The organism is Niabella ginsenosidivorans, assembly GCF_001654455.1.
GTDB lineage: Bacteria > Bacteroidota > Bacteroidia > Chitinophagales > Chitinophagaceae > Niabella > Niabella ginsenosidivorans.
The window spans coordinates 4,209,718-4,267,388 of record NZ_CP015772.1; the positions used below are offsets into that span (position 1 = coordinate 4,209,718).

The following is a 57,671-nucleotide window of genomic DNA, read 5'->3' on the forward strand; positions in this document are numbered from 1 at the left end:
TACAGGATTTCCATTCCCATCACGGACATCCAATTGTTGTAATACCTGAATAATTGCTGGTGCAAAAAAATTGGGAAATCTTTGAACAGCAACATTTGGATTGTAAGTAACATTTCCGCTTGCGCTTACCTGCGGATAAGCACTTCCTGTTACCTCCCTGTTCACCTGTTCTTGCAACCGGATATCCAGCAGGGCATTTTTTACCTGTACATTATTCTTTTGCCCGTACTCCAGGGCCTGCTGCAATGTAAAATAATGGACGCTATCCTGTGCCGTTGTTGCACCGGCTGACACCAGCCCCATGATAGCCACCGCGATCCATTTAACTGTTTGCATCTGAATGTTTTTTTTGTTTTTTATATCGTTCAATTAATTTTTGCCCTTTTGCAGTGGCCATTCCGTGCAGAAAGAAATAAAACAATTCTTCCTGCACTTCAAACAGGCGGTCCGGCACCTTATTATAAAAATCCGGCAGAAACGGAATAATAATACTTTCCACCCGGAAGCGGGCCAGCACCATACTATTTATATCTTCCCTGTACAAGCCTTCCGCAATTCCCCGTTTTATATTGTCAATGATCAGCTGATAAATAAACTCGCCCTTATAATCAATGAATTTTTTATATGCTTTCGGATGATACTTTTTCAGGTCATTCATCAGCACCGGGTTCATATTCCTGAAAAGCTGCGCCGTTTGCCCAATGGCCAGGAAGCCTTCATGAATGGCATTATCAGCTGTATTCTTATACGACCGGCATTCTTCACAATTATTAACCAATAGGTTATTAATAGCATCCTCTACCAGGTTGTCCTTGTCGTGATAATATTGGTAAATGGTTTTTTTACTGCTGCCTACAGCAGCGGCAATGTCATCCATGCTCACGCTCCTTGCGCCATATTGTATAAACAACTGAAGCGCCTGGTCACGGATGCGGACCTTATGTTCGTTCAATATTTCCATTTGCGGGGGCGAAACTATGGAAACTTTAAACACGACCAAAGTTTCCTCCAGGAAATTTCAAAAAACTTGATCAAAGTTAGGAGGGCACACCACGCATGCCTCCTTTTTTCCGGCGAACGGCTTTTTTTTACAGGCCAATCAACATAAAACAGCCCTCAATGTAACATACTGGTGAAAACTGTTATTTTTGCTGTGCTTATGGCGGTATCCGATACAAAAAAAGATAACAGTTTTGTAAAACAGCTGATCCGGTATTTTATACAGGGGTTGATCATCCTTGCCCCCATTGCTATAACCATTTATGTGCTGTACCTTCTTTTTACCTGGGTAGACAATCTGCTGCGACCGGTGGTGCTGATTCCGGGTCTGGGATTTTTGATCATTGTTCTGTCTGTTATTTTTATTGGCTGGATCAGCAGTTCACTGATCATGGAAGCGCTTCTGGATTTTCTGGATCACTGGCTGGAACGTACCCCCGGCATTAAGATCTTATATACTTCTGTGAAAGATTTTTTCCAGGCCTTTGCGGGTGATAAAAAGAAATTTACCAACGCCGTTTTAGCAAATGTTTTTGACGCTGACATATGGATTGTGGGCTTTTTAACGGATGAAGAGCTCCAAAAATTCAATATGGGCACAGATATGGTAGGCGTTTATGTGCCCCAGGCTTATAATTTTGCAGGCCAGCTGTATATTTTGCCCAGGAACCGTGTGCGTACCATTGAAAATATTTCTGCCGGAGAAGCCATGAAATATACCGTTACCGGTGGCGTGGTGCATACTGAGGATAAAAAATCGTCCTGATCAACAGGCATCCCTTTAAATTGCCCTATTTTTGCGCCACTTTATAAAACCTATTCAAATTTTTAAAAGCAGGTAATGGCAATTATCAGACCCTTTTCAGCATTAAGACCCAATAAAAACATTGCGGCAAAACTGGCATCCCGTCCCTATGATGTTTTAAACAGTGAAGAAGCCCGGCAAGAGGTAAAAAACAACCCTGAATCTTTTTTACACATTACAAAAGCCGAAGTAGATCTGCCGGAAAACGTGGATATTCATAGCAAAGCGGTTTACGAAAAGGCTAAAGAAAACCTTGCCCGTTTTCAGCAAGACGGAATATTATTCCGGGAAGAAAAGCCCTGCTACTATATTTACCGGCTTATTATGGATGGCAGAAGCCAGACAGGCCTGGTGGCTGTTTCTTCGGTAGCCGATTATGAGAACGGCCTCATAAAAAAACATGAATTTACCCGGCCGGAAAAAGAACAGGATCGTATTGACCATATGACCACTATTGAAGCACAGACCGGTAAAGTGTTTTTGGCTTATAATAACGTTGCTGAATTAGACACGTTCATCAACAACTGGAAAACCCACCACCAGCCGGAGTACGACTTTACCGCTGATGATGGAATACAACATACGGTTTGGGTGGTAAACGATGAAGCTGTAATTGCAGCCATTACCAACCTGTTCAAAGAAAAAGTGCCTGCAACTTATATTGCCGATGGGCACCACCGCGCTGCATCTGCCGCTAAAGTAAGCAAAGCCCTGCCCAACAGCGAAGAAGCAGCTTATTTCCTTACAGTAATTTTCCCGGCCGGAGAACTGGCTATTATGGATTATAACCGTGTAGTGAAAGATCTGAACGGCATGACGCCGGAAGCCTTTATTGCCGCTTTGCATGATGATTTTGAGGTAACCCACAGCATCAGCCCCGTTAAGCCGGCAACACTCCACGAGTTTGGAATGTATCTGAACGGCAACTGGTATTTGCTGAGAAGCCGCCCGGGCACTTATACCGAAGATCCCATCGGAGTGCTGGATGTGTCTGTTTTAGCAGAAAATGTGCTGGACAAATTATTAGACATCAAAGACCAGCGTACCGATAAACGGATTGATTTTGTGGGTGGCATCCGAGGCATTGGAGAACTGGAAAAACGGGTGAACAGCGGGGAGATGAAAGTGGCCTTCAGTCTGTACCCCGTTACCATTCAGCAATTATTTGATATTGCCGACAGCGGAGAAGTAATGCCTCCAAAAAGTACCTGGTTTGAACCGAAGCTGCGGGATGGTTTGCTGACCCATTTACTGTAGCATAGCAGGGCATTAACAGGAATCGGTTATATAAAAACGTTTATGGCTGTCTTTAACATACGTTCGGCAGGTTTTGTATTCATCACCAGGTATTACCATTTGAACCACAGCATATAATTGTATACAGATACATCGAAACCGCTCAAAGCTCTGTGCAAGGGATAGTTTGTGATACGACAGAAAGATATCGGCTCTTTTATTTTGGCTGCAGCATGCTGCGGCCGTTCGTTAGCCAGGGTCAGTAAATGCGTCGGATAAATACGGGATAGCCAAAATTGTATGAAAAATCGAAACGTTTGGATAGATTATCTACGGGCTTCTTTGACCGTTCTGGTAGTTGCCCACCATTCAGCATTGGCTTACACCACCTTTGCAAGTTTTGACAGGAACGCTTACATCAACTCTACGCATCCCGTTGTAGATACAAAAAGATGGGTCGGGCTTGATATCTTTGAAAACTTCAATGATATTTTTTTTATGTCGTTGCTGTTTTTAATAGGCGGATTGTTCCTTTCTAAAAGTATCGCCAAAAAAGGTGCTGTGAATTTTATTATCGACCGGGCTTACCGCCTGTTCATACCCTTTATTTTTCTGGGAACTTTACTGATGCTGATCGCTTATTTTCCTTCTTATTTTATTGTCTATAATAATACGGATATCGTTGCCTATATAAAAGACTTTTTTACAACAGAACAATGGCCGGTTGGCCCGCCCTGGTTTCTCTGGGTGCTGTTTTTATTCAACCTGTTGCTTGTATTTATAAATCCTGTCATTCAAAGATCCAAACAGGGAGTCATCCTGCTATTTGCCCGTTTTCAGAATAGTCCCTTCCGTTTCTTTTGTTTTTTGTTAATTATTACCTGGGTGCTGTATGTTCCGGTGGCGTATTCTATCGGGGCCGGTACCTGGACCGGTTTTGGGCCTTTCGATTTTCAGCTCAGCAGGATCCTTTTATATTTTGGTTATTTTATAATCGGAGCACTTATTGGGAATACCGATTTTAACCATCAACTGTTTTCTCAAAATTCAGTTATCATAAAAAGATGGTGGCTTTGGACCTTACTATCTCTCACTGTTTACCTGCTTTTGACTATAGGGTCAAAAACACTGGAACAAATGGTGAAAAACCACCAATTAAAAGAATTTACTGCCTGGATGATCTATTACACTGTTTACGTAGCATCCTGCACACTGAGTTGTCTGGCATTTATTACGGTCTTCAGAAGATTTGCACAGACCTCAAAAAAATGGTGGAGCTCATTGTCTGATAATGCTTATTTGATCTATCTGCTTCATTATGTATTTGTTACCTGGATACAATTTCTATTGCTCGGCTATGACATGCCGGCCCTTTTAAAATTTGCAATAACTTTTATAGCCGCATTAGCTTTTAGCTGGGTTACAGGCAGCCTGCTGAAAAAGAATCAATTGATCAGGCAATATTTATAACAGGTGTCTTAAACATGGCATGTGTTCACTGATATAAGACCAAATTCTCCGCAGGCTTTGCTACCGCGGGCTCCCCCGTTGCCCCGTTCCTTGACCAGTTCTGCTCCTACAAACAGTCCATGCCTCCGCATATCACCAATGATGGGACGCTTTTTCATCAGATCGCTCAACCCGTTATCTGAGTGACCGCCTGATGGATTATACCAAGACTTTGACCCTTATCAGCTATGATTTTTTATAAACACGTTCCCATTAAAGGGTTTTTAATACTTTTGCAGCGCAAAGTATTTTTGGGGTAGCCATGAATGTGCTGATTTTCCTACCTGTTTACCAGTTTCAATTACTGCCCCATCTTTTTTAGTTTAGAATTGTTGAATAATGAACAAAACCGTATTTAATTCTATCCCTATTTCCGTATCATTAAATTCCAACCTGGAAGGAGAAGCCATCAAACCAAAGCCTGTAAAAGATAAAAAGCGCCTTTTTGTTATTTCAGTGCTGGCAATCGGCATTGCAGCAATAACCAGCCTCATTGCAAAACTGCTGATTTATCTTATTGATCTTGTTGTTAATATTTCGTTTTATGGCAGGTTCTCCATTGCTGATGCTAGTCCCGCAGACAATACCTTAGGCTTATGGGTCATTATAATACCAGCAATTGGCGGCATTATTGTAGGGTTGATGGCATTATACGGATCAAAGGCCATCAGAGGGCATGGCATCCCGGAAGCGATGGAGCAGATCCTGGTCAACCAGAGCAAAATAAAACCCACCATTACCTATTTAAAGCCTCTTTCTTCGGCTATATCCATTGGTACCGGCGGCCCGTTTGGAGCAGAGGGACCTATCATTGCTACAGGGGGTGCATTAGGCTCAACTATTGGTCAGGTATTAAAAATTTCGCATAATGAGCGGAAAGTACTACTGGCCTCCGGGGCTACCGCAGGCATGTCTGCTATTTTTGGCAGCCCTATTGCAGCTATTTTCCTGGCTATAGAGTTACTGCTCTTTGAATTTTCACCACGCACCATCATTCCCGTAGCGCTCGCCTGTATTACCGGGGCAGCCGGTCATTATTTTTTATTTGATGCGCACCCGGTCTTTGAAATTACGCGGTCAATCGGCATTGTAACCAATACCTCATTATTTACCTACAGCATCATCGGCCTTCTTATTGGTGTTCTTTCTGTTGGGGTTACCAAAATTGTATACCTTATTGAGGATGGTTTTGAAAAGCTGCCCATTCACTGGATGTGGTGGCCGGCCATTGGCGGATTAGCGGTGGGTATTATCGGGTATTTTTCCCCCCGTACTTTAGGTGTGGGATATAACAATATTACAGATGTTTTGAACGGAGGCCTTGCTATAAATGTTATTGCAACGCTTTGTATCTTAAAATTTACGTCCTGGGCCATTGCCTTGGGCAGCGGCACTTCAGGCGGAACTTTAGCGCCCTTGCTCACTATTGGTGGTGCAGCCGGCGCAATTCTTGGCAGTATTGCCCTTTATTTTTTTCCGTCTTCAGGCGTTACACTGCCATTAGCTGCGCTTGTGGGCATGGCAGCAATGTTTGCCGGTGCATCCAGGGCATTTATTACTTCCATCATCTTTGCAGTGGAAACCACCGGGCAGTCCGGCGCGTTGCTTCCCTTGCTGGCCACCTGCAGTGCCTCCTATATTGTTTCCTTTTTTCTGATGGAAAATACCATCATGACTGAAAAGATATCCCGCCGGGGTGTAAAATTACCATCTGCCTATGAGCCCAACCTGTTGGAACAGGTTGCTGTGAACCAGGTAATGGACAAAAACGGCATCATCGTAAGCACCAATAATACGGTGGAACAGATCAAGGACTGGCTGGATGAGGAGCCTGAGTATAAAACCAATTATTTTATTGTTTGTGACCCGGATGGGGCCTATTCCGGCATTGTAAATGCTGCTGATCTTTATAACAGCATCAACCGCCCTGAAACCAGTATCAAAGATCTTATTTCCTTAGGTACTGCTCCTATAAAAGGTACCGCCAGCCTGCAGACCGCCATTGAAAGAATGGCAAAGGATAATATTGATGTACTGCCTGTACTTGCGCCCGATGATCATTTTATTGAAGGGATCCTTTCTTACAAAAACATTCTTTCCAGCTACAAGATCCGCCTGGAGGACAATCAACAGAAAAGCCCCAGCATTTCCCTGAAAAGAAAACGGCTTGAAATGCTGGTTCATGGCAAAAGAATCCGGAAAATGGTTAAGGGGAGCCGGTAATTTTTTGTTATAAAAAATAAAAATACCGTTACTACCACCCTTTACTCTAATTTTGCGTCCTTTAAATTAATTGTTCGGCTTATTTTTTGCTTAACAATTCATTATTTGTTAGAAAAAGCTGTTAATCAGTTATTTAAAATTACAACGAATGAAGAAAATTTTTACTGCGGGCCTTTTTTTAATGAGCTCCCTTATGGCTTTCAGCCAGGAAGATATTGCCACCATGCGCGAAAATGCGCGAAAATTCATGTTGGCAGGCGATATGGAAAACGCTGTTATGGTACTAAATAAAGCTGCACAAACAGATAAAAACAACCTGGATGTTCAGAAAGACCTGGCCTTGGCCTATTATTATAAAAAGGAATATGCAAAGGGCCTTGAAGTGATCAAACCCATATTGGAATCAGATAGTGCCGATGTATCTACCTACCAGTTAGCAGGTACCCTGTACAGGGGAACAGATAATGGTAAGGAGGCTGAAAAGGTTTATAAGGATGGCATTGCAAAATTTCCAAAAGCAGGGCCTTTATACAGCGAATATGGTGAAGTGCTGGAAGTTATGAAAAATGGTGCAGCAGCTATTGCTATGTGGGAAAAGGGTATGGAGTTAGCGCCTTCCTATGCAGACAATTATTATAACGCTTCCATTTATTATTACAAGCGGCCGGATGGCAAATTATGGGCTATCCTTTACGGAGAGATCTATGCTAATATGCAAAGCCTTAACCCAAAATCCAACAACATAAAAAAGATGGTACTGGATTCCTATAAAGAGCTTTTTTCTTCGGATCTTTCCAAGGCTGCATCATCTGCCAAAAACCCGTTTGAAAAAGCGGTGCTGGAGACCTTTGCCCGCCAGTCCGGCATCACCGCGCAGGGCTTAACACCTGAAACACTGGCAATGATCCGTACCCGTTTTGTGCTGGACTGGATGAATAATTATGACAAGCAGTATCCCTATAAATTATTTCAATACCATCAGCAGTTAATGAAAGATGGCATTTTTGACTCCTACAACCAGTGGATGTTTGGCCCCGTAGCCAGCCAGTCTAACTTTGAAAGCTGGGCGGCCGCGCACAAAGATGAATACGACAAATTCACAGCTTTTCATACGTCAAGAATATTTAAAATGCCTGCAGGGCAGGTTTATTCCAACAGGAAATAAAAAAGGATTCTTTCCCGGAACCGGACCACTTCTTTCTGAAGTGGTTTTTTATTTCAGCGTTTTTTCTTATTTTGTTTATTATAAATAAATGATGATGAATTTTCCTGCTTTCAGGTTATTTGACACGATTGATTACCAGCTGAAAAATTTCCCCAAAGCCAATATGCTGAATGCTAAAGTAAACGGCCAATGGAAATCTTTCTCAACACAGGAGGTGAGCGATCTTGTAAACCAGTTGTCGGCAGGGTTATTAAAAAAGGGAATTAAGGGCAGTAATGAATCTACCGAAGCAAGCGATAAGATCGCCATTATCAGCCAGAACCGGCCGGAATGGGTATTTACAGACCTGGCAGTTCAGCAGACCGGGGCCATCCTGGTTCCCATTTATCCCACAACCAACCCGCATGAGCTGGAATTTATACTGAATGAATCCCGGGCAAAATTCATTTTTGTAAATAATAAGGACCTTTTAGAAAAGGTGCGATCTGTTAAAAGCGATTTCCTGCAGGGCATTTATACTTTTGAGCCCATAGAGGGAACGCCTCATTATTCTGAATTGCTTACACCGCCGGATGCAGACCTGGCAAAAGAGCTCTCGGCAAGCAAGGCAGCCATCAGCCCCAAACATACAGCTACAATTATTTATACCTCCGGAACAACCGGAACGCCGAAGGGTGTTATGCTGAGCCATGAAAATATTGTAAGCAATGTGCTCTTTTCAAAAGCAAGCTTTCCGTTTCCGGATCAGCCCCAGGTAAAAGCGTTGAGCTTCTTACCGCTCAACCATATTTTCGAAAAGACCATTACCTATATTTACCTGTTCAGCGGTATTGGCATTTACTATGCAGAAAGCATGGACACTATTGCTGACAATTTAAAGGAGGTACAACCAAATGGTTTTGCCACTGTGCCCCGTTTGCTGGAGAAAGTATATGAAAAGATCATGATCAAGGGCAAGGAATTAACGGGCATAAAGAAAGCATTGTTTTACTGGAGCGTGAACCTGGGCGCACAATATGATAACCGGGTTAACAAAGGATGGCTATACAATAAAAAACTAAGCATTGCACGCAAACTCGTATTCAGCAAATGGCGCGAGGCATTGGGTGGGAATGTTCAATTTATTATAGCCGGGGGCGCCGCGGCGCCTGAAAAACTGCTGCGCATTTTCAATGCGGCAGGTATTCCTGTTTTTGAAGGTTACGGGCCTACTGAGCACAGCCCGGTAATTTGCGTAAACCGGAAAACTGATAATTACATAGGCACAGTGGGACCGGCTATTGAAGGGATCGAGGTCCGGATTGCGGAAGACGGGGAAATACTGGTAAAAAGCCCCTGTGTGATGCAGGGTTATTATAAACAACCCGGGCTTACGGCTGAGGTAATACACGATGGATGGCTGAGCACTGGCGATATTGGTGAATGGGTGGAAAACCGGTATCTGAAGATCACCGACCGGAAAAAGGAATTATTCAAGACCAGCGGTGGAAAATATGTAGCCCCGCAACCTATTGAAAATAAAATGAAGGAAAGCAAATTTATTGAGCAGATCATGGTGGTAGGCAACGATAAAAAATTTGTAAGCGCATTAATTGTGCCCTCCTTCCTGGCTGTTAAAGACTGGATGCGGGAACAGAAACTGGCTATTGGTACGAACGAAGAAATTGTACAGAATGAAAAAGTGCATGACCTGTTCCGGTCTGTAATTGATTATCATAACGCCAATTTTAACCATGTAGAGCAAATAAAAAAATTCCATTTGCTTCCCCATGAATGGAGCGTGGAAACCGGGGAAATGACACCCAAGCTCAGTCTGAAAAGAAAAGTGATCCTGGAAAAGTTCAGGAAGGAAATTGATGAGCTTTATGGTTAGAGCAACCATAAAGCTTACGCTTGAAGGGATCACATTTGCACATGTAATTTTATGACATAAGAAGTATATCGCACCTGATACCTCAGTTGTGTTAATGGGACCTGTCATAAAAAGCATCTGACTACGAAACTGATCCTGCCAAGAATAGCAGCAGCACCTGTTACCCAATTACCTAAAACAGATTCTTCAATTAAACAGGTACTGTTTAAACCGGCACTTGTGACTACAAGACCCCTTAAAATGTGGTGACCTATATTTAGCGGTAAGTATGTATATCTGTATAGTTAGCGCTAAATATAAATATGTAACCATGAAAGAGCTTGCAGGCAGAAAGGAAGAGCAGCAACTGTTAAACGAGTTGTTGCACAGCGAAAGACCGGAATTTGTTGCTGTATTCGGCCGGCGCAGGGTAGGCAAAACGTTCCTGATCCGGCAGGTATTCAATAAACAATTAGTGTTTCATATTACAGGCATCGCCAATGTAAATACGTCCCGGCAATTATCCAATTTCTTCACCGTATTCAGAGAGGTGGCGCCAACAATGATCAAAGAGGTTCCGGTTAACTGGTTTAAGGCGTTTGAATTGCTGCGCAGCTACCTCATTAAGCTATCCGCGTCTAAAAAAAAGTAGTATTCTTTGATGAGCTGCCCTGGCTTGATACACCCCGGTCTAAATTTCTGATGGCTTTGGAACATTTCTGGAACTCATGGGCTTCCACACGTTCAGACATGATCCTTGTGGTATGCGGGTCTGCTGCGTCATGGATGATCAACAAACTCATCAATAACCGGGGCGGACTATACAACCGGGTTACCCAACGTATACGGCTGATGCCGTTCACCCTGCATGAAACGGAAGATTTCTTTCGCCTGAAGCACAATAGCATTGACCGCTACCAGATCCTGCAGCTTTATATGGCGTTAGGTGGTGTTCCTTTTTACCTGGATGAGATCAGGCCGGGCAAAAGTGCCTTTCAGGAAATTGACAGGGTTGCTTTTTCCAAAAACGGCCTGCTTACGGGTGAATACGAAAACCTCTACCGATCCCTTTTTAACACACCTGAGCGGCATATGGCCATTGTAGAGCTATTGGCAACGAAGGCCAGTGGCATGAGCCGCGAAGGCATTGTATCAAAAATAAAAATAAAAGATGGCGGTGTGCTAACCAATATACTCCGGGAGCTTGAAGAAAGCGGGTTCATTACCAAAACGCATCCGTTCGGCAAGAAAATCCGGGAAGGTCTCTATCGCCTCACCGACCAGTACACATTGTTTTATCTCAAATTTATCCGCAATCAGAAGTCTGCAGGAAAAGGTTCCTGGGCCAGTCGCATCGACAGCCCTCAGTGGCGGGCATGGAGCGGATATGCTTTTGAAAACATTAGCCTTCAGCACATCGAACCCATAAAAAAGCATTGGGGATCAGCGGGGTCTATTCTGAAGTTTCTTCCTGGTTAGCAAAAGACAGGAACGCCCAGATGGACCTGCTTATTGACCGGCGTGACCATATTATAAATTTATGCGAGGCAAAGTTTACCAAACAACCTTTCTCTATTACAAAGGCTTACAAAACTGAACTGCAGCGGAAGCAATTCATTTTTACAGCGGAAACCCAAACCCGTAAAACGGTGCTCCCTATTCTTGTATCAACTTATAAATTGCATCAGAATGAACATTCCCTGGGATATATTCACCAAAATGTAACCATGGACGATTTATTTGAAGACACATAATTCAGGAAAGGGACTCTATTGGAATTCACCAGGAATGTTTATATAAGTTTTAAACCTGTAAAAATGCAGTGCAGGCTTTTCCCGGCCCTGAACCCCTGGGGAACTGCGTCGCTGCATTTTGTAAGGATCTCCTTACAAATCCGTAATCGGCTTATATTTTGGTACCAATGATTTCATAATACCCCAGGCCAACAGGTACGCCATCGCGCAAAACGTAAACAAAATAGTGTACCCTGTTTCAATATGCCCCTGCGCCTTATAGTAATCAAATAGCTGACCGGCTATTAAAGAGATGAAGACGCCCCCCATACCCCCGGCCATGCCGCCGATACCGGTAACCGATGCCACGCTTTTTTTAGGGAACATGTCAGAAACGGTAGTAAAAATATTCGCGCTCCAGGCCTGGTGCGCAGAAGCGCCGATCCCGATCAGCAGCACAGGCATCCAGTAGCTGATATGCCCCAAAGGCTGCGCCAGCAATACCAGTAAAGGAAACACGGCAATCAGTAACATGGCTTTCATACGACCATCATACGCATTATATCCTTTACGGATGAAATATACCGGGAACCAGCCGCCGCTAATACTTCCTACCATTGTCATGCTGTATAAAACAAAAAGCGGTAGCGCCAGTTCCGTTCCTTTGATATTATATTGTGCCTCCAGGTATTTTGGCAGCCAGAACAGATAAAACCACCACACACCGTCTGTTAAAAACTTACCAATGGCAAACGACCAGGTTTGCTTATACCCCAGCAATTTGAACCAGGAAACCTTAGTAGCCGCCTGTGCATCTTCGGTCTGATCCACTTTTGCATCTTCATCACTTTGAATATAGGCCAGCTCAGCAGCAGAAAGCCGTTTTTGCTTTGCCGGCAGATCATAAAAATAAAACCAGAAAAGCAACCATATAAAACCGATGGCGCCAATGATCAGAAATGCGGTATACCAGCCCCAGTTCTTTGCGATCCAGGGTACCGTCAATGGTGCCAGAATAGCTCCTACATTGGAGCCGGAATTAAAAATGCCGGTAGCAAAGGAGCGTTCTTTTTTGGGAAAATATTCTGCGGTTGCTTTAATAGCCGCCGGAAAGTTCCCGGATTCTCCAAAACCCAGTACCGCGCGGGCTGCCATAAAACCAATAATCGATACCGGAACTGCTGCCAGCCCTGCCCAACCTAAAACGGACTGTAACCCTTTACCGATATTTACAGACTCGGCATGCATGATAGCGCCAACAGACCAGATAATCAGTGCCCATGCATAGCCCCATTTTGTGCCCAGCCTATCAATCAGCCGGCCTGCAAAAAGCATGGAAATAGCATATACAAATTGAAAGACCGCGGTAATATTGCCATAGTCGCTATTGGACCATCCGAATTCATGCGACAGTTCCGGTGCTAATAAGCTCAGCACCTGCCTGTCTAAATAATTTACTGTTGTTGCAAAAAATAATAAAGCACAAATCGTCCACCTGTATTTTCCTATGGCTTGCTGCATCTTTTACTGATTGTTTTTTATTTCCTGAATTGTTTTTAATACACCGGCTGTAGCTGTTTCAATGGCTGTATAATTTTTTTCGGCCATCAACTGCTTACTGACCAGTTTGCTGCCCATTCCTACTGCGCAAACACCTGCCTTAAACCAGCTTTCAATGTTTTCTTTTGTAGTATCCACGCCACCGGTTGGCATAAACAGCAATTTTGGAAAGATATCCTTTATGGAGCTAAGGTATTTTGGGCCTAGCATATCGCCGGGAAACAGCTTGATGAATTTTACACCGGCATTTTCCGCAGCAATAATTTCTGATGGGGTCATACAGCCTGGTGCATAAAAAAGGCTCTTTTCCGCAGCAAATGAAGCTATTTCCGGAACAAACCCGGGGCTGACAAAGAAATCGGCACCGGCCTTAAAATAATTTTCTGTATCCCCGAGGTTTTTTACCGTGCCGATCCCGAGAAGCAGTCCTTTCATCTCGCTGTTACGCACTTCCACCAGCTTTTTAAAATTGCTGAAAGCCGCTTCACCCCTGTTGGTGTATTCCACTGCTTTTACTCCAGCCTTGTACAAGGCTTTTAATACCTCAACGCTTACCGTTTCATCTGCATTAAAATAGAGCGGCAAAATACCCTGCCCTATTATTGTATCAATTGTTTGTTGCACTTCCATTTTAAATTTTTATTTTCATTACCAGTTTTTTGATTACATCATCACTAATCATCGGCGCATGCACATCCTCCGGGAAAAAGATCACAAATTGCCCGGCGTGCAGTGTAAAGAACCAATCCGGCGCATCTTTAAAGAACCGTACATCTTTGTCCGGGTTGTAATCACCATTAGGTATCACACAGTCCTGCCGGGGTTTCCAGCCTATCTGTTCTACTCCTCTGATCACATACTGGATATCAATAAACTGATCGTGGCACTCAAATTTTTCCAGTGCGGCCTCCTTTTTCTTTCCGGAAGCTTCAGAAACAATCGCCTTCACCGTATCGGCCTCCACTATATAAGTACCTGCAGCGGTAGTTGCCCAATCTGTTTGCCGTATATAATCAAATGCTGTCTTAAAGGAGGCATGCAGCGTTTCATACTGCGCAGCATTCCGGATCGTATCTATAACCATAACACTTATCTTAATTATTTCCAACATTACCTGCCTGCACCAAAGCCGGGCGGGGTTTCAGATATATTGTCTTCCCGCTTTTTGCGGATGTACGGGCTGCATCCAGGATTTCTACTACCGTCACATTTACCGGCAGCTCATACACATCATCAGGCTCCAGTTTCAGCGTGCCCCGTATTACATTTGCAAAAACCGCAAAGGGATCATTAAATGGGGCGGAGCGGGGTTCCAGGGTCTGGCTGACTTCCGAAGAGGCACCTTGCATCCGGGTCCTGATCTTTACAGGATCTGCAGCAATGGCGTATCCCTTAGTGCCATATACCTCCATGTCCTTACGGCTGAAGCTCCAGCTCCAGGAAGCCTGGATTACGCATTGCGCTTCCGGATACTGAAGAATGATGGTTGCCTCATCTTCTACCTTCGGGTACCGGTCCGGTCGGTTCTGATGGGTTACAGCAGTTACTGAAAGCGGGCGCTGGCCTTCCATCAGCCAGGTCATCAGATTGGCGCCATAACAGCCAAAATCCATAAGCGCGCCGCCCCCGTTCTTTACAGGATCCGTAAGCCAGGAAACAAAATGCCGGTTCATTGCCCACGGCCCTTCATGGCCGTCATTAATCATTACTTTACGGAGCTGCCCCAGCCGGCCTTCCTTATAACTATTTCTTACATACTGGTTGCTTGCATACCAGGAAGTTTCAAAATCTGTCAGCACTTTTATCCCGTACCGCTTTGCAAGGTCAGCTATTTCCTGTGCATCTTTATAGGTAGTGGCCAGCGGTTTTTCTACCATCACGTTTATTTTGCGGGGCGCACATGCCCGCACTACCGCAATATGCTCATTAACCGGCCCAAATGCCATTACCCCTTCCGGCTTTACCTTGTCCAGCAACTGTTCCAGATTGGTGTAGAACAGGTTTTCCGGAAGTTGGTATCGTTTCCGGAATTCCTGCACCCGGTCTGCATTTGTTTCATAAATACCTGCAATTTCTATATCGCCCCTGAGCTTCCGGTTGTAGATCCAGTCACTATGCCCATGTGTGATCCCTGCCACAGCAAGCCGTACAGGATGCTGAGCCATTAAAGCAAATGGTATTTGCAGCAGAAAAAGAAGCCACAACCGTTGTATTGTTTTTACAGGATTCATACAAAAGATCACCGCTGTACGCGGCCGCTTGCATCGCCCTTCATCAGCCCTTTTACATCGCTCAGTGTTGCATGATTCAGATCGCCCGGAATGGTATGTTTTAATGCGGACGCAGCTACACCAAATTCCGCAGCATCTGCCATGCTCATACCGGTTACCAGGCCATAGATCAATCCGCTTGCAAAGCTGTCGCCACTGCCCACACGGTCTACAATACGTACATTGTATTTTTTCGTATGATAAAATTCATTACCATCGGATACCAGTGCGCTCCAGCCATTATCGCTGGCGCTGAAACTTTCACGCAGAGAAGAAGCAATGTATTTAAAATTGAACTTTTCCTTCATCTGGCGGATCACATCTTTATACCCTTCCAGGTTCAGCTCACCCTTTGTTATATCTGTATCCCTTGCTTTAAAGCCCAGGGTGGTTTCAGCATCTTCCTCATTACCGATACACACATCTACATACTTACATAATTCGCCCATTACTTCACGTGCTTTTTCCTTACTCCACAATTTTTTGCGGTAGTTGAGGTCAATACTTGTAGTAATGCCTTTTGCTTTTGCGGCCTTTAATGCCGCTTCTGTTAAGGCGGCTGCCTTATCGCTCAAAGCCGGTGTAATGCCCGTTGTATGGAACCAGTCCGCACCGTCCAGTATTTTATCAAAATCAAATTCATTGATGTCTGCATCTGCAATTGCTGCGCCTGCACGGTCATAGATGACCTGTGAAGCACGCATGGAAGCACCTGTTTCCAGAAAATAGATCCCCAGCCTTTCGCCGCCCCGCGCTACAAAATCGGTATTGACACCGTAACGGCGCAGATGATTGATAGCCGCCTGACCAATGGCATTGTCGGGCACTTTGGAAACAAAGTAACCCTTTAAACCGTAATTACAAAGCGCAACAGCCACATTCGCCTCGCCTCCACCATAGGTAACATCAAATGAATCCGTCTGAACAAAACGTTCAAAACCGGGTGTTGACAGGCGGAGCATGATTTCACCGAGCGTAACAATTTTTTTTGACATCTTATTAATTTGAAAATTAGCTAATTTGACAATTTGAAGATCAGCAGGTCCCGTATCAGTGGTTAGCCGCCTGCCACTCACTATTAACTATTCACCATTCACTATTCACATTCACTACAATAACGTGGGCACCGGTGCGGGATCCATATCTGTGTATTGTTTGTTTTCACCCGCCATTCCCCAGATAAAGCCATAATTGGAAGTGCCACAACCAAAGTGCATGCTCCAGGGCGGAGAAATGACGGCTTCATTATTCTTCATAATGATGTGGCGCGTTTGCTGCGGTTCGCCCATCATATGAAACAAACGTTGTTCTTCCGGCAGATCAAAATAAAAATAGATCTCCGTTCTGCGGGTATGCGTATGGGGCGGCACCGAGTTCCATACGCTGCCGGTTTCCAGCACGGTTAAACCCATTACCAGCTGACAACTCTGAATCCCCTCTTCATGAATGTATTTATAGATGGTTCGTTTATTGGAAGTGGTAATATCACCCAAAGTTACAGGCGCTGCCTGCTCTTTTGTATACTTGGTAGTAGGATACACCTGATGCGCAGGTGCTGACAGAATGTAAAAAACAGCCGGGTCCTTTTTGGCACTGCTGCTGAAATTTACTTTTTTAGCTCCCCGGCCAACATACAAACAATCTTTTTTATCTAAAGAATATTTTTCGCCATCTACCGTAATAAGCCCGCGGCCGCCAACATTGATGACGCCCAGTTCCCTGCGCTGTAAAAAGAAATCCGATTTCAGTTCTTCTTCGTTTTTCAGCAACACGGTTTTGCCGACCGGTTTCACGCCGCCAACGATCAGGCGGTCATAATGGCTGTAAACCAACGTTAACTTATCTGCCTGCATCAAGTCCTGCACCAGGTAGTTTTCCCGCAACTGCTCAGTGCTCATTGCTTTTGTTTCCTGTGGGCTATGCCCGAATCTTATTTCCATTTTCTAATTTGATATTTCTGATTTATTATTTTACATTTTTAACGGCCCATCCATCCCCCATCTACCGTTAATATAGTTCCATGTACGTAGTTGCCGGCATCTGAAGCCAAAAATACAGCGGGGCCGGCAAAATCTTCCGGTGTACCCCAGCGGCCGGCCGGTATCCGCTCCAGGATGGACCTGCTGCGATCAGCATCTTCCCGTAAAGCCTGTGTATTATCTGTTGCAATATACCCCGGTGCAATTCCGTTTACATTGACTCCTTTTGAGGCCCATTCATTGGCCAGTGCCTTTACCAGGCTGCTTAGCGCTCCTTTACTGGCTGCATAACCCGGCACATTGATGCCTCCCTGGAAACTTAACAAAGAACAGGTGAAAATAATTTTACCGGCACCTTTTCCGATCATATGCTTTCCAAATTCACGCGCTAAAATAAAAGGCGTATCCAGGTTAATGGAGATCACATTGTCCCAGTATTCATCCGGGTGCTCCGCCGCAGGTTTACGCATGATCGTACCGGCGTTATTGATTAAAATGTCTATCCGCTCATTTTCATCCAGCACCTGTTTTATAAAATGGTATACATTGCTGCGATCTGCAGCGTCCATTTTATAGTGCTTAAACCCTCTGCCGAGCTTTTTTACCTCAGCCTCAATTTCTGATCCGGCTTCCACGCTGCGTGCTGCTACAATAATATCGGCACCTGCCTGTGCCAGTCCAAGTGCCATGCCTTTTCCAATGCCCTTGTTACCACCTGTAACCAAAGCCGTTTTACCTGTAAGATCAAACATCTTTCTTTTATCTTTTTTGTTTAATATCTGGCCGATAGCCCATGGTCCACAGACTTATTAACTATTGACTACTTTAAATCCGAAATATTCATTGGCATTATTAAAACTGATATCCTGAATGATCTTGCCGATCCAGTTAATATCGTTCGGAAGTTCGCCATTTTCAATATCGTTTCCAAACAAATTGCACAGTATTCTGCGAAAATATTCGTGTCTTGGAAAGGACAGGAAGCTTCTGGAATCTGTAAGCATGCCCACAAACCGGCTGATCAGCCCCATATTAGACAACGTGTTCATCTGGTTGATCATACCATCTTTCTGATCCAGGAACCACCAGCCGGAGCCCCACTGTACTTTGCCCGCAACGGTTCCGTCATTAAAATTGCCGGTCATGGTTGCAAACAGCTCATTGTCTGCGGGGTTCAGGTTGTACAGGATCGTTTTGGTCAGCATCTCTTTTTTCTCCAGGCTATTCAGGAATTTTGATAGCGTTCTGCCTTGTGGAAAATCACCAATAGAATCCCAGCCGGTATCAGGGCCCAGCTTTGCCAGCAGCCGGGAGTTATTATTCCGGAGCGCGCCCAGATGGTACTGCTGCACCCATCCTTTTTCATGATCCCATTCTGCAAACCATACCAGCATTGCCGAGCGAAACTGTTCCTGCTCTGCGGGAGTCAATGCCTGTCCACCGGTTATTTTATCAAACAAGGCGCTGATCTCCTTTTCTGTATAATCGACGGCTTCAATATACTCCAGGCCATGATCTGATACCGAGCAGCCCATCTCTGCAAAGAAATCGTGCCGGTTCTTCAATGCCTGCAAATAAGTATCCAGATCTTTTATTTCAATATTGGAAACAGCTTCCAGCTTTGCCACATAGGCAGCAAACGTTTCCGGTGCAGACACGTTCATGGCTGCATCCGGGCGAAATGCAGGATACACGGGTATTTCAAACTGAGCAGCTTTCATTTTCCTGTGAAATTCCAGCGTGTCTACCGGGTCATCTGTGGTACAAACCACCTTTACATTCATTTTGCGCAGCAGGTTTTGCACACTGTACTCTTCGCTGCTGATCCTGGCGGAGGCTTCTTCATAGATTTTTTTGCCACTGTTGGCATCCAGGAGCTCATCAATATCAAAATACCGGCGCAATTCCATGTGCGTCCAGTGATATAGCGGGTTGCGCATTGTATAAGGTACCGTTTCCGCCCATCTTAAAAATTTTTCCTCATCTGAAGCACCGCCGGTTACAAAATGTTCATCAACCCCGTTTGTGCGCATGGCCCGCCATTTGTAATGGTCGCCATAGAGCCATGCCTGTGTGATATTCTTAAACCGGGCATTTTCCGCTATCTGCTGCGGCGGCAGATGGCAATGGTAGTCTATGATGGGCATCCGTTTTGCATATTCATGATACAGCCGCTCCGCGGTTTTTGTTTCCAATAAAAAGTTATCGTCTAAAAATTGTTTCACGTATTCTTATTAAGCGTTAATTATTTTGTCTTCTATTTACAACCGCCTTATAGCGACACTCCTCTTTTCCATGGAATAAAGTCATCCTGGTTCAGTTGCACTGCTTTGGGAATAACCTCACCACTGGCTGCCCTGATACAATATTCCAGGATCTCTTCTCCCATTTCTTCAATGGTTTTCTCACCGTCAATAATTCCGCCGGTATTAATATCAATAATATCGCTCATCCTTTTTGCCAGTGAAGAGTTGGTGGCTATTTTGATCGTGGGGCAAACAGGATTGCCGGTTGGCGTTCCCAGCCCTGTAGTAAACAGGATCAAAGTAGCGCCTGATGCGGCTTTACCGGTTGTTGCCTCCACATCATTACCGGGAGTACATACGAGGTTTAAACCTGGTTTGGTAGCAGGCTCCGTATAATCCAGTACATCTACTACGGGAGAAGTACCTCCTTTTTTTGCCGCGCCTGTACTCTTTATAGCATCTGTAATTAAACCATCTTTTATATTGCCCGGAGAAGGGTTTGCAAAGAAACCGGAGCCGGCATTTACGGCCTGGTCATTATAAGTGGTCATTAAATGAATGAACTTTCTGGCGGCGGCTTCATCAATAGTGCGATCAATGAGCTGCTGTTCGGCCCCGCACAGTTCAGGAAACTCCGCCAGCAGCACTTTACCCCCCAGGGCGGCCAGCAGATCGCTGGTATACCCTACCGCAGGGTTAGCGCTGATACCACTGAAGCCATCGCTGCCACCACATTTTACGCCAACCGTCAGCGCACTTAACGGTGCCGGCTCCCGTTCTATTTTATTTATCCCGATCAGTCCTTCAAATGTTTTGCGGATTGCCGTGCTGATCAGCTGCTCTTCGCTTTTTGATTGCTGTTGCTCAAAAACCAGTAACGGCTTGCTGAAACCGGGATTTCTTAAGCGGATATCTTCCAGCAGCTGTTTGGTTTGCAGGTGCTGACATCCTAAACTTAAGATGGTAACCCCTGCCACATTCGGATGGTCTGCATAAGCGGCCAGAAGCCTGCTTAAAATGCCTGCGTCCTGGCGCGTGCCCCCACATCCGCCCTGGTGATTTAAAAACTTAATACCGTCAATATTTTTAAACAGCCGGTCCTTGCCTTTGTCTGCCTGCGATACGGAGAGATCAATATCAGCAATATTTTCTCCTTTTTTATACGCTTCCACCAGGTAATGGGTATAGGATTTATACTTGCTGGTTACCGCGTATCCCAATTCATTGTGCAATGCTTCGCGAATGACATCCAGGTTCCTGTTTTCACAAAACACCGTGGGCATAAACAGCCAGTAGTTGGCCGTTCCTACTTTACCGTCCGGGCGATGGTAGCCGTTAAAGGTCCGGTTTTTAAATTTAGATACATCCGGCGGTATCCATTGATAATGATAAGGCCGGTATTCAAACGGATCGGCCGCATGTTTTGTATTGACGGTAGTCATGCGCCCGCCGGCAGGAACAAATTCCTGCGTTTTGCCTACCAGCACCCCATACATAATAATGGCATCGCCCTCCTGCATGTCATTTGTAAAAAATTTATGCTTGGCAGGAATGTCATCAACAAGGGTGTAGGTATTACCATCAAATTCCACCTGCTGACCTTTTTTCAAATCCTGCAAGGCCACAATTACATTGTCCCTTGGGTGTACTTTTAAAACAATCCTCTGCATTTTTTATTTTATCGCTATTGTTGCAAATTTATTTAAAGAAGCTATAGCACCGTCTTTTAATAACAGCGAAAGCCATTGTCTTACCTGGCTGGCAAACAGCGTACAGCTGCTCCAGTCTTCCCCCCACAGCTCTTTGCTGGCCAGCACTGCGTTTACAATCTGCGCTTCATCATTCTTTTCCCATAACGCCGCTAAAAGGGCCGCTTTATCATCATTTAACCGGTATACCGTGCCGTTTATCTCACGTTCATAATGATCGCCGTTCTTCCTGCTTTTCATCAGCAGTAAATAGGCCGCAAAGCCAAGCGCCATGGCCGATGGCTCTTCAGCCATACCGGAATCAGCAGCCTTTATTAAAGGCAGATTACGCATCAGCATTTTGGAAGTATACGCAAAGCTGATGCTGATCCATTTATGATCCAGGTAAGGATTCTTAAACCGTTCGATCACCTGATCTGCAAATGTGCAGGACGCATCATAACTGATGCCTTTTTTTTCCAGCACAGGAGCAATTTCTTTTTTTGTAAGACCGGCAATATAGTTTTCAAACGCCTCATCTGCCATGGCTTCTTTTACGGTTTCAAAGCCTGCCAGCAGGGCCAGTCCGCAGGAAAAAGTATGCGTTCCGTTTAACAACCGCAGTTTCAGCTCCCTGAATCGTTCAATATCAGCCGCAATCACCACTCCTTCATCCGCTTCAGCAAAGGACAGCACTTCTTTCACCTTTGTGCTGCCGGATTCGATCGCCCAGAGGCGGAATACCTCGCTCATAAATTTCAGATCATCCTGGTAACCCAGCAGGGCGGTTGTCTGTTTTTCATCCGCGGACTCCAGCTTGCCGGGCACTATACGATCTACAAGTGAATTACAAAAATGGTTCTCATTTTCAACCCACTGAATAAAATCATTTTCCAGGTTATTCTTTTGTGCATTTTCCAGTACAATCGCTTTTAATTTCCTGCCATTATCCACGATCAGCTCGGTAGGAACAATTACCAGTCCCGAAGCAGCAGTAGCACCCAGGGCTTTGAACCGCTCATATAAAACAGCCAGCAATTTGCCGGGGAAAGTTGCCGGCGGCGCATCCGTTACTTTATCATCACCGGGCACAATGCCTAACTCTGTAGTATTGGAAATCACTAACCGGAGCGAAGGGTTCCGGGCAAATTCAAGAATCTCCTGCCAGTCTGTTTTGGCTGACACCACACGACTGATGGATGCATTGATCACATATTCGTCCACCACCTTACCCTGTTCTATACCGCGGATGCATTGTGTGTACAGGCCATCCTGTTCTGCAAAGGCATCTGCCCCTCCTGAATCGGTTGACTTTACTACAACGATCCGTCCGCTAAAAAGCCCCTGCTTATTGGCTTTATCTATAAAAAAGTCCGGCAGCCCCCTCAGCAAAACGCCGGTTCCAAACTGCAATACCTTTTCCGGCAGCTCAAATTGGGCATCACCGGGTATATCTATAGTTGCATGGGTGTTTATTGCCTGTAAGCTGTTTTTTGAAAGCTGCATTTCTACATTTTAATTTTTAATGATTGCCTTATTTAATAAAAAGCGTACCCAGTCCTGCGCGGCCTTATAGTTTTCGTATTGAAGCGGAAGTTTTCTTCCGTCTACATACTCGTTATAGATCCAGGGATCTCCAAGCGCCAGCACGGTTCCCCTGCCATAACGGGCAACGGCCATAACGTTATTATTTCCTGACTTTAAAACCGGCACCACATTTTTGTAAAGATTCAAAGAAGCGATCTCTTTTAGATAAACGTTTTTAGCATTCTTAAAAACAATATTACCCGGTGATATGTTTACCTTGCCCATTTCATAGTCATTGTTCCTGACCATTAGCAGGTTGTCTTCGTTAAAATGGATCCCAAACTGATCCGCCAGTATGTTAAAATGCTCCAGGTCACAATTACCGGCATCATTTGCCAGCAGCACCAATACGCCGCCCTGTTTTACCCAATCCGCAATGGTTTGCGCATCTGCCGGGTTCATATAATTGGGATGCGCCGTTTCCTTTTCTGTATCAGGGTCAACAATAATATAAACAGACGCATTTTTTAGCGCCTGTGCTGACGGAGCCGTCTTTAAGGTTTTAATAGTGGCTGCATACTGCTCAAATAAATTTCCAAGGAAATAATAGCCGCCATTGGAACGGTCGTCCCAGGTATAATGCCAGGATGCTGTTTTGCCGCCGGGGCCGGTTTTTGTTTCGTTGTTATAATAATTATCCAGCAAAACCGTTTTACCCTTTCCAACAGGCTCCTTTTTGATCAGCGCTGCTTCATTGGCGGCTAAGATAAATGCCCCCACGCCCTTAGGGTCATTTTGCACCACTTTTTCGCTCATGTAATATTCAAAACTGCCATTGCGGTAAGGCTTACCGCCCAGCCCGGAAACAGATACGGTTCCTTCCAGGTTGGTAAAGCCGTTTTTATCAACAGTAATCTTATTCTTTATCAGTCCATCAAACCCATTTGCGGCATTTACAAGATAACCGGAGGAAAGATATCCCTTGCGCACACCTTTAGCCAACGTGTACACCAGCATAGCAGATGCTGAAGATTCCGTGTAGTTTGGTTTTTTACCGGGGAGGTTTACAATATCATACCACAGACCGGTTTTGGGATCCTGCACTTTTACAACAGCTGCAGCAAACCGCTTTAAGATAGCAATGAGCTGCTTTTTACCCGGGTGCTCATCAGGAAAATAATCCAGCGCATCTACCAATGCCATACCGTACCAGCCCAGTGCCCTTCCCCAAAAATTGGGCGAATGCCCTGTTTGTTTATCGGCCCATTGCTGCACCCTGGATTCATCATAGCCGTGGTATAACAATCCGGTAGCAGGATCGATGGCCTTTTTTTCCATCAGCACAAACTGCCGGGCAACATCATTGAAAACAGAATCCTCGCCAAATACACCTGCATATTCTGCATAAAAAGGCTGCGCCATATACAGGCCATCCAGCCACATCTGGTAAGGATAGGTTTTCTTATGCCAGAAACCACCCTCCTTTGTTCTGGGCTGTGTGCTTAACTGCGTTCTTAAAAGCGTGGCCGCCTTTTTATACTTTTCTTTTCCGGTAACCCGGTACAGCAGCAACAGCAGTTTACCATTATTGATATGATCCAGGTTATAGCTATCCGGGGCATAATCCTTTATAGACCCGTCTTCTGCCACAAAATAATCCATTGAATGCTGAATATACTGAAACCATTTAGGGTCTCCTGTCTGCAGCCAGATGCCTTCAATACCTTTCAGGATTACTCCCTGGTCATAACTCCATCTTGCAGGTTTACCAGGCACTACAGAAAAAGAGTCCGGCCACAGGTGCATTGCTGTAAGCGCCATCCGCTGTGCATACGGCAGCTCCTGCGCATGTAGTTGCAGTGCAATAATGACCAATAAAATGAAAAATAGCTTTCGCATGAAGAATTTATTTAAAAGAAACTGCCGCTTCGGTTGCACCCAGGGTGGCTGCTACTTTGTTCGTTACATTTTTATAGGTGGTGTTCTGAAATCCGATATTCCGGGTATTGCCTCCGCTCAGCCGCAGTAAAGTATTTGCGTTATTGCTATACCCGAACTGGTCAAACCGGATATCCCGGCCATTGATAATATCCACTACCGGGTTGGTATTATCTGAATATACCTGCACATTCTTAAACCGGATACCACTGGACTCCTGGATCTCAATACCCTGTTTTGACTGGAACACAGCATTGCTGATACTGATATTCTTTACAGCCATTTCCGGTAATCCTCTTAAAAAAACCGCCCGCTGTGCACCATTCACATAAACATTGCTTATTTCAATATTCCTGAACTGAGGCGTTGTTTCATCAACAGGAAACTTTTCTACTTTTGGCAGTTCCCGCTTTTCACCGGCCATCGGTACGGGATCTCTTCCCATATAATACATGTCAAACAAAACCGCGTCACCGGGAATATCTTTCATAAAGACATTTTTTATAAAAATATTTTCCACAATACCACCACGCCCGCGGGTTGTTTTAAAGCGAAGACCAATATCTGAGCCCACAAAAGTACAATCGCTTACATATACATTCCAGATACCGCCGCTCATTTCACTGCCTACAACAAATCCCCCGTGTGACGCATATACGGTGCAGCCACGGATAATGACATCTTTTGTTGGCATGGCTCTTTTACGGCCATCTGCATCACGGCCACTTTTCATGCACAGTGCGTCATCTCCCACATCAAACACACTGTTCTCAATCAATACATTCCGGCAACTTTCCAGGTCAATGCCGTCACCATTCTGGGCATACCAGGGATTTTTTACAAAAACATTGCGTACGGTAATGTTGCTGCTCATCAAAGGATGCAAACACCAGGCAGGCGAATTCTGAAAGGTAACCCCTTCCAGCAGTACTTTATCACAGGAAGTGAGTACCAGCAGATTGGGCCTTAAAAAATCCTTCACTGATTCATAGAAGGCTGCATTTTTATCCGGCGAAAAACGGCCGGGCTCTTTCAGATGGCTTCCTTTTGCATAGCTCTCAGATGGCATCCACATATCATTATCATCCACTACGCCACCGGATGCCACTAATTTTTTCCATTGTGATGCGGTAAGCTTATCTTTTTTTACTGCGCGCCAGGCATCGCCGTTCCCGTCTATTATTCCTTTACCTGTTATTGCAATGTTAACAGCATTTTCTGCCGAAAGTGGTGACTGGTTGCGCATTTGCGGGTAACCTTCCCAATTGGCTTTTACCAACGGGTACTGCGTTTTATCTTTGGTGAATAACAAAGTAGCGCCTGCGGCTAAGTTCAGGTTAACATCCGATTTCAGCACCAGCGGGCCCGTTAACCATAAGCCGGCCGGAACCACAACCGTACCGCCCCCCTTGCTGGAGCATTCATCAATTGCAGCCTGTATGCTCCTGGTATTTAACCGGTACCCGTCAGGAACGGCGCCGTATTTTGTGATGGGATAGACGGTTTCCCGGAAACGGGGCTGTATTACTTCCGGGAGCTTCCAAACCGATTGGGCGCTGGAATGATTTATGATCAATATCAACAAAAAAAACAAACTGCTCTTAAACACGGCAATACTTTTTTCAATTGAAAACAAGCTGGGATAGAGGGGCCAAGTTAAGCTGAAATACCCTGGTGAAAAAAGGAATCCGCCTTTTTATTTACGCAAACGTTATCATTGGAAGAAACTACATTCCCGCGGGAAGATCGTACAGTACAGCCTTTGAGCGGTTACAGAGGTTAGCAAAAGTTGCCACAGTTCTGAAGTCTCGGAATGCAGTGCTTCACAGAAGAATCAACGGCCCGTCTGCGTTGTCAGCGGGAGCATACAACCGGTAGCGCATCTGCTATAGCCCTTATTAAAAGTTCCCGCGGAATTCGCAGATCTCCGCAGAAAAACAATTGAAAGACCTGCGCCCGGTTGCGTTGCCAGCAGGAGAATTTTATCAGGCAAACCAGCTGCGATATTCAAAAAGTTGTCTTCACTATTTACGGCTATTTATAAAAAACCCGTCCCAGGTACAACCAAAGACGGGCTATATAAAATTTACTAAGCCTGTGTTTACCAATCTTGCTTTGCAATACCGGCCTTAATAGCAGCCAGCGCCTTTTCCTCCCCCAAAAGTGACGTTAACTTATTTCCTTTGCCATCATGTCCTTTTGCAATATATCCGCCTTTAGCTGTGCGGGAAATTACAGCATCCTGGATCGGTACATTCTTTTCTTTTGTTTTCACATTGTAAGCTGTAAGAGTTGCATCTGCCATAATTAATAATTTTTGATTTAAAAATTTGAAATTAAGGCTTTTTATCTAAAGAATAGCTTAAATGTCCGTTCAAAAACCTTTTTTAAACTAATTTTTTAGTTATATTTACCCTGAAAAAGGCATTCCTATGAAACCTATTATTCTATTTAAAACGTTGATTGTATTATCATTATGCGTTTTCAGCACCTATACCGGGGCTGCTTATGATTATAAGCAACTGCAACCTTTTACCCGGATCCAGGATCATGAACAGACGTTAGCCTATTTAAGTAGGGTGCTGCCATCTGACGATGTCCAATATTTACTGGACCTTGGCTATGCCAATTATGAGGCATCCCTGCCTGCTCCTCAGTTGACAGTGCCCTGTTTTTTTATAAGAACCTGACCGCGCTGCAATCCAGCAATTATAAAATACTGGCAGGCTGCTGCAAAAGGGTTGGTACGCCTGGACAGTGTCACTGCTGCACTTTTCTATATCCAAAAGGCATACGCATTAAACACACTATCGGGCAGCGTGGTCTGCGATCTTGTATTTTGCCTGAAAAAACAGGAAAAACAGGAGGCCGCAGAAAGCATTATTGACCGGTTTTTAGCAGCGGATACAATCTATGCCCCGGCGATTGCGCAGAAGATCGGTTTGTGCTTTGACACAAAACGCTATACAGAGGTGATCCGTTGGGGAGCACTGTACAAAAAGCTGGAAGGTGGCAGCTCCAATCCGTATGTGCCCCTTTTATACAGTTAACTGAATACGGGTAAACCAGACAGTGTGATCAGCCTGTACCAATAGATGGAGCTTAGCAACAGGATGAGTGAAAGCATTGCCTATGGTGGAGCCCTGGCATATGCTGATAAAAAAGATTTTGTAACCAGTAATCCCTGCTTGCTGCCTGTATAAAGTTCAATATACCGGAAATGGCAACCACTTACCTGAGAGCAAAAGGCAGTAATGCTGAAGCAGTAAAGAACTACAAAGCCGCTATTGCCTTATACGATACTTCCTATTATATTTTCCGTGACCCGCTGGATCTCTTTCTTTCGGGCAGGGAGTATGACCTTCATTTAAAAAACTGCGCAAGGGCAACCAGCTATTACCGAAAGTTCCTTACCGTGCGCCCTGAGCCTCTCAACCCTGATGAAACAAGAATTACCCGGTACATTAAGGAATTTTTAGCTCCGGAGAAATGATCTCCCCATTTCAGAGGAAGCTTTTATCTTCGCGAAAAATTCTTACAATTATGAAAAGAACAATGCTAATCGTATTATGCGCCATTATGCTGGGCTCCTGTGGCCTTAACCAGAAAAAAGCAGTTGATTATAACAATAGCCTGGTAAAAATACAACAGGAGGCAGGTCTTACAATAGTAAATGCTGAAAATCAAATAAACACCGCTATTACCGGTGGGGACAGTGCCAAAGCCGGCCGGCTGATGAGAGAAACGGCAAACTTTGTAAGGAATGCTCAAAAAAAGCTGGACAGCGTAAAATATGAAGGGGAAGATTTTGGAATGAAAGCTGCATTGGCAGAAACCCTTGCGTTTATGAACCAGGTATATGCAAAAGACTATCAGCAGTGGCTGCGCCTGCAATTTGCAGCTAATCCTAACCCTGCTGATCTGCAAAAAGCCCAGGCACTGATGGCGGGCGATCATGAAAAAGGTACAGACCTTGATAAAAAATTCTTATCCGCACAGGAACAATTTGCCAAAAATCACAATATCCGGCTGATCCGGCAGAACCTGCTGAAATAAAGACATAATAAAAGCCCCATCCGGCAGAAGGGGCTTTTTATTAAAAATGGTATTACCTGTTTAGATATCCAGTTTTGCATACTTTGCATTGGTTTCAATAAATTCCCGGCGGGGGGCTACTTCATCGCCCATCAGCATACTGAATACCCGGTCTGCTTCAGCAGCGCTTTCAATAGTAACCTGCTTCAACGTTCTCCTGTCCGGGTCCATGGTTGTTTCCCATAACTGTTCCGCATTCATTTCTCCCAACCCTTTATATCGCTGAATATTTACAGAATCTTCTCTTCCACCACCTAAACGTTCTACCAGCGCTTTGCGCTGCTCTTCGTCATAAGCATAGGCTGCTTCTTTTCCTTTCTTTACCAGGTATAGCGGTGGCTGGGCCAGGTATACATATCCCTGCTCCACCAGTTCTTTCATGTACCGGTATACAAAGGTCAGGATCAATGTGGCAATATGGCTTCCGTCCACATCGGCATCTGTCATAATAATCAGCTTGTGATAACGCAGTTTCTCAAGATTTAAAGCTTTGGGATCATCCGGTGTGCCCACGGTTACGCCCAAAGCCGTATAGATATTCCTGATTTCCTCGTTTTCATAGATCTTATGCTCCATTGCTTTTTCCACGTTCAGGATCTTTCCCCTCAGCGGAAGAATCGCCTGGAAGCTCCTGTCGCGGCCTTGTTTGGCGGTTCCGCCGGCAGAGTCTCCCTCCACCAGGTACAGCTCGCAGCGCTCAGGGTCTCGGTCGGAACAGTCTGCCAGTTTCCCGGGTAACCCCCCGCCGCTCAAAACAGATTTACGTTGTACCAGGTCTCTTGCCTTCCTTGCCGCCGCCCTGGCCTGAGCCGCCAGAATCACTTTATTAATAATGTTCTTTGCATCTTTGGGATTCTCTTCCAGAAAGGCTTCCAGCACGCGGGCCACAGTGGTTTGGACAACACCGCTTACCTCGCTGTTCCCAAGTTTGGTTTTCGTTTGGCCTTCAAACTGGGGTTCCGGTACTTTTACAGAAATAATAGCGCTCAGCCCTTCACGGAAATCGTCCCCCTCTATTGCCACTTTGGCTTTTTCAAAAAAGCCATTCTTATCCCCATATGTTTTAAAAACCCTGGTCAGCGCCTGCCTGAAACCGGTTACATGGGTGCCTCCTTCAATAGTATTGATGTTGTTTACATACGAATAAATGTGCTCACTAAAGGAATCATTATAGGTAAGCGCCACCTCAACGGCAACATTACTGTTTTCATCATGGCCGTCAACACTTAATGCATTCGGGATCAGTCCATTTCTGCCCGCGCTTTTATCCAGCATTTCTACAAACTCCACAATCCCTCCCTCGCTGTAAAACACTTTCTTTACCACCTCTCCCTGTTCATCTTTTTCGCGCTGGTCAATTAGCGTAATAGAAATGCCCTTATTCAGGTAAGACAGCTCCCGCAGGCGTCCTTCCAGGATCTCACGCTTATACTCTGTGGTCATGAAAATAGACCCGTCGGGCCAGAAATGCTGGTAGGTTCCGTGCTTTTCTGTAGTACCTACCTCACGCACCGGATAATCCGGTACGCCAATGTGGTACTCCTGTTCAAAGATCTTTCCCTCCCTGTAAACAATGGTGTGCATTTTTGTGCTCAATGCATTTACGCAACTGACACCTACACCATGCAAACCACCGGATACTTTGTAAGACCCTTTATCAAACTTACCGCCCGCATGCAACACCGTCATAGCTACCTGCAAGGCGCTTACTCCCTGCTTTTGATTAATGCCTGTGGGAATACCCCGGCCATCATCTTCCACAGAAATGGAATTATCTTCATGTATGGTAACAACAATATTTTTACAATAACCGGCCAGCGCTTCATCGATGGAGTTGTCTACCACCTCGTAAACCAGGTGATGCAAGCCTTTAACGCCAATATCACCGATATACATCGCCGGGCGTTTACGTACTGCCTCTAACCCCTCCAGTACCTGTATACTATCTGCGCCATAGGCTGGTGTTTCCATGGTTTCAGTTCCTTGTAATGCTTCGCTCATAAAGTATAAAAAAATTTAATCTATTCCCTGTTTTACAGTCTACAAATTTATGGAAAAAAGCCCATTTAATCAGCATTTGAGGGGTGAATCTTAGTAACGCACAGAGAAAAGAAACCGTTCTGAAAACCAACAAGTTACCGGCAGTTACGCCTCAATTGGGCCGGGTATAAAAATGCTTTTTACGAAGCCCCGGGTAGCAACTATGCCCTTATACCGGACAAACCGGTTTAAAAAACAGAACTGCCGGCAGCGCTTAACAGTTATTTCCCCGTTAACCTACGCTGTAGTGAACAGTGTTATGGCCTCTGACAGGAACAGCCCGGCGCAACTGATGATAGCAATAATAAGAGGCCGCTAATAGTACCAATGCGACCAACGGAAATACTGCCTGCCCGTTAAAACCATCCACTACCGTATGGGAAACGGCAGCACTGATAAAATTAAATGTAAAACCTGCGTATGCCCATTCTTTTATGCGACCTTTAAAAAAAGGAACTGCAAGCACAATAGCACCGGATATTTTAAAAACGGTTAACAGCACCCGGAAATAATCCGGATATCCCAAATGACTGATGCCCTGCTTAGCCAGCTCCGTATGAGAAGTGAGCGCAGGTATCACGCCATCCATTAATACAATAAGACCGGTAAATGTCCAGTAAAGAATTTTTGTTGTTTTCATTGCTGATCGATTTTGTGTTGATGATTTTTTTAACAACACAAACATAGCACAGCACCAGCCGGGAACCGTTGTGCAAAAACGACAATTACAAGGTTATTTGCGGCAGGACGCTCACCGGTTGCTCCGCTTTAGATACCTGGCCATAAAAAAACGGGTCAGCAATTATTAAAATGGCCTAATGAGCTTAAATTGAATACAGGAAACTATTAAGCACTGTATGGATGATCTCAAAGTAAAGCGTACTCTTTCAGAAAGGGTGATTTTAAGGATGCCGGAACATTGCAGACGCTTGCTTTAGCGGCCAGGAGCCGCTTCTAAAAACACGTCCCGGAAAGGATGGGTAAGCGATACTGACTGTACAACCTGAAATTGTAATTTGTGTTTTTATGGGATGTACCGGCATTGCGCAATACTGTTTGTTAAAAAACAAATATTTTTAATAGCATAACCAAACTCAGCAAGTGCTTTTAGCCCTAATAGAGTATCTTTGAACAAAGGCATTACTGTACTGTCAACGCTTTGCCTTGAGCAACTAAATCCATTTGCATGAAAGATGATGTTTCCATAAACAGGATTGTACCGAATATCTATTCAGACGACCTGGAAAAAAGTAAGGCTTTTTACCAGGGCTTTCTGAACATGAATATTGTGATGGACCAGGGCTGGGTGGTTACTTTTGCTTCTGATAAAAACCCGCTGGCGCAGGTAAACATTCTTGAAAACAAGAAAAAGGAAGTGTTAAACAATGAACGGATCTTTTTGTCGGTAGAGGTTTCTGATGTCAACAAGATGCATCAAAAAGCAAAAGAGCTTAAGCTGAAGATTGTTTACCCTATTACTGACGAGCCCTGGGGTGTACGGCGCTTTTTTGTAAAAGACCCAAACGGGGCCACTATTAACCTTGTTGCGCACCGGAATTAGCAGATACCGGCCGTAAAACGTTGTTACAAAGCATTAAAAAAACCTGCGCCATAAACAAGAATAGCAATTATAGAAAGCGGCAGAAAAAGCAGCAATATAAAAAAGAAATAGAGCGTATAACTGAATGTAAAACAACGACCTGCAAAAGTTCCCCCGCATAACGATGTGCTTTCTGAAATCATCCAGGCAGGAATAGAGAACGGGAAGAGCTTTTCCGACCAGCATAAGTAAGTATATACAAATGATACATGAAGAAGCAGGGAAATGATACCATATTTAAGGGATAGCAATTTCTTTTTCCGGAGCATCATAACTGCATAAAGGATATTCCCAATAGTCATCAGGAGAAGCGCTGTAGCAAAAATGAGCCATACCTCCTTAGCTTCCGGTTTCAGCAACGAACGGATCACTGTATAATCACGCCCGTATAAAATAAAAAGCAGGATGACCGGGGCAATGTTAACGGGAAAGATCCACTTAGGATTAAGAAATGTTTTCATGATTTTTTTTATTGAGATAGCTGTCACCCCATAAGTAAGCAGCAGTCAGATAAGCGAGGTAAATAAATGCCCCTAAAAGTTCATGCTGGGTATCTGCATTCATCAGGGATATTTGGAAGCCAATTTTTTTGATCCACAACGCTGTAAGAATACGGGAGCTGTTTACCAACAGGGTAAATAAAAAGCTGAAAGCAATTCCGGCAGGCAGTCTTTTTAGAAATACAGCTTCATTGCTGCAATACTTCATTAAAAGCAGCGCCGTCAGCACTAAACAGATCAGCAGAAAACTAAAACCCGAGCAGGATTTATTGATAAGAACATTACCGGTTTCAAAGAAAAATCCCTTACCGGAAATATAAGTACTGGTATAGCCTGTTGTAATTTTTATTACATGGTTTTACAGGACATAACAGGAAGGACAATTGATCGGTTGTTGACGACCTGTAAAAGAGCTTCAGGCAAATAAAAGCGAATGCTCCTGCTATGCAGATCATGTATTTTGAACGATTCGTCATTTTTTCAGCACTAAAAACATTAAGATGACGATTGTTGCCAGCAATGTAAAAAGGATCAGCAGGTTTTTTGTTCTCATAAAAATGATTATTGTTTTAATTATAGATAGGTATTGCAACGGCCAATGGTTTGTTCAGGGATTCAGCAACCGGTAATACAAACGTTGCGACAGGAAAGGGCGGGCGGTGTGTTCTGATTTTATGTTGTTGAGCTCAGTTGCCGGAAGAAGCCGGGCATTGTAAAGCAGTTGTTTGTTATACGGGAGATGATAAAGATAGTTTTTATCCAGTGCACTTGCATGGCTGAGGTTATACCGGGTTACGATCCAGCTCCAGTTGATCGCACAGCCAATGATGAGCGTGCCGTAAACCAGCCATACCATGCGGTTCAGCAAAAAGCAGTTGGTTCTTTGCTTTTTGATCTTTAAAGCCGTTAAGACAAGGCCTGCAGCGCACAGCAACAGAAAAATGTATACGCCCACCCTTTTAAAAGTAAGCCCGTAAGCTGCAACATACTGGTTGTTTTTTAATGCTACTATTGCCACCAGCAGCCCATTCAGCAGGATCCAGGTAAAAGCGCCTGTTTTTAGTAATCCGGCCTTTGTATCAAAATTGAGGCCGCCTTTAAAAAACAACATGATCACGGAAATAGCCATTATGATGGAAAAGATCAACAGGTATACCCGCTCATGCAATGCATCACTGAGGCTGTTATCAGCTGCTTCACTGCCAAAATGCTCAACACAATAAGTTATGATGAAAAAAACAACAATGCCGTTTAACAGGATCAGGGATATTTCCCCGCTTTTGCGGTAAAAATGCAGTTGCGGCTCATTTGCGGCCATGCGGTGCATTTCTGTTGAAAAATGGTCCCCTAATTTTTCATTATAGCTGATCAGCGCTTCAGGCGCCCAATAGTGAAGAAAACTGAACATGATAAAAAAGCCGGCAATACTTAAAAAAAGTACCTGAAAAAAATCAGCGTTCCAGTTAAAATGGAAAAAAGATTGGAACAGGTTGCTGCTGGCGCTGTATACTGCAATAAAACCGATCGCCAGCACGCCGGGGATCAGGAAATAATAAAGCGCCTGTTTATAGAAATGACCTTTAAAGAGAGAGTTCACCGGCAGCCAGCGGCCCACAAAAGGTGCCCTGAAAACAAAACTCATAAAATTTACTGCCGCTGCCAATGGCACCAGTAACACATTCAGGAAGGGAGTGCTGACCTTACATACAAGAAGTACAAGGGTGGAAAAAACAGCCGCAAAAGAAATAAAATCGCCATACCATGCAAATGCGCAAACGGATACCAGCAATGCCCCGGACAACCACCGGAACTGCGGGGTATGTCCACTCTTTTCTGATGTTATCAAAAGAAAGATCCACAGCAACAACGCCAAAAGGCAACCGTTCAGACCAACTTCCTGGCCATAAAATAAGGCAACAAAGGCTGCCACTCCTGTAAATAAGGCAATGTTCTTTTTCACATTTTATTTTTTAAAGCACTTTGAATTACAAAGTAAAAAATCAAAAAAATTATTTCAGCAATTTTTCCAATGCGTTAATATGCTGTACAAAAGCCTCTTTCCCAGCCTTTGTTGCCTTGTAGGATGTTTTTGTTTTCCTGCCTACAAATTCTTTTTTCACCTCAATGTATTTTTTATTTTCCAACGCCGTAATGTGGCTGGCAAGATTGCCATCCGTTACCCCCAGGTGCTCTTTCATTTCCAGGAAGTCAACCCAGTTGTTCACTGCCAGTACGGACATAATGCCCAGCCGCACCCTGCTTTCAAAATCTTTATTTAATTTTTCAATAATACTCATGATCCTTTCGCACTGTTACCGGTATTTTTTATACATCAGCAAACCATAAATAATGTGCAATATACCAAAACCCAGCGCCCAAAAAATAAGTCCATAACCCGGAATAAATGAGGATACAATCCCTAAAAAAAGTTCACAATAGCCGAGGTACCGGATGTCTGAAAAGGTATAGCTGGCCGCATTGACCAGTGCCAGGCCATAAAATACCAGGGTGGCAGGAGCCATCAGCCCGAACATTCCGTGGTAGAACAGCGCCAGGCAAAACAAACCACCTGCCGCCAGGGGTACAAATAGCTGCACCAGTAAAATTTTTGTAGTGCCGGTCCATATCTTTAACCCGTTCTTCCTGCTTTTTTGTATTGTAAACAAGATGCCTGACCCAACCGCCAGTATTAAAATAACAATAGCCAGTATCAGCAACCGTAGTTCCAGTTCATAGGAATAAGCATAACGGTTGCCCGAAAAATAATCGACCTCATATTGCTGAAACAACCAATAGGCAATAACAGCCCCAATGAGCGCAAAGATACCGGCAGCTACACCGGACAACCCGTTTAAAGAAATAAAACGCGAGGAACGTTCCATCATCTGGCGTATATGCTGCAGGTCTTCCTTCGGATTATTCATATTAAAAAGCACTTTGAAATACAAAGTTAGAAAGTTATTTAAAACTTCCAAATTTATTTTCCGGTTTTGACCGAGGCTGACCAAAAAGTCTGTTTATAGCAGATTGTCGTTCTGAACTTGTTTCAGAATCTATTTACAATCAGATGCCATTTTAGATGCTGAAATAAATTCAGCATGACAAAGGGGGCTTTTTGGTCAGCCTCTATAAGTTTCCCGCCGGTACAGCCTGTAATCGTTCCCCGAAACCCGTAACCTGGTTGCCGGTATATAATACGACTTTATTATAACCGGATTTTTACTTTCAGTGGGTAAATTTTTATTATTACGTAGGTAAATTTAATTCCGGATCCAATAGCCGGATACTGATGTATAGCCAAGTTTAAACCTTTTAAGAACATACAGTTCCACAGCTTAAAATGTGGTAAACAGGAATCAGTTATTTTTGCACTCTATGGCAATAAAGAAAAAAGGAAGTAAGAAGGAGGAGCCGATCATCCTGGTAACCAATGATGACGGCGTTGCAGCTTTGGGCATCCGGAACCTGGTAGAAGCAGTACGGGGGCTTGGGAAAATTGTAGTGGTAGCGCCGGATAAGCCACAGTCGGGTATGGGACATGCCATTACCATTGGTCATCCCCTGCGCCTGTATGAAGTGGAACTGTTTGAGGGCATTAAAGCCTATTCCTGCTCCGGAACACCGGTAGATTGTGTAAAACTGGCCGTAGATAAGATCCTGCACCGTAAGCCGGACATCTGCATCAGCGGGATCAATCATGGCTCCAACCATAGCATTAATGTGATCTACTCAGGCACTATGTCTGCCGCAATGGAAGCAGCCATTGAAAGCATTCCCGCAGTTGGTTTTTCCCTGATGGACTATTCAGCAGAGCCGGATTTTAAAGCGTCCAGGCACTATGCACGTTTGATCGTTGAAAAAATGTTGCGCAAAAAACTGCCACAGCATTTTTTGCTGAACGTAAATATTCCAAAAGCGGATATTACCCAATTAAAAGGATACAGGATCTGCAAACAGGCGTATGCCAAATACCAGGAAAAATTTATTGAGCGCAAAGACCCTCATGGCCGCAGCTATTACTGGCTCACCGGTGAGTTTGTGAACTTTGACCGGTCAAAAGACACGGATGTATGGGCTTTGGCCAACGGGTATGTAAGCGTGGTACCGGTAGAATTTGACCTGACCGATTATGGCCTGAAGCAAAAACTGGAAAAAGACTGGGGGGAATCAAAATAGTGCCGCAACAACCCAGATATTATATTATTGCCGGAGAAGCTTCCGGAGATTTGCACGGCAGCAACCTGGTAGCCGCCCTGAAAAAATTACAGCCCGGCTGTATCATTCGTGGCTGGGGTGGCAGCAGAATGCAGGCTGCCGGGATGGATCTTGTAAAACATTATAAAGACCTTGCCTTTATGGGCTTTGCGGAAGTGGTGATGAATTTAAAAACCATTTTCCGCAACCTCAGTTTCTGTAAAAAGGATATCCTGGCCTTTCGGCCGGATGTACTGGTGCTGATCGATTATCCCGGTTTCAATTTACGCATTGCCAAATGGGCCAAAGAGCAGGGATTAAAGGTGATCTATTATATTTCACCCCAGGTATGGGCCTGGAAGGAAGGACGTGTAAAAATGATGAAGCGCTGCATTGATCAAATGCTGGTGATCCTGCCCTTTGAACAGGAATATTATAAAAATAAATGGAACTGGGAAGTGGCCTATATTGGCCATCCGCTGATAGAAGAGATCGATCAGAAAAAGAAGGCCGGAACGGATCTGATCATCAAAGATGCCAATGGGCACCCAGTAACCAGGCCTGTTATAGCGTTACTGCCGGGCAGCCGGAAACAGGAGATTGAAAAAAAACTGCCGGTAATGCTGGCCGTAAGCAAAAATTTTCCGGACTACCAGTTTGTGGTAGCACAAGCGCCCGCAGTAGAAGATGCCTTTTACAAACAATTCACCGGCTCCTACCCTAATATCAGCACTGTTCAGAACCGTACGTATGATATATTGCTGCAGGCAACCGCAGCATTGGTAACATCGGGCACTGCAACACTGGAGACCGCCCTGTTTGGAGTTCCGGAAGTAGTTTGCTATAAAGGCTCCGAGATCAGCTACCAGATCGCAAAACGCGTTATCAGCATTCAATATATTTCACTGGTCAATTTAATTATGAACAGGGAGGTTGTAAAAGAGCTGATCCAGGGCGCAATGAATGAACAAAATATTACGGCTGAATTAAATGCCTTACTGTTTAATGAGCAGCGCCGGTTACAAATAAAAAATGACTATAATCAGCTATACCGGTTACTGGCTGCAGAAGGCGATGCATCCCGCAAAGCGGCGGAAATCATTATTAATTCAGCGGCGCAGTAATAGTTTTACAATAATAACGATAAGAGCCGCCAGAAACAGCAAAATACTCAGCCGGTTGATGCCATGCATATAACCCACCCATTTACTCTTAGGCTGGTTCGGGTCTTTTTTCTTTAGAAATAAATACTGGGCTATCTGATTCCACACTCCCATAATAGCTGTCATTTAAAAGACAAAGGTACATATTTTCCGGGGCGCATTATTGTAAGAAATAAGGCAAAAGGATGGTTCCTGGTCCGTCTGTAAGCCGGCCGGCGGGTCATTATTAAAAAGAAAAAAGGGACAAATCTTTATATAGCAGGGATATAGCATTGCAGCCTGGCACCGGCAGGCAATCCAATGCCACTATTTACAGATTCTTTGTACCTTCGGCTCATGGCTATTTTAAAATTCAGGGTATATTTTGAAGAAGATGACAGTATTTACAGGGATATTGTGGTGAAGCATACCCAAACATTTTTTCAATTACATGAAGCGATCCTTGGGGCATTTGAGTTCGACAATAAACATCAGGCTACTTTTTTCAGGAGCAATGATCACTGGCAAAAAGGGCGTGAAATTTCGCTGGAAGCCTATAAAGACCGCAGCTATAAAGTAGCTCCCCTGCTGATGCGGGATACCACCATCGGTTCTGAAATAAAAAATACGAATCAGCGCTTTACCTACACGTATGATTTTCAGAAACATTGGGATTTCCTGATTGAGCTGATCAATGTTTCCAAAGACGCGGATGCAGTTGCCGAGTACCCGAAAATCACCAGAGTGGAAGGCATCAGCCCCAAACAATACGGAACAAAAGGCCTGCTGGGTGAAAAATTTGCCGATATAGAGGAGAAATACGACCTCTCCAAAAGCGCAGAAGGCTTTGGCGAAAAAGGTGCCGACGGAGAAGATGTGGGTTATGAAGATAACGGAGATGAATACACTTCTGATGAACTGGATGTTTAATGGCAGTTTCGCACACTCCCGATAAAAACCCCCTTTTAATCGTAATTGCCGGGCCAACCGCCGTAGGAAAAACCGCCGTTGCCATTGAAGTGGCCAAACAACTGGGCACGGTTATTCTTTCTGCAGACAGCCGGCAATGTTTTAAAGAGCTGAACATTGGAGTAGCGCGCCCCTCAACAGAAGAGTTGAATGCTGTTCCCCACTATTTTATTGCTTCACACAGCATTCATGATGCCATGAGCGCTGCCATTTATGAAGCATACGCGCTTGATCTCCTTGAGCAATTATTCGACCAATATCCCGTTATTGTTGTAACCGGGGGAACCGGTTTGTATATTAAAGCACTGCTGGACGGTATGGATCCGATACCTTCTATTCCCGAAGAGTTACGGAAGCGCATTATTGCTTTCTATAATACCAATGGCATTGAATGGCTAAAACAGGAGCTACAGCTAAAGGACCCCTTATTTGCCGCCAGGGGTGAAATGCAAAACCCCCGGCGCATGATGCGAGCCCTGGAAGTGATGGAAAGCACCGGGAGGTCGATACTGGAATACCAGTCTAATCATAAAGCCGAACGCTTTTTTAACAGTCTCTGCATCGGGCTGGAACTGCCCCGTGCTATGCTTTATGAAAGAATTGACCAGCGGGTATATACTATGATGGCAGCCGGGCTGGAAGAGGAGGTAAAAAGCCTGCGGCCTTTAAGAACAGCAAATGCGCTGCAAACAGTGGGTTACCAGGAACTGTTTCATTATTTTGACGGCATGCTTACCAAAGACCAGGCCATCCACCAGATCCAGCGAAATACCCGGCATTATGCCAAACGCCAGTTAACCTGGTTTAAAAAACAGGCAGCCTTTCACTGGCTGGATGCCACCGCCGCTCAAAGCGTTATTTTGCCATTCATACAACCCTACTTACCCGAAACAAAAAAATAATATGCTCCCTTACAACCTTTAAATCAATACGTTGTTAACTTCGTTGATTTTATTTACAAAAAAGTCGAGCTCTTTTCAATACCCGTTTGTTCGTTTTTTACCGAACTAACCTTATTTTTGCGCACCGATAAAAAAATTATGCAGTTTACTGAAGCAAAAAAAGATTTATACCAGGATATGGTCAGCTTTTATGCAGACCTCTATGGGCTGCCGCCATTGAATGCCAAGATCTACGCATATATGCTATTCGATATAAGGCATGAAGGATTTACCTTTGATGAGCTTTTAAACCGGTTTAACGTAAGTAAGAGCTCTTTATCGAATAGCTTACAGATGTTAGCCAAATACAAGTTCATTGAGTACATTACCCCGATTGATTCGCGTAAACGCTATTACCGCATCAATCCGAAGTTTATGGAGATCCGGTTCGGGAATGTGCTTGACAAACTGCTCTCAGAAAAAGAGCTGATGCAACGGATGATGCAGTGCAACAAGCAGCAGAAACAACCCAATGATGTGGTGATCAAAGCCATTGATCAGTATGTGTCCATCCTGGACACCCATATTAAAACATTCGAAGACACTTTAAAAAAAGTAAAAACCTTACATAAATAAACCCAGAAATCAAGACCATTATGAATACAGGAATAAGAATTGTTATAGGTGGCCTGGTTGCTTTACTGGCGGCCGCCTGCGGAGGAAAGCAACAAGCTCCCGACCCAAATGCTGCAAGACCTTACCCGGTAATTACCGTTCCGCTAAAGTCGGTTACCGGTTATTATTCTTTCCCCGCAAGCATTCAGGGGCGGGTAAACAATGATGTTCGTGCAAAAATATCAGGCTATATTAAGGAAGTGCTGGTAGATGAAGGGCAGCATGTGCGCAAAGGGCAGATCCTGTTCCGCCTGGAAACCAATACCCTTTCTCAAACCGCAGAAGCAGCGCAAAGCGGCGTGGGCGCTGCCCAGGCAAGCATCAGCGCGGCTGAAGCAGCGGTAAATGCGGCACAGGTAGAAGTAAATAAACTGATCCCTCTTGTTGAAAAAAAGATCATCAGCAATGTGCAACTGGAAACTGCTAAGGCTAATTTACGTTCCGCCCAAAGCCAGTTGCTGCAGGCAAAGGCCAACAGGAACCAGGCACAGGCCAACTATCGCAGTGCAGAAGCCAATGTAGAGTATTCCATCATCCGCAGCCCGATAGACGGGATCGTGGGCAAGCTGCCGCTAAGGATCGGAAGCCTTGTAGGGCCGACCGACCAAACGCCCATAACCACGGTATCCGATGTCAGTGAAATGTATGCCTACTTTTCAATGAATGAAAAAGAGTACCTGGACTTCCTGAAACAAACACCGGGAGCCACCATTGGGGAAAAATTAAAAAAGATGCCACCTGTTTCCCTTTTGCTGGCAAACGGGCAGCAATACGAGCAAAAAGGAACAGTAAAAGCAGTTACCGGCCAGATAGACCCGCAAACAGGCACGATTCTTTTCCGGGTGTCTTTTCCCAACCAGGGCAGGCTCCTGGCAAATGGCAACAGCGGTACAGTGCTGATCCCCAAACCCTACAATAATGTACTGGCCGTACCTGAAGCTTCCACCTTTGAGCAGCAGGGTATGGTGTACGTTTATAAAGTAACCAGGGATACAGTTAATTCAGTGCCGGTAGGCATTTTAGACCGTATTGACAATATGGCCTTGCTGGCAGGCGGTGTTCAGCAGGGCGATACAATTGTAGCATCCGGTGTGAGTGCATTAAGGAACGGCGCGGCCATTATTCCCCGCCCTGCAGATTTCGACAGCATTACTAAAGCCATTAAACCTATTTTCTAAAAATGATCAGAACATTTATCAACCGGCCCATACTATCTACGGTCATTTCCGTGATCCTGGTACTATTGGGGATATTGGGGATCGTTTCCCTGCCGGTAACGCAATACCCAGACATTGCCCCTCCTACGGTAAACGTAAGAGCTACCTATACCGGGGCCAACGCTGAGACCGTACAGAAAAGTGTTATCATCCCTATTGAAGAGCAGGTGAACGGTGTGGAAGGAATGGACTATATTACTTCTACAGCCGGCAATGACGGCAGCGCCACCATTAACGTATTTTTCAAACAGGGCATTGACCCCGATATTGCCGCGGTAAACGTGCAGAACCGCGTGGCACGTGCCGCACCCCTGCTTCCTGCCGAAGTAACCCGTGCGGGTGTGGTTACACAAAAGCAGCAGACCAGTGCGCTCATGTTCCTGACTTTTTATACCACCAATAAGGATCTGAATGACGTGTTTCTTCAAAACTATCTCGACATTAACATTATCCCCGGTATCAAGCGGATTTTCGGGGTAGGCGATGCACAGGTATTTGGTGGTAAAACCTATGCCATGCGCATATGGCTGGATCCACAGAAGCTGGCCGCCTACAATATTGAGCCATCGGATGTGGTTAATGCTATTAACAGCCAAAGCCTTGAGGCAGCTGCGGGATCCCTGGGGCAGAATAATGGTGCCTCCTTTGAATACGTTATTAAATATAAAGGAAAATTTAATGAACAGCCGGAATACGAAAATATCATTATCAAGGCACTGGGCCAGGGGCAGTATCTCCGGCTGAAAGATGTGGCTTCTGTAAAACTGGATGCCTTGTCCTATTCCGGTGTGGGCGAAAGCTCTGGTTATCCCGGTATCAGTATGGGTATTTTTCAGACGCCGGGATCCAACGCGCAGCAGATCATCATTGATATTAAAAAATACCTGAAGGATGCTGAAAAAACGCTTCCCAAGGGAATTTCCTATGTGATCAACTATGATACCAATGAGTTCCTTGAGGCTTCTATTGAAAAAGTGATCCATACGCTGGTAGAAGCTTTTGTGCTGGTATTTATAGTAGTGTTCATCTTCCTGCAGGATTTCCGTTCCACGCTGATCCCTGCCATTGCCGTACCGGTATCCATTATTGGTACATTCTTCTTCCTTAACCTGATGGGGTTCTCCCTCAACCTGTTGACCCTTTTTGCACTGGTGCTGGCAATCGGGATCGTGGTGGATGATGCCATTGTGGTGGTGGAAGCCGTGCATGCAAAGCTGGACCAGGGAGAAAAAGATGCCAAAAAAGCCACTATGGATGCCATGCATGAAATTACGGGGGCCATTATTTCCATTACGCTGGTAATGGCGGCGGTATTTATTCCCGTAACCTTTATCAGCGGGCCTACCGGGGTATTCTACAAGCAGTTTGGTATTACACTGATTGTAGCCATCCTTATTTCCGCAGTCAATGCGCTGTCCCTGAGCCCCGCGCTCTGCGCGCTACTGCTGCGCCCGCATACTGACGATCATGAACATACAAAAAAGAATTTCCTCCAGCGTTTCTTTGCCGGTTTTAATACAGCGTTCCATGCCCTTACAAAACGTTATGGAAAAGCATTTGTATTCCTCATCCGGCATAAATGGGTTACGCTGATCATTTTACTGGCATCCCTTGGTCTTATCTTCTTTATCAGTTCCAAAACCCCCACCGGGTTTGTGCCTGCAGAAGACCGGGGAATTATTTTTGCCAATGTGGAACTTCCGCCCAGTGCATCCATGGATCGCACTTACCAGGCCATGAAGGAGCTTACCAAAAAGGCATCCAGAATCCCGGGAGTAGAAAGTGTTACCTTCAGTACCGGCCGTAGTTTGATATCCGGTGCGGGCAGCAACTTCGGGCTGGGCTTTGTAAAGCTGAAAGCTTTTAAAGAAAGGAATTCAGCAAAGGGCCAGGGTGTGGACGACATCATTAAACAATTGTTTGGTGTGGGCGCTTCTATTCCAGATTCAAGAATGATCTTCTTCAGCCCGCCCAGCGTGCCCGGTTTTGGTAACAGTGCCGGTTTCCAGTTCTCATTACTGGACAAAAGCGGGGCATCTATACAGGAGCTGGATGGAACCGCCCAGCGGTTTTTGGGAGAACTGATGAAGCGTCCTGAGATCCAGTATGCGCAAACCTCCTTTAATACCAAATACCCGCAGTATGAAATGGTCATTAATGTGCCAAGGGCAAGTGAAGCGGGTGTGTCCATCAGCAGTTTGCTTTCAACCATGCAGGGCTATATTGGCGGTATTTACGCAGCGGATTTTGCCAAGTATGGTAAGCAATACCGGGTAATGGTACAGGCATTGCCGGAATCCAGAATGGATGTGAACGACCTGAACTCCTATTTTGTAAAAACCGGCAACGGGGAGATGGCCCCGGTATCCCAGTTCATCACACTGGAGCGGGCCTATGGTCCCCAGTTTGTGACCCGCTTTAACCTGTTTTCATCCGTTGATATTACCGGCGCCTCTAACCCCGGATTCAGTACCGGTGATGCTATTAAAGCGGTACAGGAAGTAGCGCAAAGCTCTCTGTCTACAAGCTATGGCATCGATTACTCCGGCCTTACGCGGGAGGAGATCAATGCCGGCTCCCAAACGCTGATCATCTTTGCGCTCAGCCTTGTATTCGTCTACTTTATTTTAAGCGCTCAATATGAAAGTTATATTATTCCGTTAGCAGTGCTTATTTCATTGCCGCTTGGGGTAATGGGCGCTTATTTTGGGCAATGGCTGTTTGGCCTGGAAAACAATATCTATTTCCAGATAGCGCTCATCATGCTGGTAGGGCTGCTTGCAAAGAATGCCATATTGATTGTTGAATTTGGTGTGCAGCGCAGGCACAAGGGAGAAAGCATTCCGATGGCTGCCATCAACGCTGCCAGGGCCCGTTTACGCCCCATTCTGATGACCTCTTTTGCCTTTATTGCGGGAATGATGCCGCTGGTATATGCAACAGGTATCGGATCTATAGGAAACCGCTCCATAGCAACAGGTGCCGCATCAGGCCTGCTGATAGGCACTATCCTGGGGCTGCTGGTCATTCCTGTACTGTTTGTCGTTTTCCAATGGTTACAGGAAAAAGTAAAACCTCTAAAATTTGAGAAAAATTTTGATCATGAAATCTAATAGCAATAAAGGAACGAACTTATTTCTTTTTAAATTCATACCGCTTATCGTAATGGTGGTTTTGCTGCAGGCCTGCTTTGTAGCCAAACCTTACCAGAGGCCCGGGAATGTGCTGGACGATGCCCGTTATCGTACAGACCATTTACCGGAGGATACTACCAATATGGGCAATTTTTCCTGGAAAGAATTATTTACTGATGAAAAACTGGCAGCTTACATCAACCAGGCCCTGGACCAGAATCTGGACATCAGGAACGCCATTCAGCAGATCAATGCTGCTGAGGCCTATTTCAAACAGGGCAAAGCAGGTTTCTTTCCCACACTTTCAGTAGGCCCGTCCTATAACTGGTCCACCGGTTCCCTCAATACACAATTAGGGCAATTATCCGGCGGCAACCGTTTATTTTTGAATCAATATACCCTTTCCGGCACGCTCAACTGGGAAGCAGATATCTGGGGAAAAATCAAAAGCTCTAAAGATGCGGCGCTGGCAAGCCTGTTACAATCCCAGGCTGCGCACCAGGCAGTAAAATCCACCCTGGTAGCATCTATCGCCAATACCTATTACCAGTTGCTGGCACTTGATGAGCAAAAGAAGATCACGGAAGAAACCATAAATTACCGGGAGCGCTACCTGGAAACGACAAAGGCGCTGCAACAGGCAGGTACTGTTACCGCAGTTGCAGTTAGTCAAAGTGAGGCTTTGCTGTTAAATTCAAAAGGGCTGCTGGTGAACCTGAATAACAGCATCAAGCTGATGGAAAATGCTTTCTGTATGCTGCTGAGCATTCCGCCCCAGCCTGTTGAAAGAACCACGCTGGATCAGCAGCAGATCACTACGCCTTTGGCTATCGGTGTGCCCGTACAACTGCTGGCCAACCGTCCGGATGTAAAAACAGCCGAATTTGCATACATGAACGCTTTCTATACTACCAATGCGGCAAAAGCAGCGTTCTACCCTTCGTTAACACTCAGTGCCAACGGGGGCCTGCAAAGTGTCCTCTTTGACAAGCTGTTCAGTGCCAGCTCTCTTTTTGGCTCTGTTACGGGCTCGCTCCTGCAACCTGTTCTGAACAAGCGCCAGATCCGTACCCAGTATGAAGTGTCCAGGGCCAACCAGGAGATGGCCTATAACTCATTCAAGAAAGCCGTTCTGAACGCCTCCAGGGAAGTGTCAGACGCCCTGTTTACATACGATGCGCAGTCAAAGCTCATCGACCTTAAAAAACTGGAATTCCAGCAATATGATACTGCCACACAGTTTTCACAGGAACTGGTGAACAATGGCATGGGCAATTACCTGGACGTTATTACAGCCATGACCAACGAGCTGCAGGCAGAGTTGAATTATGTGGATGCCAAATACGGCCGTTTGAATGCCATTGTACAACTGTACCAGGCATTGGGAGGCGGTTGGAGATAGAAGCTAAGCAACCGGTATTCCGCAAAAGGAAGCGGCCCCTCTGATAAGTTTGGCAGAGGGGCCGCTTCTTTCCTGGTTCATTTTGCACTGACACTAAGGCGCTTCAGGGTGCAGCACATAAGTTTACGACCTTTAGCTGGTAGACAGGTAATTGTAATCCTCCAGCAATTTATCGAGGAACTGGTACGGTTCCATATCCGTTTCTACTTTCAGATATTCTTTTACACGATTCGCGGCAGATCTCAGCGGATCGTATTGATGTGTTTTCCGTGCGTTGTCCAGCAGGCTTTTGATCACATTCAGATCGCGATCGTTAATCCGCATGACCTGCGGGAATATCGGCACATACCCCTCATTGATTTCCCGGAAGATCGTATTGGAAAGATCCTGTCGCTTATTCAGCCGGATCAGGATGGTATGTGCCAGCATATCGCCAATTCGTTGCGATTTTTTGGAAGAAGCTACCAGAATAATGTCCGTAAGCAAAAATCCAAATCCAAAAAGAAAAATGAGCGCAGACTGCAGGCTGTTTCCGCCCAGAGACAACAACAAAATAAGCAGCAGCACAATCCACAGATCAGATACCCGCAGCAGCCATCGTATTAAAAACTGGCTGATACTTGCCTTTCCGCCATTGACGTTCACTACACGCAGCTGCATTATTTTTTTCCCGATGCTTTGCCCGTTAGTGGTTATTTCCATGATCGGGTGGTATAAAAAAAACGGTACTGCTGCTATCAGTCCGATGGCCCACATATTATGGGAGCTGTCATCATTCCAGGCATACCTACGGGATGCAATTCTATCTACCAGCCAGCTCGCTGCAATAAGATAACAAACCTCTACGGCCATGTCGATCAATAAGGCCGCCATGCGCCGGCCAAAGCTGGGTACTTCAAAGGCTACGTCAATATTAAAGGAAGTAGGAATACTGATTACAGGCATTTCTTCAATTTTCTGCTATATGGTAAAACAGGTGGCATTGCTTTAGCGAAGTTAAGCAGAAGAAGGTTTGCTCCTGTCAGAACCCATATAAAAAAGGCGGCATTTTAGTTGCCGCCTTAACATCAGACACCTACCCTTTTATTTATGGTTGCTTTACAGCCTTTACAACTTTAGAATAGTGAACCTGGCCGTCCTTGTCATACTGGGCGATCCGGATATACAGGCTGCTATCTCCTCCTGTATTCACCTCATCCCTGTTCTTATTACAGGAAACACCCACTGCAACCAGGAAGACAAGCATTAACATTCCCTTTAGAAAACGAATCCTTATTAAGGGTATTGCTAACAATGCCATCAAACCAATACTGGCCAGTGCCAACCCCGAAAAGCTTTGTGTAAAGCTATATTGAATGGGCGAGGTGGCATTTCCGTTCTCAGCTTTTGAAGGTGTAGTATATATGGCCTTCCAAACTTTTCCGTCAACAGAAGCTTCTACCTGGTATTCCTTACAGTTATTTTCTGTGAGCGTTTCCCAGTTTACGGTTAGATTGCCATCTTTAATGAAGGCGCTTACAGGACCAAAGCTTACCGGCAATGAAATATCAGTGGAAGCAAAAGCACCATATATCCGAACGGTATTTGCTACTGAAGCCAGAGATCCCACGCTGATTCTTACTTCATCAAACGGCTGACTGGCTACAAAGCCGGCATTAAAGTCGCCGGAGCCGGAACCGAAGATCGGGCCAAGCACGGTCAGGTTCAGCAGGCTGTTGGATGACTGGCTTTCCTGGAGCGTGCCATCCAGCCATGTTTCTATGGTAATACTGTTGAACAGGTCTGCCTCAAGAAGACCGGAAAGACTGCTAAGGTTGAATCCGACGCCCGTTCCTGCCGGGAAAACATCTTTCGCATCCAGGATAGATATGGATCCCTTGGATGCAGCGCCCGCTAATACACTGATCGTTGCATAATTATCAGGATTATTATCAATGAGGTTCTCGGGAGTTTCTATGGTTCCGTTACCACCCACAGCGCCATCAAAACCCGTTCTGGTGCTATTGATAACTGCCGGGAATTCCGGTTGTGCAATACGATAGGATTGATTGGGCGCGATCGTACCGGGGCACAGGCTGTTTATGATCACATCAAACACCTGTGTAACTCCCAGATCCACGCCAACAAGCGCCTGATTATTTACAATCAGCCGTGCTTCGTCAAAGGGTTCGCTTGTTACCGCGCCTACCGTTTGCCTTCCGCTGCTGCTTAAAAGGGCGGCGCCCACCAGCAGTGATGAACCACTGAAGGTTTGCTGCTGCACCCCATCCAGGTAAGTAACAAGTGTAAATGCACTTAATGCCGACAGGGAAATCAGGCTGCTGTTCTGAATGTCAAACCCAACAAAATAACCTGCGGGGTAATCAGCAACCGTATTTTTTACAGAAACAAATGCGGTACCTGCTACACTGGCCACGGTACTGATACTGGCAGCAGTGCTGGTACTTGCATCTACAATATTGGAAAGGTTACTTACTGCCGTAACGGCAACGGCGCCGGTTATACCGGATTGTGCTACTACAGGATGGGTTGAAAAAGACAGCAGTGTATTGGTATTGCAATCCGGTACCGGACCTGCACTACAGGAACCTGTACCTCTCATAAACGCATAATAAACATTGTAAACACCGGCACCCAGGGTTGACGAAATAGTAAGACGCAGCTGATCATAAGGCTTATTGGTATAAAAGCCCACTTCATAAGCACCAGAGATCAGGCTACTGGATGCTGCCAGCAGGCTGCTACCCGGCATGGTTTCCTGTACTACTCCGTCATTCAGTGTGGTAACAGTTATGGAACCCAGCGCAGACAGGTTCAATAAACCGCTTCCGATCAGGAACCCTGCATAGTTACCGGCACTATATGTATTCGCATTGTCGGTAACATTCAGCGTCAGGCTGCCACCAACAACAATAGTACCTACAGCAGCGTTGGCCAGGTCGTTATCAATGACCCTGGGGACGGTATTGGTTAAACCTGACAGCCAGCTGGATAAACCCGTGTTCGTTCCGTTTGCCGTAAAGGAAGCTGTAAACGTACCGCCTCCGTTAACCATTGGCACAGGTGTCATGGAACAGCTTAAAGCAGTTTGCTGTGCATAACCGGTTCTAAGGGAAAGCGTCGTAACAATTAATAAAAACAGGGACAATAAAGATCCCTTGCCAGCCAGCCTCGTGAATATTGAGTACTTGCCGGCCACCAACAACATCTGTTTTTGTTTCATAATAAAAGGCATTAGAGGTGAATAATTACTGATATTAGCTTTGTAGAGAAGGCTTAAATTGGCAGCAGGTGTTCCATAAAGAGCAAGTCGTTGCATTGTCCTTACTTTAACAGGAACGGAATAAGCATAGGCTCCCCATTAAGACCCATATTGTCTTTTTGTATCAGGCAGGAAGTGTATAATATTTACAGTCAGACACTGCTTTAAATAAGTGTCTGCCCGATAAAATATACCGATTGGCCACGCCGGTACAAATTATGTACACAATTGCCCGTAAAGCATCCTATGGCTACTGAATGTTTTTTGCTGGTCTTTTAAACCTGGTTTAGATTGTTTAATTAAGAATTTAGAGAATTTCTGTTATGTTTTACCAATTATTGCTGAGAGTAGCTACCGTCAATAAACAGCCTAACTTTAGTATTGCAAATATCTAATCTTCCAAATCAGTGTATCGTTTTGACATAAGATCAGTTCTTTGGGCATACTCAAAAGCAAACTTATCGATCAAACATGACGAAGTTAAAATTTTATTACAAATAATAAAATTTTTTTTATGCTGCCGCTATAAATTGAAACAAAACGGCAATGAGCCCTTGGTGCAGGCAGCCTGTTTCCGGCACTGATGAACGGCAGGAACAATACCTTATTCGTTCACTGGTGGTCTGAGTTTAATTTCAGAGATCAACACCGGCAATACAGTCCCAATTTGTAAAAGTTGTATAAAAATTTGTATTTTGTCAAAAATTCAATTTACTTGAGAGAAGCACTGTTTATAAAAAAAAACAAGGACCGCTGGCTGAACAACCAAAGTGCCCCGCCCCAGTCACCAGACGAAATGGCAAAAGTCTTTACACAACTGGTAGATGACCTGGCCTATGCCAAGACCTTTTATCCTACAAGCAAAACAGTACAATACCTCAATAAGCAGGCCTCTGATATGTATCTAAGCATTTATCAGAACCGAAAAGAAGAATCAAGCCGCCTGGTTTATTACTGGAAATATGAATTGCCCCTGCTTATTCATAAGCACCGCAAATCATTGTTATTTTCCTTTGTATTATTTATGACCTTCTTTTTACTGGCATTTTTTGTGGCAGTAAAAGATGCTGAACTGGCCAGTAACTTTTTTGGGAACAGTTATGTGGAAAAGACCCTGGAGAATATTAAGGAAGGCAATCCTTTTGGAATTTATGAAACCGGCAATCCCATTCTCAGTTGGTTGGGTATTATGATCAATAATATAAAAGTGGCCTTTCTTTCTTTTACTTCCGGCATATTTTGTGGCATTCCCACCATGTACCTGCTGGCATATAACGGTGCCATGCTGGGCATATTTGACCAGCTTTTTGTTGCGCATGGATTTGGCGTGCAGTTCTGGCTGGTGGTATTTGTTCATGGCACGCTGGAAATTACCGCGCTTATTGTTGCGGCCACAGCCGGTTTTGTATTGGGCAAAAGTTTTCTTTTTCCGGGTACAAAAAAGCGTATAGACGCCTTTCGGGATGGTGCAAAAGATGGGGTAAAGATCATGATCGGCATTTTGCCCGCTTTTGTGATCGCCGCCTTTTTTGAAGGTCTTTTTACCAGGTTGTATAATGATATAGCCTGGCTTACCACTTTTCTTACCACAGCTTCCGTTCTGTTTGTGATCTGGTATTTTATCATTTACCCGGTACAACTGGTACGCAAAAAGAAAAAAGGCCTTGAGGAGGGCGGGGCATTACATGCATAAAATTTTAAAAAAAATGTTGCTCCTGTCCGCCTGGCTGATGCTTACAGCAACCGGTATGCAGGCACAGGAAACAGATTCAGCCGGTACAGGGCAACCAGATACAGTGTACGCTGACAAAGTCCCGGTGTCTGTTGAAAATTATGACCCTTATAGTTCAACAGCAACTGAAAATGATCACGATTTTGATAATATTGAAGACTACAATAAAGAGCGGGTGCAGATAAGAAGTATACCGGATAGTTTTGTAAAACGCCTGCAAAATGACCCGCATTTCGGATACATCAAAACAGGGTTGAAAAAAAAGGAACAGGAGCATCCGGCTGCTCCCCGGAACCAACAGATAAGATCAACCACCAACTGGACCACTGTGATTCCCTACATAGCTATTGCAATATTTGTGGTCATATTGATCTGGTATCTTGTAAACAACAATTTTATCCTGCTGAAACGAAAAAGCGTCTCCGTATCAGCAAGCCATTATCAGGATGAGCACAAAGACATCTTTTCCATTGACTATGCAGCCGGGATCCAAAAGGCTGTAGGGCAAAAAAATTACCGGCTGGCGATCCGTCTTCAGTACCTGGAACTGCTGAAAAATCTATCTGAGCGGAAACTCATCCATTTTATGCCGGATAAAACAAATTTTGAATACCTGATGCAGCTGCGCAGCAGTGGTTATTATGATGATTTTTTTTCCGTTACGCGGAATTATGAATATAGCTGGTACGGCCTGTTTGATATAACGGAGCCGGCATACCAGAAAATAAACAATGCCTTTCAACAATTTAAACAAAAACTCAAATAGCTGGTCTTTTTGAAAAAAACACTTCCATACCTGCTGGGACTCCTGCTGATTGCCGTTATCCTGCTGCTGTTATTTAAAAGCGGGGAAGACACAGAAAAAAAATACAATACTTATATCTCTTTTAAAAAAGAAGACAAAAATCCTTATGGCACCTATGTAGTTTATAACGGTCTGAAACATCTTTTTCCTTCGGCTGCCATAGCCATCAATCAAAAGGATATTTTAGCCAGCACCGTCTTTTACCCGAATAAAGAAGATCAGTTCTTTGTAAGTATCAGTCCGCAGGTGCTGCTAAATGAAGAAGAGCTGGACGCATTGCTGCAGTTTATTAAAAACGGAAATTACGCCTTCATCAGTTGTTTTGCACTGGGCAGTGACGTTGAAAATTATATTGAGGCCAGAACCAGCTTAGGAAATACGATATCCTACCCTAGCGGAGCCTACGGACCAGACTCCCTATCGGTTGAGCTGGACAGCGTGCCCTTACCCTCAACCTACAGTGCTGCCTATCCGGGGGTGGCTATTGAAGGCGCATTTGTAAGAACCAACAGAAGCACTACCAGGATCATTGGCCGCGGCAATGAAGGCAAGGCTAATTTTATTGAACTGAAAAAAGGAAAGGGAGCCCTGTTCCTCCACCTTTCACCCTTAACATTCAGCAATTATTTCTTATTATACAAAAACAATATTTCATATTTGAACCAGGCCTTCTCTCTGGTACCGCAGCATATTACCACGGTTATATGGGATGAGTATTACAGGAAACGGAAAACCAGTCAGCCGGGCAGGGAAGATGGCTGGTTCACTGCGATTATGAAAGAACGCTCCTTCCGTAGCGGTATTCTCCTGGCGCTGGCGCTGCTTCTGATCTTTGCCCTGCTGGAGATGCGCCGCCGTCAGCGTTTTATACCGGTTATTGAACCACCCAGAAATGATACCCTGGATTTTGTAAAAACAATGGGGCTGCTCTATTATGAAAAGAGAGATAATGTAAACCTCGCCCAGAAAATGAGCGCTTATTTCCAGGAGCACCTGCGCAACAAATATCATATTTTTTCAAAAGAGCTGAACAATGATTACATACAGGAAGTAAGCGACAAGAGCGGTGTAAGCGCGGCATTGGTGGAAGAGATCGTAACGCAGATCAAAAACACAGAAGCAAAAGGCACCATTTCAGACACGGAACTGATCGTGCTGCAGGCCAACATTGAAAAATTCTATAACAATATATAAAACAGATAAACACATGGAAGAACCTATTTTTGAGAACCGTATTAATCTTGCAGAACTGAATCAGGCGGTACTGAAAATGACCGATGAAATAAAAAAGATCATCATCGGGCAGAATGAAATGGTACAACTGATCATTGCAGCATTGCTGGCAGACGGCCATGTGCTGATACAGGGGGTACCAGGTGTTGCCAAGACATTAACAGCAAAATTAGTGGCACGTGCCGTTGATGCACAATTTTCCCGGATTCAGTTTACACCGGATCTTATGCCGTCTGACGTAATCGGCACACCGGTTTTTAATCCGGGTGATGCCCGTTTTGAATTCAAAAAAGGACCCGTATTCGGAAACATTATCCTGGTGGACGAAATTAACCGCGCTCCGGCAAAAACACAGGCTGCACTGCTGGAAGTAATGGAAGAACGCCAGATATCCGTTGATGGCAAAACCTACGCCATGGATGCACCGTTTATGGTAATAGCCACCCAAAACCCGGTAGAGCAGGAAGGCACTTATCGCCTGCCGGAAGCACAGCTGGACCGTTTCCTGTTTAAAATAGAAGTGCCTTATCCCAGTGAAGAGGAAGAGCTGCAGATACTGACGCGTTTTCACCAGCTGGCCAATCATAACGTGCTGGATGCTATTACCGGGGTATTGACAGGAGCGCAGATCAACCAGCTAAGACAGCAGGTAAAAGAAATCATTATAGAAGAAAAGCTGCTGTCCTTTATTGCCAGGCTGGTGCATCAGACCCGCAACAACAAAGCCATTTACCTGGGAGCTTCACCGCGCGCATCACTGGCCATCATGAACGCATCAAAGGCAATGGCAGCAATAAAAGGCAGGGATTTTGTTACACCGGATGACATCATTACCGTTGCCGCGCCGGTCTTAAGACATCGCATTATTCTTTCTCCCGAAAAAGAAATGGAAGGCGTTACGGAAAACGAAACCATTCAGCAAATGATTAACGGACTGGAAATACCCCGGTAAACAATAGCTGATCTTATACACTTAACCCCAAATTTCAACTGTTGCAGTCGTTCTATCTAAATAAAATCGTTTATTATATTGGCGGGGCAATAGCATTATTGTTCATAGCAAGTTATTTTCATCCGCCGCTTTACCGGGTTGCAGCACTGCTAATGATCATCCTGCTCATAGCGGTACTTGCAGATGCAGTACTGGTTTATTCAAAAAAGAAAGGCATTATTGCTACCCGCACTGTGCCGGACCGCATGAGCATCGGAGACGAGAACAGGATCAGCCTGCATCTGTTCAACAACTATTCCTATCCTGTAACTCTTTCAGTTATTGATGAGCTGCCCGTTCAGTTCCAGGAGCGGCACTGGGCGAGGAAAGCAGACTTACAGGGCAGCCAGAGCGCTGAAATTGACTATTACCTAAAACCGCTTACCCGGGGAGAATATTTGTTTGAAGACATTAATATTTTTGTTACCGCGCCTTTACGGCTGGTAACAAGAAAGTTCAGGATCAGCGCAAGGAAAACCACAAAGGTCTACCCTTCTTTTATGCAGATGCGCCGTTTTCAGCTACTGGCCATCAGCAACCGGCTACAGGAAGCGGGGATCAAGAAAACGCCCAAACTGGGGCATAGTATGGAATTTGACAACATCAAGGAATACGTCCGTGGCGATGATTACCGTACCATCAACTGGAAGGCAACCAGCCGTAAGGGGAATGTGATGGTAAATAATTATACCGACGAAAAAAGCCAGCAGATCTATTGTGTCATCAACAAAGGGCGTGTAATGAAAATGCCCTTTGAAGGAATGACCCTGCTTGACTATGCCATTAATGCTTCCCTGGTGCTTTCCAATATTTCTATTGTAAAACAGGATAAAGCCGGGCTGATCACCTTTGCGGAGCAGCAGGACAGTTTTATTCCGGCTGATAAACGCCCCGGACAAATGAACCTGTTACTGGAAACCCTGTATAAACAACAAACACGCTTCCTGGAAGCGGATTATGAAAAGCTCTATGCCATTGTCCGTAACAGCATTACCAGCAGAAGCCTGCTGGTGCTGTTCACCAACTTTGAATCGCTGGAAGGCCTGCAGCGCGAATTGCCGGCATTGAAGCGAACAGCCCATTATCATTTGTTACTGGTAGTGCTGTTTGAAAACACAGCCATAAAGGAATTAACCGAATCCAGGGCCGGTAATCTGGAAGAAGTCTATATAAAGACCATTGCCGAAAAATTTGCTTTTGAAAAACGCCAGATGGTAAAGGAACTGCAGCAAAATGGTATATTAAGCATTTTAACTACCCCCCAGCAGCTGACCGTAAATACCATCAACAAATACCTGGAATTAAAGAACCGGGCCTGGATATAGCAATTATTCTGCAGAAATAAATGTAATTTCAATCCGAAAAAAACACCTTGTATGAATTATATAAATGAAAAAGCCCAATTAGTAACAGTTGAGGGAGATATACGGGAAGACAAATACGCTATTATATCATCTACCAAGTGGACCCAAATTCTTAGATCTATCCATAGAAATAAATCTTCAGATTTATTTAGTGCAATTAGCCCGAGGGTAGATTTTAAACCTTTAGCTTTTCAGTCGCTACTTAAATTGAATAGTGTTCCCCTGGTATTCGATATGTCTGGTTTACAATTTACCAAACTTGTTAATTATGTTAATTCTTCTGAGGTTGAACATATCGGATATATAGTGTTTGATAGCAATCTTTGCAAAGTATATTTTGAGGTTGATGATACGGCACAGTCTACTGCTATTGAAACAGTGGTTAATTACTTGCCGGGTTACAGCTTTAAAGGTAGAAATAACACAGTCGTTATTAGCACTATTCATACCCATCCAGAGGAAGAAAATATAGAAAATTGGGAGTTACAGATCAACAACTATTTGATGCACAATATAGAAAAGACATTCCTGATTATATGGGAGCAGATGGTTATAGCGGTATAGCAAGGCGTGCACCTCATTATTCTATGGGAATTTATAATGTGGATTATTATAGCGTAGGAGGAAAGAGATTATCAAAAAATAACATTTGCACAAATCATTCTTTAATAAGTGGGGCCTTTAATATTTTAAAACACGCACTCCATGAATATATTACCTACCATTATTAAATCAACAGGCAGTTTTTTGTTGCTTATTTTCCTCAGTTGCACATCCAGGTCCTCAAAAAGTACCATCCCCGGAACAGTTGAAAAGGAGGCCATAATCCCGAGACCAGATACTACTCCTGTAAAAGAAGATACTATTTATAAAATGCTGGGGTTGGCATCCCTGGAACCAGGTTCACCAACAGAAACGCTTCGGGTCCACTATACGGGGTATCCCTGGCTTGGTGGTGAAGTAATTATAATAAAGATGGAGCCGGGAGATACCTCGGCCAAAAATTACAGATATAAGGCAACCTTGCAAACCAAAAAAGATCAATATCCGCACACGGTACATGATATAAAACCGCTGATACCCTGGAAAAATGTAACAGATAGCATCCATGCTTATGCAATTAATACATGGGAACCGCAACTACTGCCTGAAGACAAGGCTGTTGCTGATGGCAAAATAGCCATCATTCAATATACCGATGGAAAAGGCAACCTGAAAACAGTTGCCTACCAGAGCCCGCAACTATTTAATGACCCAGGCAGTAAAAAAGCAAGCGCCTTTTTAAATTTTATCAACCGTTCCGTTACTCCTATCTTTCACACTGTAATTGATGAAAAACGTATTATAGAACAGCAATAACCCCGGTCGAATCCGGGTCGCTGCGGAGCCTAAGGAAAAGATACCCTATCTGAGGTTTCTACATTCAACAAATCTGCACACAGGTAAATTATGCCTTTTAGCCCAATAAAGGCCGCGGATCAAACAGCACCTTTAACGAATGGATCTGTTCATTGCAGATGTGGTACCATCCTGATGCCAGGATCTGCCTGCCGCCCATGTCAATCATATACCACAGGCACACGTCATCAGCCGCTTCAAAAACCTGAAGTACCCTGTATTTTAATTTCATCTGCTTCATCTCGTTTATATAAACCAGGGCCCCTGCTCTTCTTCCCAGCACCCCTTCAAACACAAAATCCTCATA

General features: G+C 44.6%; 55 protein-coding genes (2 of these 55 only partly in view). 29 read left to right on the forward strand and 26 right to left on the reverse strand.

Annotation, left to right across the window (positions count from 1 at the left end; translation table 11 throughout):
• Together A8C56_RS17775 and A8C56_RS17780 are read right to left on the reverse strand one after the other, a co-directional pair.
• Positions 1-336: the beginning of a TolC family protein gene (locus tag A8C56_RS17775; protein WP_067762219.1), read on the reverse strand. 1,071 nt of this gene lie to the left of the window's left edge; 336 of the gene's 1,407 nt are visible here — the first part of the coding sequence; it begins with the start codon at positions 334-336; its stop codon lies off the left edge, out of view.
• On the reverse strand, positions 323-961 hold the full coding sequence (locus A8C56_RS17780) for a TetR/AcrR family transcriptional regulator (protein ID WP_067759051.1): 639 nt from the start codon (positions 959-961) through the stop codon (positions 323-325). The genes A8C56_RS17775 and A8C56_RS17780 overlap by 14 nt, the downstream gene beginning before the upstream one ends.
• Positions 962-1,159: 198 nt before the next feature.
• On the opposite strand from A8C56_RS17780, the gene A8C56_RS17785 reads away from it, so the two are divergent.
• The 9 genes from A8C56_RS17785 (at position 1,160) to A8C56_RS24175 (ending at position 11,543) form a co-directional block, all read left to right on the forward strand.
• Positions 1,160-1,765, forward strand: a complete 606-nt coding sequence (locus A8C56_RS17785) for a DUF502 domain-containing protein (RefSeq protein ID WP_067762221.1) — start codon at positions 1,160-1,162, stop codon at positions 1,763-1,765.
• 75 nt (positions 1,766-1,840) lie between these two features.
• Positions 1,841-3,061, forward strand: a complete 1,221-nt coding sequence (locus tag A8C56_RS17790; RefSeq protein ID WP_067759054.1) for a DUF1015 domain-containing protein — start codon at positions 1,841-1,843, stop codon at positions 3,059-3,061.
• A 279-nt stretch (positions 3,062-3,340) separates the two neighbouring features.
• Positions 3,341-4,510, forward strand: a complete 1,170-nt coding sequence (locus tag A8C56_RS17795) for an acyltransferase family protein (RefSeq protein ID WP_067759058.1) — start codon at positions 3,341-3,343, stop codon at positions 4,508-4,510.
• A gap of 378 nt (positions 4,511-4,888) precedes the next feature.
• The gene (locus A8C56_RS17800; RefSeq protein WP_067759061.1) at positions 4,889-6,772 is read left to right on the forward strand and encodes a chloride channel protein; all 1,884 of its coding nucleotides are present in this window, start codon (positions 4,889-4,891) and stop codon (positions 6,770-6,772) included.
• Between the two features lie 148 nt (positions 6,773-6,920).
• A complete protein-coding gene (locus A8C56_RS17805; RefSeq protein WP_067759064.1) occupies positions 6,921-7,937 on the forward strand; it encodes a tetratricopeptide repeat protein in 1,017 nt (338 codons plus the stop codon).
• 88 nt (positions 7,938-8,025) lie between these two features.
• Positions 8,026-9,810 carry an AMP-dependent synthetase/ligase gene (locus tag A8C56_RS17810; protein WP_245645567.1) on the forward strand — a complete coding sequence of 595 codons (1,785 nt, stop codon included), beginning with the start codon at positions 8,026-8,028 and terminating at the stop codon, positions 9,808-9,810.
• Between the two features lie 310 nt (positions 9,811-10,120).
• The gene (locus A8C56_RS24165) at positions 10,121-10,441 is read left to right on the forward strand and encodes an ATP-binding protein (protein WP_157098025.1); all 321 of its coding nucleotides are present in this window, start codon (positions 10,121-10,123) and stop codon (positions 10,439-10,441) included.
• 50 nt (positions 10,442-10,491) lie between these two features.
• Positions 10,492-11,268 (forward strand): AAA family ATPase, encoded by a 777-nt coding sequence (locus A8C56_RS24170; RefSeq protein WP_157098026.1) that lies wholly within the window; start codon positions 10,492-10,494, stop codon positions 11,266-11,268.
• Between the two features lie 20 nt (positions 11,269-11,288).
• Positions 11,289-11,543, forward strand: a complete 255-nt coding sequence (locus A8C56_RS24175) for a hypothetical protein (protein WP_084490267.1) — start codon at positions 11,289-11,291, stop codon at positions 11,541-11,543.
• A gap of 132 nt (positions 11,544-11,675) precedes the next feature.
• Here A8C56_RS24175 and A8C56_RS17820 read toward each other — a convergent pair whose 3' ends face one another.
• The 13 genes from A8C56_RS17820 to A8C56_RS17880 form a co-directional block, all read right to left on the reverse strand.
• Positions 11,676-13,043 (reverse strand): MFS transporter, encoded by a 1,368-nt coding sequence (locus tag A8C56_RS17820; RefSeq protein ID WP_067759067.1) that lies wholly within the window; start codon positions 13,041-13,043, stop codon positions 11,676-11,678.
• A 3-nt stretch (positions 13,044-13,046) separates the two neighbouring features.
• Entirely contained in the window at positions 13,047-13,712 is a 666-nt protein-coding gene (locus A8C56_RS17825; protein ID WP_067759070.1) for a bifunctional 4-hydroxy-2-oxoglutarate aldolase/2-dehydro-3-deoxy-phosphogluconate aldolase, read from the reverse strand.
• Between the two features lies 1 nt (position 13,713).
• Complete coding sequence (locus A8C56_RS17830) at positions 13,714-14,166, reverse strand: YhcH/YjgK/YiaL family protein (RefSeq protein ID WP_067762225.1); 453 nt, start codon at positions 14,164-14,166, stop codon at positions 13,714-13,716.
• Positions 14,167-14,176: 10 nt separating this feature from the next.
• Complete coding sequence (locus A8C56_RS17835; RefSeq protein ID WP_245645568.1) at positions 14,177-15,247, reverse strand: Gfo/Idh/MocA family protein; 1,071 nt, start codon at positions 15,245-15,247, stop codon at positions 14,177-14,179.
• 74 nt (positions 15,248-15,321) lie between these two features.
• Positions 15,322-16,347 carry a sugar kinase gene (locus A8C56_RS17840; protein ID WP_067759076.1) on the reverse strand — a complete coding sequence of 342 codons (1,026 nt, stop codon included), beginning with the start codon at positions 16,345-16,347 and terminating at the stop codon, positions 15,322-15,324.
• 114 nt (positions 16,348-16,461) lie between these two features.
• Complete coding sequence (gene kduI, locus A8C56_RS17845) at positions 16,462-17,292, reverse strand: 5-dehydro-4-deoxy-D-glucuronate isomerase (protein ID WP_067759080.1); 831 nt, start codon at positions 17,290-17,292, stop codon at positions 16,462-16,464.
• 38 nt (positions 17,293-17,330) lie between these two features.
• Entirely contained in the window at positions 17,331-18,083 is a 753-nt protein-coding gene (locus A8C56_RS17850) for an SDR family NAD(P)-dependent oxidoreductase (RefSeq protein WP_067759083.1), read from the reverse strand.
• A gap of 57 nt (positions 18,084-18,140) precedes the next feature.
• Positions 18,141-19,556, reverse strand: coding sequence for a glucuronate isomerase (gene uxaC, locus A8C56_RS17855; protein WP_067759086.1), 1,416 nt, complete (start codon positions 19,554-19,556; stop codon positions 18,141-18,143).
• A gap of 47 nt (positions 19,557-19,603) precedes the next feature.
• On the reverse strand, positions 19,604-21,247 hold the full coding sequence (locus A8C56_RS17860) for a UxaA family hydrolase (RefSeq protein WP_067759089.1): 1,644 nt from the start codon (positions 21,245-21,247) through the stop codon (positions 19,604-19,606).
• Between the two features lie 3 nt (positions 21,248-21,250).
• Entirely contained in the window at positions 21,251-22,771 is a 1,521-nt protein-coding gene (locus tag A8C56_RS17865; protein WP_067759092.1) for a tagaturonate reductase, read from the reverse strand.
• A 9-nt stretch (positions 22,772-22,780) separates the two neighbouring features.
• Complete coding sequence (locus A8C56_RS17870) at positions 22,781-24,691, reverse strand: glycoside hydrolase family 88 protein (protein WP_067759095.1); 1,911 nt, start codon at positions 24,689-24,691, stop codon at positions 22,781-22,783.
• A 7-nt stretch (positions 24,692-24,698) separates the two neighbouring features.
• A complete protein-coding gene (locus A8C56_RS17875; protein WP_067762227.1) occupies positions 24,699-26,339 on the reverse strand; it encodes a glycoside hydrolase family 28 protein in 1,641 nt (546 codons plus the stop codon).
• Between the two features lie 492 nt (positions 26,340-26,831).
• The gene (locus A8C56_RS17880) at positions 26,832-27,035 is read right to left on the reverse strand and encodes a hypothetical protein (protein ID WP_067759098.1); all 204 of its coding nucleotides are present in this window, start codon (positions 27,033-27,035) and stop codon (positions 26,832-26,834) included.
• Positions 27,036-27,162: 127 nt separating this feature from the next.
• Between A8C56_RS17880 and A8C56_RS17885 the strand changes: the two genes are divergently transcribed.
• The 4 genes from A8C56_RS17885 (at position 27,163) to A8C56_RS17900 (ending at position 28,786) form a co-directional block, all read left to right on the forward strand.
• Entirely contained in the window at positions 27,163-27,420 is a 258-nt protein-coding gene (locus A8C56_RS17885) for a hypothetical protein (protein WP_067759100.1), read from the forward strand.
• 51 nt (positions 27,421-27,471) lie between these two features.
• Positions 27,472-27,780, forward strand: a complete 309-nt coding sequence (locus A8C56_RS17890) for a hypothetical protein (protein ID WP_067759103.1) — start codon at positions 27,472-27,474, stop codon at positions 27,778-27,780.
• A 170-nt stretch (positions 27,781-27,950) separates the two neighbouring features.
• Entirely contained in the window at positions 27,951-28,223 is a 273-nt protein-coding gene (locus A8C56_RS17895) for a hypothetical protein (RefSeq protein WP_067759105.1), read from the forward strand.
• Positions 28,224-28,273: 50 nt separating this feature from the next.
• A complete protein-coding gene (locus A8C56_RS17900; protein WP_157098027.1) occupies positions 28,274-28,786 on the forward strand; it encodes an LIC11966 family surface protein in 513 nt (170 codons plus the stop codon).
• Positions 28,787-28,846: 60 nt separating this feature from the next.
• On the opposite strand, the gene gyrB is transcribed toward A8C56_RS17900, so the two are convergent.
• The gene (gyrB, locus tag A8C56_RS17905) at positions 28,847-30,826 is read right to left on the reverse strand and encodes a DNA topoisomerase (ATP-hydrolyzing) subunit B (protein ID WP_067759109.1); all 1,980 of its coding nucleotides are present in this window, start codon (positions 30,824-30,826) and stop codon (positions 28,847-28,849) included.
• A 271-nt stretch (positions 30,827-31,097) separates the two neighbouring features.
• Positions 31,098-31,505, reverse strand: coding sequence for a DoxX family protein (locus tag A8C56_RS17910; protein ID WP_067759111.1), 408 nt, complete (start codon positions 31,503-31,505; stop codon positions 31,098-31,100).
• Positions 31,506-32,051: 546 nt separating this feature from the next.
• On the opposite strand from A8C56_RS17910, the gene A8C56_RS17915 reads away from it, so the two are divergent.
• Positions 32,052-32,426 (forward strand): VOC family protein, encoded by a 375-nt coding sequence (locus A8C56_RS17915; protein WP_067759113.1) that lies wholly within the window; start codon positions 32,052-32,054, stop codon positions 32,424-32,426.
• A 23-nt stretch (positions 32,427-32,449) separates the two neighbouring features.
• Here the strand turns inward: A8C56_RS17915 and A8C56_RS17920 are convergent, their stop codons facing one another.
• From A8C56_RS17920 to A8C56_RS17940, 5 genes are all read right to left on the reverse strand, one after another.
• Complete coding sequence (locus tag A8C56_RS17920) at positions 32,450-32,926, reverse strand: hypothetical protein (protein ID WP_067759116.1); 477 nt, start codon at positions 32,924-32,926, stop codon at positions 32,450-32,452.
• The gene (gene xrtK, locus A8C56_RS25545; RefSeq protein ID WP_084490268.1) at positions 32,910-33,314 is read right to left on the reverse strand and encodes an exosortase K; all 405 of its coding nucleotides are present in this window, start codon (positions 33,312-33,314) and stop codon (positions 32,910-32,912) included. The genes A8C56_RS17920 and xrtK overlap by 17 nt, the downstream gene beginning before the upstream one ends.
• A gap of 258 nt (positions 33,315-33,572) precedes the next feature.
• Positions 33,573-34,925, reverse strand: coding sequence for a DUF4153 domain-containing protein (locus tag A8C56_RS17930; protein ID WP_067759121.1), 1,353 nt, complete (start codon positions 34,923-34,925; stop codon positions 33,573-33,575).
• Between the two features lie 49 nt (positions 34,926-34,974).
• Positions 34,975-35,262 (reverse strand): winged helix-turn-helix domain-containing protein, encoded by a 288-nt coding sequence (locus A8C56_RS17935; protein ID WP_067759122.1) that lies wholly within the window; start codon positions 35,260-35,262, stop codon positions 34,975-34,977.
• A 15-nt stretch (positions 35,263-35,277) separates the two neighbouring features.
• Entirely contained in the window at positions 35,278-35,889 is a 612-nt protein-coding gene (locus A8C56_RS17940; RefSeq protein WP_067762229.1) for a hypothetical protein, read from the reverse strand.
• Between the two features lie 451 nt (positions 35,890-36,340).
• Between A8C56_RS17940 and surE the strand changes: the two genes are divergently transcribed.
• Positions 36,341-37,141, forward strand: coding sequence for a 5'/3'-nucleotidase SurE (gene surE, locus A8C56_RS17945; RefSeq protein ID WP_067759124.1), 801 nt, complete (start codon positions 36,341-36,343; stop codon positions 37,139-37,141).
• On the forward strand, positions 37,141-38,283 hold the full coding sequence (gene lpxB, locus A8C56_RS17950) for a lipid-A-disaccharide synthase (protein ID WP_067759126.1): 1,143 nt from the start codon (positions 37,141-37,143) through the stop codon (positions 38,281-38,283). The genes surE and lpxB overlap by 1 nt, the downstream gene beginning before the upstream one ends.
• Here lpxB and A8C56_RS24705 read toward each other — a convergent pair.
• Positions 38,269-38,436, reverse strand: a complete 168-nt coding sequence (locus A8C56_RS24705; protein WP_169818795.1) for a DUF6728 family protein — start codon at positions 38,434-38,436, stop codon at positions 38,269-38,271. The genes lpxB and A8C56_RS24705 overlap by 15 nt on opposite strands.
• Before the next feature lie 222 nt (positions 38,437-38,658).
• Between A8C56_RS24705 and A8C56_RS17960 the strand changes: the two genes are divergently transcribed.
• The 6 genes from A8C56_RS17960 to A8C56_RS17985 all read left to right on the forward strand — a co-directional run bounded on the left by A8C56_RS17960 (position 38,659) and on the right by A8C56_RS17985 (position 46,579).
• Entirely contained in the window at positions 38,659-39,231 is a 573-nt protein-coding gene (locus tag A8C56_RS17960) for an IS1096 element passenger TnpR family protein (protein WP_067759131.1), read from the forward strand.
• Complete coding sequence (gene miaA, locus A8C56_RS17965; protein ID WP_067759134.1) at positions 39,231-40,172, forward strand: tRNA (adenosine(37)-N6)-dimethylallyltransferase MiaA; 942 nt, start codon at positions 39,231-39,233, stop codon at positions 40,170-40,172. Before A8C56_RS17960 ends, miaA begins: the two co-directional genes overlap by 1 nt.
• A 138-nt stretch (positions 40,173-40,310) precedes the next feature.
• Positions 40,311-40,787, forward strand: coding sequence for a GbsR/MarR family transcriptional regulator (locus tag A8C56_RS17970; protein ID WP_067762231.1), 477 nt, complete (start codon positions 40,311-40,313; stop codon positions 40,785-40,787).
• 20 nt (positions 40,788-40,807) lie between these two features.
• Positions 40,808-42,004: an efflux RND transporter periplasmic adaptor subunit gene (locus A8C56_RS17975; RefSeq protein WP_067759137.1), complete on the forward strand. Its 1,197-nt coding sequence runs from the start codon at positions 40,808-40,810 to the stop codon at positions 42,002-42,004.
• A 2-nt stretch (positions 42,005-42,006) separates the two neighbouring features.
• Positions 42,007-45,156: an efflux RND transporter permease subunit gene (locus tag A8C56_RS17980; RefSeq protein WP_067759139.1), complete on the forward strand. Its 3,150-nt coding sequence runs from the start codon at positions 42,007-42,009 to the stop codon at positions 45,154-45,156.
• Positions 45,146-46,579: an efflux transporter outer membrane subunit gene (locus A8C56_RS17985; RefSeq protein ID WP_067759141.1), complete on the forward strand. Its 1,434-nt coding sequence runs from the start codon at positions 45,146-45,148 to the stop codon at positions 46,577-46,579. Before A8C56_RS17980 ends, A8C56_RS17985 begins: the two co-directional genes overlap by 11 nt.
• 132 nt (positions 46,580-46,711) lie before the next feature.
• Here A8C56_RS17985 and A8C56_RS17990 read toward each other — a convergent pair whose 3' ends face one another.
• Complete coding sequence (locus A8C56_RS17990) at positions 46,712-47,524, reverse strand: RDD family protein (RefSeq protein ID WP_067759144.1); 813 nt, start codon at positions 47,522-47,524, stop codon at positions 46,712-46,714.
• Between the two features lie 142 nt (positions 47,525-47,666).
• Complete coding sequence (locus tag A8C56_RS17995; RefSeq protein WP_169818796.1) at positions 47,667-49,898, reverse strand: hypothetical protein; 2,232 nt, start codon at positions 49,896-49,898, stop codon at positions 47,667-47,669.
• A 658-nt stretch (positions 49,899-50,556) separates the two neighbouring features.
• Between A8C56_RS17995 and A8C56_RS18000 the strand changes: the two genes are divergently transcribed.
• From A8C56_RS18000 to A8C56_RS18030, 7 genes are all read left to right on the forward strand, one after another.
• Complete coding sequence (locus A8C56_RS18000) at positions 50,557-51,534, forward strand: stage II sporulation protein M (RefSeq protein ID WP_067762233.1); 978 nt, start codon at positions 50,557-50,559, stop codon at positions 51,532-51,534.
• 13 nt (positions 51,535-51,547) lie between these two features.
• Complete coding sequence (locus tag A8C56_RS18005) at positions 51,548-52,339, forward strand: hypothetical protein (protein ID WP_157098029.1); 792 nt, start codon at positions 51,548-51,550, stop codon at positions 52,337-52,339.
• A gap of 9 nt (positions 52,340-52,348) precedes the next feature.
• Positions 52,349-53,572, forward strand: a complete 1,224-nt coding sequence (locus A8C56_RS18010; RefSeq protein ID WP_067759150.1) for a DUF4350 domain-containing protein — start codon at positions 52,349-52,351, stop codon at positions 53,570-53,572.
• Between the two features lie 13 nt (positions 53,573-53,585).
• Positions 53,586-54,563: an AAA family ATPase gene (locus A8C56_RS18015; RefSeq protein WP_067762235.1), complete on the forward strand. Its 978-nt coding sequence runs from the start codon at positions 53,586-53,588 to the stop codon at positions 54,561-54,563.
• Positions 54,564-54,604: 41 nt separating this feature from the next.
• On the forward strand, positions 54,605-55,927 hold the full coding sequence (locus tag A8C56_RS18020) for a DUF58 domain-containing protein (protein ID WP_067759153.1): 1,323 nt from the start codon (positions 54,605-54,607) through the stop codon (positions 55,925-55,927).
• Positions 55,928-55,978: 51 nt separating this feature from the next.
• On the forward strand, positions 55,979-56,530 hold the full coding sequence (locus tag A8C56_RS18025; protein WP_067759155.1) for a hypothetical protein: 552 nt from the start codon (positions 55,979-55,981) through the stop codon (positions 56,528-56,530).
• 141 nt (positions 56,531-56,671) lie between these two features.
• The gene (locus A8C56_RS18030) at positions 56,672-57,325 is read left to right on the forward strand and encodes a hypothetical protein (RefSeq protein ID WP_067759157.1); all 654 of its coding nucleotides are present in this window, start codon (positions 56,672-56,674) and stop codon (positions 57,323-57,325) included.
• A gap of 97 nt (positions 57,326-57,422) precedes the next feature.
• Here the strand turns inward: A8C56_RS18030 and A8C56_RS18035 are convergent, their stop codons facing one another.
• Positions 57,423-57,671: the 3' portion of a nuclear transport factor 2 family protein gene (locus tag A8C56_RS18035; RefSeq protein WP_067759159.1), read on the reverse strand. 81 nt of this gene lie beyond the right edge of the window; 249 of the gene's 330 nt are visible here — the last part of the coding sequence; its start codon lies off the right edge, out of view; the stop codon is at positions 57,423-57,425.

Excerpts from the sequence above, each read along its gene's own strand:
- A8C56_RS17780 (WP_067759051.1), bottom strand. The coding sequence starts at position 961 with ATGGAAATATTGAACGAACATAAGGTCCGCATCCGTGACCAGGCGCTT.
- A8C56_RS17785 (WP_067762221.1), top strand. The coding sequence starts at position 1,160 with ATGGCGGTATCCGATACAAAAAAAGATAACAGTTTTGTAAAACAGCTG.
- A8C56_RS17790 (WP_067759054.1), top strand. The coding sequence starts at position 1,841 with ATGGCAATTATCAGACCCTTTTCAGCATTAAGACCCAATAAAAACATT.
- A8C56_RS17795 (WP_067759058.1), top strand. The coding sequence starts at position 3,341 with ATGAAAAATCGAAACGTTTGGATAGATTATCTACGGGCTTCTTTGACC.
- A8C56_RS17800 (WP_067759061.1), top strand. The coding sequence starts at position 4,889 with ATGAACAAAACCGTATTTAATTCTATCCCTATTTCCGTATCATTAAAT.
- A8C56_RS17805 (WP_067759064.1), top strand. The coding sequence starts at position 6,921 with ATGAAGAAAATTTTTACTGCGGGCCTTTTTTTAATGAGCTCCCTTATG.
- A8C56_RS17810 (WP_245645567.1), top strand. The coding sequence starts at position 8,026 with ATGATGATGAATTTTCCTGCTTTCAGGTTATTTGACACGATTGATTAC.
- A8C56_RS24165 (WP_157098025.1), top strand. The coding sequence starts at position 10,121 with ATGAAAGAGCTTGCAGGCAGAAAGGAAGAGCAGCAACTGTTAAACGAG.
- A8C56_RS24170 (WP_157098026.1), top strand. The coding sequence starts at position 10,492 with ATGGCTTTGGAACATTTCTGGAACTCATGGGCTTCCACACGTTCAGAC.
- A8C56_RS24175 (WP_084490267.1), top strand. The coding sequence starts at position 11,289 with ATGGACCTGCTTATTGACCGGCGTGACCATATTATAAATTTATGCGAG.
- A8C56_RS17820 (WP_067759067.1), bottom strand. The coding sequence starts at position 13,043 with ATGCAGCAAGCCATAGGAAAATACAGGTGGACGATTTGTGCTTTATTA.
- A8C56_RS17825 (WP_067759070.1), bottom strand. The coding sequence starts at position 13,712 with ATGGAAGTGCAACAAACAATTGATACAATAATAGGGCAGGGTATTTTG.
- A8C56_RS17830 (WP_067762225.1), bottom strand. The coding sequence starts at position 14,166 with ATGGTTATAGATACGATCCGGAATGCTGCGCAGTATGAAACGCTGCAT.
- A8C56_RS17835 (WP_245645568.1), bottom strand. The coding sequence starts at position 15,247 with ATGGCTCAGCATCCTGTACGGCTTGCTGTGGCAGGGATCACACATGGG.
- A8C56_RS17840 (WP_067759076.1), bottom strand. The coding sequence starts at position 16,347 with ATGTCAAAAAAAATTGTTACGCTCGGTGAAATCATGCTCCGCCTGTCA.
- kduI (WP_067759080.1), bottom strand. The coding sequence starts at position 17,292 with ATGGAAATAAGATTCGGGCATAGCCCACAGGAAACAAAAGCAATGAGC.
- A8C56_RS17850 (WP_067759083.1), bottom strand. The coding sequence starts at position 18,083 with ATGTTTGATCTTACAGGTAAAACGGCTTTGGTTACAGGTGGTAACAAG.
- A8C56_RS17860 (WP_067759089.1), bottom strand. The coding sequence starts at position 21,247 with ATGCAGAGGATTGTTTTAAAAGTACACCCAAGGGACAATGTAATTGTG.
- A8C56_RS17865 (WP_067759092.1), bottom strand. The coding sequence starts at position 22,771 with ATGCAGCTTTCAAAAAACAGCTTACAGGCAATAAACACCCATGCAACT.
- A8C56_RS17870 (WP_067759095.1), bottom strand. The coding sequence starts at position 24,691 with ATGCGAAAGCTATTTTTCATTTTATTGGTCATTATTGCACTGCAACTA.
- A8C56_RS17880 (WP_067759098.1), bottom strand. The coding sequence starts at position 27,035 with ATGGCAGATGCAACTCTTACAGCTTACAATGTGAAAACAAAAGAAAAG.
- A8C56_RS17885 (WP_067759100.1), top strand. The coding sequence starts at position 27,163 with ATGAAACCTATTATTCTATTTAAAACGTTGATTGTATTATCATTATGC.
- A8C56_RS17895 (WP_067759105.1), top strand. The coding sequence starts at position 27,951 with ATGGCAACCACTTACCTGAGAGCAAAAGGCAGTAATGCTGAAGCAGTA.
- A8C56_RS17900 (WP_157098027.1), top strand. The coding sequence starts at position 28,274 with ATGAAAAGAACAATGCTAATCGTATTATGCGCCATTATGCTGGGCTCC.
- gyrB (WP_067759109.1), bottom strand. The coding sequence starts at position 30,826 with ATGAGCGAAGCATTACAAGGAACTGAAACCATGGAAACACCAGCCTAT.
- A8C56_RS17910 (WP_067759111.1), bottom strand. The coding sequence starts at position 31,505 with ATGAAAACAACAAAAATTCTTTACTGGACATTTACCGGTCTTATTGTA.
- A8C56_RS17915 (WP_067759113.1), top strand. The coding sequence starts at position 32,052 with ATGAAAGATGATGTTTCCATAAACAGGATTGTACCGAATATCTATTCA.
- A8C56_RS17920 (WP_067759116.1), bottom strand. The coding sequence starts at position 32,926 with ATGAAAACATTTCTTAATCCTAAGTGGATCTTTCCCGTTAACATTGCC.
- A8C56_RS17935 (WP_067759122.1), bottom strand. The coding sequence starts at position 35,262 with ATGAGTATTATTGAAAAATTAAATAAAGATTTTGAAAGCAGGGTGCGG.
- A8C56_RS17940 (WP_067762229.1), bottom strand. The coding sequence starts at position 35,889 with ATGAATAATCCGAAGGAAGACCTGCAGCATATACGCCAGATGATGGAA.
- surE (WP_067759124.1), top strand. The coding sequence starts at position 36,341 with ATGGCAATAAAGAAAAAAGGAAGTAAGAAGGAGGAGCCGATCATCCTG.
- A8C56_RS24705 (WP_169818795.1), bottom strand. The coding sequence starts at position 38,436 with ATGGGAGTGTGGAATCAGATAGCCCAGTATTTATTTCTAAAGAAAAAA.
- A8C56_RS17960 (WP_067759131.1), top strand. The coding sequence starts at position 38,659 with ATGGCTATTTTAAAATTCAGGGTATATTTTGAAGAAGATGACAGTATT.
- miaA (WP_067759134.1), top strand. The coding sequence starts at position 39,231 with ATGGCAGTTTCGCACACTCCCGATAAAAACCCCCTTTTAATCGTAATT.
- A8C56_RS17970 (WP_067762231.1), top strand. The coding sequence starts at position 40,311 with ATGCAGTTTACTGAAGCAAAAAAAGATTTATACCAGGATATGGTCAGC.
- A8C56_RS17975 (WP_067759137.1), top strand. The coding sequence starts at position 40,808 with ATGAATACAGGAATAAGAATTGTTATAGGTGGCCTGGTTGCTTTACTG.
- A8C56_RS17980 (WP_067759139.1), top strand. The coding sequence starts at position 42,007 with ATGATCAGAACATTTATCAACCGGCCCATACTATCTACGGTCATTTCC.
- A8C56_RS17985 (WP_067759141.1), top strand. The coding sequence starts at position 45,146 with ATGAAATCTAATAGCAATAAAGGAACGAACTTATTTCTTTTTAAATTC.
- A8C56_RS17990 (WP_067759144.1), bottom strand. The coding sequence starts at position 47,524 with ATGCCTGTAATCAGTATTCCTACTTCCTTTAATATTGACGTAGCCTTT.
- A8C56_RS17995 (WP_169818796.1), bottom strand. The coding sequence starts at position 49,898 with ATGCAACGACTTGCTCTTTATGGAACACCTGCTGCCAATTTAAGCCTT.
- A8C56_RS18005 (WP_157098029.1), top strand. The coding sequence starts at position 51,548 with ATGTTGCTCCTGTCCGCCTGGCTGATGCTTACAGCAACCGGTATGCAG.
- A8C56_RS18015 (WP_067762235.1), top strand. The coding sequence starts at position 53,586 with ATGGAAGAACCTATTTTTGAGAACCGTATTAATCTTGCAGAACTGAAT.
- A8C56_RS18025 (WP_067759155.1), top strand. The coding sequence starts at position 55,979 with ATGAATTATATAAATGAAAAAGCCCAATTAGTAACAGTTGAGGGAGAT.
- A8C56_RS18030 (WP_067759157.1), top strand. The coding sequence starts at position 56,672 with ATGAATATATTACCTACCATTATTAAATCAACAGGCAGTTTTTTGTTG.